The sequence below is a fragment of the Micromonospora parva genome (assembly GCF_000718515.1).
GTDB lineage: Bacteria > Actinomycetota > Actinomycetes > Mycobacteriales > Micromonosporaceae > Micromonospora > Micromonospora parva.
Genome location: NZ_JNZS01000004.1, coordinates 341375 through 399045 on the forward strand (window position 1 = coordinate 341375; position 57671 = coordinate 399045).

At 71.8% G+C, this 57671-nt stretch carries 50 protein-coding genes (2 of these 50 running past the window's edge); 21 read left to right on the top strand and 29 right to left on the bottom strand.

Annotated elements, in window-relative coordinates; all coding sequences use genetic code 11:
• The 4 genes in view from IF22_RS0106255 to IF22_RS0106270 are tightly spaced (at most 50 nt apart) and all read right to left on the bottom strand, a layout consistent with a single transcriptional unit that may run on beyond the window.
• Positions 1-497 carry the start of an ATP-grasp domain-containing protein gene (locus tag IF22_RS0106255; RefSeq protein ID WP_030329408.1) on the bottom strand. Its footprint begins 673 nt before the window's first position, so only the first 497 of its 1170 coding nucleotides appear in the window; the start codon lies at positions 495-497; its stop codon lies off the left edge, out of view.
• Between the two features lie 50 nt (positions 498-547).
• A complete protein-coding gene (locus IF22_RS0106260; RefSeq protein WP_036410877.1) occupies positions 548-2047 on the bottom strand; it encodes an MFS transporter in 1500 nt (499 codons plus the stop codon).
• Complete coding sequence (locus IF22_RS0106265; RefSeq protein ID WP_081883725.1) at positions 2044-3330, bottom strand: MFS transporter; 1287 nt, start codon at positions 3328-3330, stop codon at positions 2044-2046. Before IF22_RS0106265 ends, IF22_RS0106260 begins: the two co-directional genes overlap by 4 nt.
• Positions 3327-4037 (bottom strand): siderophore-interacting protein, encoded by a 711-nt coding sequence (locus IF22_RS0106270; protein ID WP_030329415.1) that lies wholly within the window; start codon positions 4035-4037, stop codon positions 3327-3329. The genes IF22_RS0106265 and IF22_RS0106270 overlap by 4 nt, the downstream gene beginning before the upstream one ends.
• A gap of 81 nt (positions 4038-4118) precedes the next feature.
• Between IF22_RS0106270 and IF22_RS0106275 the strand changes: the two genes are divergently transcribed.
• Positions 4119-4679 (top strand): GNAT family N-acetyltransferase, encoded by a 561-nt coding sequence (locus IF22_RS0106275; protein WP_030329417.1) that lies wholly within the window; start codon positions 4119-4121, stop codon positions 4677-4679.
• A gap of 17 nt (positions 4680-4696) precedes the next feature.
• On the opposite strand, the gene IF22_RS0106280 is transcribed toward IF22_RS0106275, so the two are convergent.
• Together IF22_RS0106280 and IF22_RS0106285 are read right to left on the bottom strand one after the other, a co-directional pair.
• Positions 4697-5308 (bottom strand): DUF305 domain-containing protein, encoded by a 612-nt coding sequence (locus tag IF22_RS0106280; RefSeq protein WP_245233541.1) that lies wholly within the window; start codon positions 5306-5308, stop codon positions 4697-4699.
• A gap of 68 nt (positions 5309-5376) precedes the next feature.
• On the bottom strand, positions 5377-7248 hold the full coding sequence (locus tag IF22_RS0106285) for a sigma-70 family RNA polymerase sigma factor (RefSeq protein WP_030329421.1): 1872 nt from the start codon (positions 7246-7248) through the stop codon (positions 5377-5379).
• 320 nt (positions 7249-7568) lie between these two features.
• Here IF22_RS0106285 and IF22_RS0106290 point away from each other — a divergent pair, with 320 nt between their 5' ends.
• Both IF22_RS0106290 and IF22_RS0106295 read left to right on the top strand, forming a co-directional pair.
• Positions 7569-7754: a hypothetical protein gene (locus tag IF22_RS0106290; protein ID WP_030329423.1), complete on the top strand. Its 186-nt coding sequence runs from the start codon at positions 7569-7571 to the stop codon at positions 7752-7754.
• Between the two features lie 231 nt (positions 7755-7985).
• Positions 7986-8783 (top strand): SigB/SigF/SigG family RNA polymerase sigma factor, encoded by a 798-nt coding sequence (locus tag IF22_RS0106295; protein WP_051708235.1) that lies wholly within the window; start codon positions 7986-7988, stop codon positions 8781-8783.
• A gap of 6 nt (positions 8784-8789) precedes the next feature.
• On the opposite strand, the gene IF22_RS0106300 is transcribed toward IF22_RS0106295, so the two are convergent.
• Together IF22_RS0106300 and IF22_RS0106305 are read right to left on the bottom strand one after the other, a co-directional pair.
• Positions 8790-9857: a DUF2855 family protein gene (locus IF22_RS0106300; protein WP_030329428.1), complete on the bottom strand. Its 1068-nt coding sequence runs from the start codon at positions 9855-9857 to the stop codon at positions 8790-8792.
• Positions 9858-9924: 67 nt separating this feature from the next.
• A complete protein-coding gene (locus IF22_RS0106305) occupies positions 9925-11139 on the bottom strand; it encodes a PP2C family protein-serine/threonine phosphatase (protein ID WP_051708216.1) in 1215 nt (404 codons plus the stop codon).
• Between the two features lie 269 nt (positions 11140-11408).
• Here IF22_RS0106305 and IF22_RS0106310 point away from each other — a divergent pair, with 269 nt between their 5' ends.
• Positions 11409-12428, top strand: coding sequence for an ice-binding family protein (locus IF22_RS0106310; RefSeq protein ID WP_245233542.1), 1020 nt, complete (start codon positions 11409-11411; stop codon positions 12426-12428).
• 55 nt (positions 12429-12483) lie between these two features.
• Here the strand turns inward: IF22_RS0106310 and IF22_RS0106315 are convergent, their stop codons facing one another.
• The 5 genes from IF22_RS0106315 to IF22_RS35325 all read right to left on the bottom strand — a co-directional run bounded on the left by IF22_RS0106315 (position 12484) and on the right by IF22_RS35325 (position 17447).
• Positions 12484-13974, bottom strand: coding sequence for a glycoside hydrolase family 130 protein (locus IF22_RS0106315; RefSeq protein ID WP_030329434.1), 1491 nt, complete (start codon positions 13972-13974; stop codon positions 12484-12486).
• Entirely contained in the window at positions 13971-14975 is a 1005-nt protein-coding gene (locus tag IF22_RS0106320) for a hypothetical protein (protein WP_036410884.1), read from the bottom strand. Before IF22_RS0106320 ends, IF22_RS0106315 begins: the two co-directional genes overlap by 4 nt.
• Before the next feature lie 44 nt (positions 14976-15019).
• A complete protein-coding gene (locus tag IF22_RS0106325; protein WP_030329436.1) occupies positions 15020-16156 on the bottom strand; it encodes a glycosyltransferase in 1137 nt (378 codons plus the stop codon).
• 116 nt (positions 16157-16272) lie between these two features.
• Positions 16273-17277: a glycosyltransferase family 4 protein gene (locus IF22_RS0106330; RefSeq protein WP_030329437.1), complete on the bottom strand. Its 1005-nt coding sequence runs from the start codon at positions 17275-17277 to the stop codon at positions 16273-16275.
• The gene (locus IF22_RS35325; protein ID WP_167337273.1) at positions 17274-17447 is read right to left on the bottom strand and encodes a hypothetical protein; all 174 of its coding nucleotides are present in this window, start codon (positions 17445-17447) and stop codon (positions 17274-17276) included. The genes IF22_RS0106330 and IF22_RS35325 overlap by 4 nt, the downstream gene beginning before the upstream one ends.
• Positions 17448-17865: 418 nt before the next feature.
• Here IF22_RS35325 and IF22_RS0106340 point away from each other — a divergent pair, with 418 nt between their 5' ends.
• Positions 17866-19047 (top strand): low temperature requirement protein A, encoded by a 1182-nt coding sequence (locus IF22_RS0106340; protein ID WP_030329438.1) that lies wholly within the window; start codon positions 17866-17868, stop codon positions 19045-19047.
• Positions 19048-19054: 7 nt separating this feature from the next.
• Here IF22_RS0106340 and IF22_RS0106345 read toward each other — a convergent pair whose 3' ends face one another.
• The 3 genes from IF22_RS0106345 to IF22_RS0106355 all read right to left on the bottom strand — a co-directional run bounded on the left by IF22_RS0106345 (position 19055) and on the right by IF22_RS0106355 (position 21100).
• Entirely contained in the window at positions 19055-20086 is a 1032-nt protein-coding gene (locus tag IF22_RS0106345) for a medium chain dehydrogenase/reductase family protein (protein ID WP_030329439.1), read from the bottom strand.
• Positions 20087-20172: 86 nt separating this feature from the next.
• Positions 20173-20715, bottom strand: a complete 543-nt coding sequence (locus IF22_RS0106350; RefSeq protein ID WP_030329441.1) for a TetR/AcrR family transcriptional regulator — start codon at positions 20713-20715, stop codon at positions 20173-20175.
• A 52-nt stretch (positions 20716-20767) separates the two neighbouring features.
• The gene (locus IF22_RS0106355; RefSeq protein WP_036410886.1) at positions 20768-21100 is read right to left on the bottom strand and encodes a nuclear transport factor 2 family protein; all 333 of its coding nucleotides are present in this window, start codon (positions 21098-21100) and stop codon (positions 20768-20770) included.
• A gap of 145 nt (positions 21101-21245) precedes the next feature.
• Here IF22_RS0106355 and IF22_RS32885 point away from each other — a divergent pair, with 145 nt between their 5' ends.
• Complete coding sequence (locus IF22_RS32885; RefSeq protein ID WP_209444498.1) at positions 21246-21716, top strand: winged helix-turn-helix transcriptional regulator; 471 nt, start codon at positions 21246-21248, stop codon at positions 21714-21716.
• A 35-nt stretch (positions 21717-21751) separates the two neighbouring features.
• On the opposite strand, the gene IF22_RS0106365 is transcribed toward IF22_RS32885, so the two are convergent.
• The gene (locus tag IF22_RS0106365; RefSeq protein ID WP_051708217.1) at positions 21752-23314 is read right to left on the bottom strand and encodes an MFS transporter; all 1563 of its coding nucleotides are present in this window, start codon (positions 23312-23314) and stop codon (positions 21752-21754) included.
• 103 nt (positions 23315-23417) lie between these two features.
• Here IF22_RS0106365 and IF22_RS0106370 point away from each other — a divergent pair, with 103 nt between their 5' ends.
• The 4 genes from IF22_RS0106370 to IF22_RS0106385 all read left to right on the top strand — a co-directional run bounded on the left by IF22_RS0106370 (position 23418) and on the right by IF22_RS0106385 (position 31448).
• Positions 23418-23897 (top strand): winged helix-turn-helix transcriptional regulator, encoded by a 480-nt coding sequence (locus tag IF22_RS0106370; RefSeq protein WP_030329449.1) that lies wholly within the window; start codon positions 23418-23420, stop codon positions 23895-23897.
• A gap of 210 nt (positions 23898-24107) precedes the next feature.
• The gene (locus IF22_RS0106375) at positions 24108-25358 is read left to right on the top strand and encodes an HNH endonuclease signature motif containing protein (protein WP_030329451.1); all 1251 of its coding nucleotides are present in this window, start codon (positions 24108-24110) and stop codon (positions 25356-25358) included.
• A gap of 495 nt (positions 25359-25853) precedes the next feature.
• Complete coding sequence (locus IF22_RS0106380; protein ID WP_030329454.1) at positions 25854-28880, top strand: S8 family serine peptidase; 3027 nt, start codon at positions 25854-25856, stop codon at positions 28878-28880.
• 99 nt (positions 28881-28979) lie between these two features.
• Positions 28980-31448: an ATP-binding protein gene (locus tag IF22_RS0106385; RefSeq protein ID WP_030329456.1), complete on the top strand. Its 2469-nt coding sequence runs from the start codon at positions 28980-28982 to the stop codon at positions 31446-31448.
• A gap of 38 nt (positions 31449-31486) precedes the next feature.
• Here the strand turns inward: IF22_RS0106385 and IF22_RS0106390 are convergent, their stop codons facing one another.
• Genes IF22_RS0106390 through IF22_RS0106410 form a run of 5 tightly spaced genes read right to left on the bottom strand, consistent with a single transcriptional unit; the run spans position 31487 to position 38866 of the window.
• The gene (locus IF22_RS0106390) at positions 31487-33700 is read right to left on the bottom strand and encodes a DUF8189 domain-containing protein (protein WP_030329457.1); all 2214 of its coding nucleotides are present in this window, start codon (positions 33698-33700) and stop codon (positions 31487-31489) included.
• A 46-nt stretch (positions 33701-33746) separates the two neighbouring features.
• Positions 33747-35834 carry an alpha-galactosidase gene (locus IF22_RS0106395; protein ID WP_030329459.1) on the bottom strand — a complete coding sequence of 696 codons (2088 nt, stop codon included), beginning with the start codon at positions 35832-35834 and terminating at the stop codon, positions 33747-33749.
• Entirely contained in the window at positions 35831-36652 is an 822-nt protein-coding gene (locus IF22_RS0106400; protein ID WP_030329461.1) for a carbohydrate ABC transporter permease, read from the bottom strand. The genes IF22_RS0106395 and IF22_RS0106400 overlap by 4 nt, the downstream gene beginning before the upstream one ends.
• The gene (locus tag IF22_RS0106405) at positions 36652-37569 is read right to left on the bottom strand and encodes a carbohydrate ABC transporter permease (protein WP_051708219.1); all 918 of its coding nucleotides are present in this window, start codon (positions 37567-37569) and stop codon (positions 36652-36654) included. Before IF22_RS0106405 ends, IF22_RS0106400 begins: the two co-directional genes overlap by 1 nt.
• A 1-nt stretch (position 37570) precedes the next feature.
• Positions 37571-38866 carry an ABC transporter substrate-binding protein gene (locus tag IF22_RS0106410; protein ID WP_030329465.1) on the bottom strand — a complete coding sequence of 432 codons (1296 nt, stop codon included), beginning with the start codon at positions 38864-38866 and terminating at the stop codon, positions 37571-37573.
• Positions 38867-39026: 160 nt separating this feature from the next.
• On the opposite strand from IF22_RS0106410, the gene IF22_RS0106415 reads away from it, so the two are divergent.
• From IF22_RS0106415 to IF22_RS0106450, 8 genes are all read left to right on the top strand, one after another.
• On the top strand, positions 39027-39773 hold the full coding sequence (locus IF22_RS0106415; RefSeq protein WP_030329467.1) for an SDR family NAD(P)-dependent oxidoreductase: 747 nt from the start codon (positions 39027-39029) through the stop codon (positions 39771-39773).
• Between the two features lie 35 nt (positions 39774-39808).
• Positions 39809-40519 (top strand): FadR/GntR family transcriptional regulator, encoded by a 711-nt coding sequence (locus tag IF22_RS0106420; protein ID WP_030329469.1) that lies wholly within the window; start codon positions 39809-39811, stop codon positions 40517-40519.
• The gene (gene dgoD / locus IF22_RS0106425) at positions 40516-41661 is read left to right on the top strand and encodes a galactonate dehydratase (protein WP_030329471.1); all 1146 of its coding nucleotides are present in this window, start codon (positions 40516-40518) and stop codon (positions 41659-41661) included. The genes IF22_RS0106420 and dgoD overlap by 4 nt, the downstream gene beginning before the upstream one ends.
• Entirely contained in the window at positions 41658-42494 is an 837-nt protein-coding gene (locus tag IF22_RS0106430) for a hypothetical protein (protein WP_245233543.1), read from the top strand. Before dgoD ends, IF22_RS0106430 begins: the two co-directional genes overlap by 4 nt.
• Before the next feature lie 10 nt (positions 42495-42504).
• Complete coding sequence (locus tag IF22_RS0106435; RefSeq protein ID WP_030329475.1) at positions 42505-43125, top strand: bifunctional 4-hydroxy-2-oxoglutarate aldolase/2-dehydro-3-deoxy-phosphogluconate aldolase; 621 nt, start codon at positions 42505-42507, stop codon at positions 43123-43125.
• Positions 43122-44063 carry a sugar kinase gene (locus tag IF22_RS0106440; protein ID WP_030329477.1) on the top strand — a complete coding sequence of 314 codons (942 nt, stop codon included), beginning with the start codon at positions 43122-43124 and terminating at the stop codon, positions 44061-44063. The genes IF22_RS0106435 and IF22_RS0106440 overlap by 4 nt, the downstream gene beginning before the upstream one ends.
• Positions 44064-44083: 20 nt before the next feature.
• Positions 44084-44965 (top strand): SMP-30/gluconolactonase/LRE family protein, encoded by an 882-nt coding sequence (locus IF22_RS0106445; protein ID WP_030329479.1) that lies wholly within the window; start codon positions 44084-44086, stop codon positions 44963-44965.
• 99 nt (positions 44966-45064) lie between these two features.
• Positions 45065-46168, top strand: a complete 1104-nt coding sequence (locus IF22_RS0106450; RefSeq protein WP_030329481.1) for an L-dopachrome tautomerase-related protein — start codon at positions 45065-45067, stop codon at positions 46166-46168.
• Between the two features lie 117 nt (positions 46169-46285).
• On the opposite strand, the gene IF22_RS0106455 is transcribed toward IF22_RS0106450, so the two are convergent.
• Complete coding sequence (locus tag IF22_RS0106455; RefSeq protein WP_030329483.1) at positions 46286-47041, bottom strand: dienelactone hydrolase family protein; 756 nt, start codon at positions 47039-47041, stop codon at positions 46286-46288.
• Positions 47042-47205: 164 nt separating this feature from the next.
• Here IF22_RS0106455 and IF22_RS0106460 point away from each other — a divergent pair, with 164 nt between their 5' ends.
• The 3 genes from IF22_RS0106460 to IF22_RS35605 all read left to right on the top strand — a co-directional run bounded on the left by IF22_RS0106460 (position 47206) and on the right by IF22_RS35605 (position 48196).
• Positions 47206-47616 carry a hypothetical protein gene (locus tag IF22_RS0106460; protein ID WP_156057350.1) on the top strand — a complete coding sequence of 137 codons (411 nt, stop codon included), beginning with the start codon at positions 47206-47208 and terminating at the stop codon, positions 47614-47616.
• The gene (locus IF22_RS34910; protein WP_156057352.1) at positions 47613-47753 is read left to right on the top strand and encodes a hypothetical protein; all 141 of its coding nucleotides are present in this window, start codon (positions 47613-47615) and stop codon (positions 47751-47753) included. The genes IF22_RS0106460 and IF22_RS34910 overlap by 4 nt, the downstream gene beginning before the upstream one ends.
• A 74-nt stretch (positions 47754-47827) precedes the next feature.
• Complete coding sequence (locus tag IF22_RS35605) at positions 47828-48196, top strand: SAV_915 family protein (protein WP_209444499.1); 369 nt, start codon at positions 47828-47830, stop codon at positions 48194-48196.
• On the opposite strand, the gene IF22_RS0106475 is transcribed toward IF22_RS35605, so the two are convergent.
• The 6 genes from IF22_RS0106475 to kdpA all read right to left on the bottom strand — a co-directional run.
• Entirely contained in the window at positions 48097-50106 is a 2010-nt protein-coding gene (locus tag IF22_RS0106475; RefSeq protein WP_030329489.1) for an FAD-dependent oxidoreductase, read from the bottom strand. The genes IF22_RS35605 and IF22_RS0106475 overlap by 100 nt on opposite strands.
• Before the next feature lie 99 nt (positions 50107-50205).
• Positions 50206-50886 carry a response regulator gene (locus tag IF22_RS0106480; protein ID WP_030329491.1) on the bottom strand — a complete coding sequence of 227 codons (681 nt, stop codon included), beginning with the start codon at positions 50884-50886 and terminating at the stop codon, positions 50206-50208.
• Positions 50883-53435: a sensor histidine kinase gene (locus IF22_RS0106485; protein ID WP_030329492.1), complete on the bottom strand. Its 2553-nt coding sequence runs from the start codon at positions 53433-53435 to the stop codon at positions 50883-50885. The genes IF22_RS0106480 and IF22_RS0106485 overlap by 4 nt, the downstream gene beginning before the upstream one ends.
• Before the next feature lie 73 nt (positions 53436-53508).
• On the bottom strand, positions 53509-54390 hold the full coding sequence (locus IF22_RS0106490) for a potassium-transporting ATPase subunit C (protein ID WP_030329494.1): 882 nt from the start codon (positions 54388-54390) through the stop codon (positions 53509-53511).
• Positions 54390-56585, bottom strand: coding sequence for a potassium-transporting ATPase subunit KdpB (gene kdpB, locus IF22_RS0106495; RefSeq protein ID WP_030329496.1), 2196 nt, complete (start codon positions 56583-56585; stop codon positions 54390-54392). The genes IF22_RS0106490 and kdpB overlap by 1 nt, the downstream gene beginning before the upstream one ends.
• Before the next feature lie 20 nt (positions 56586-56605).
• Positions 56606-57671, bottom strand: the 3' portion of a protein-coding gene (kdpA, locus tag IF22_RS0106500) for a potassium-transporting ATPase subunit KdpA (RefSeq protein WP_030329498.1). It continues 590 nt past the right edge of the window; 1066 of the gene's 1656 nt are visible here — the last part of the coding sequence; its start codon lies off the right edge, out of view; the stop codon is at positions 56606-56608.

Consider the following 57671-nt stretch of genomic DNA (forward strand, 5'->3'; position numbering starts at 1 on the left):
ATCTCGGCGACCCGGGCGACCAGCTCGGCGTGGTCGACCACCAGGTACGCGTCCTCACTGGCCACCCCCTCGCGGGGCTTGACCACCGCCGGGAACATCTCGTTCGGCACCTTTGGCGGGTCTGCGGGGTCGACGGTGACGACGCGTACCCGATCGAGGCCCGCGGCGGCGATCACCCGGCGGGCGGCGGCCTTGTCCTTGCAGAGACGGGCGGCGTCCGGGTCCTTGCCGGGCAGGCCGAGCTTTCGGGCGGCGATCGCGGTGGCCTCCTGGAGGTGGTCGCTGTTGGACAGTAGCGCCACCGGTCGGGTCGCTGCCGTCGCCGCGACCACGGCTGCCGCGTCGCGGACCGCGCACCGCGTCACCGGCACGTCCGCAGGCCATTCTGCGGGACGGTCGGTCAGCACGGTGGTCGGCAGCCCGAGGGACGCCGCCGCCGGAAGGAACCCGTGCAGGACGGCGTCGGTGGGGTTGAGCGCGGTCAGGTAGAGCCGCATACCACCTCCGTCGACTACCACGATGTCACGATTAGGGTAGCCTACCCTTATTAGGCGGAGATGGTGCGGTCTGCCCGGTGCAGCAGTCCGGCGGCCACCAGACCACCGATCAGCACCGCTGCCGCGCCCACCAGCTGTCCCGTCTCCAGCGCCGAGGCGAAGGCGACAGTCACTGCCTCCCGCTCGGCACCGTCGCGGGCGGCGGCGAGAGCCGCGGGGAACGATCCGGCGCCGGCCACCGCCGCCGGCAGCAGCGCCGCGAACCGGGCGTTCAGCACGGCACCCAGCACCGCGATGCCGAGGCTGCTGCCCACCTCGGTCATGGTGCCGTCGACCCCCGCGCCAGCGCCGGCCTTCGCCGCCGGGATCGCGCTCATCACGGCCTCGACGATGGCCGGGTTGGCCAGCGCGCAACCGGCGCCCATGACGAGCAGCCCCGCCAGCAGCACCGCGTACCCGTCGGACGGGAAGAGGGTGACCAGCGCTAGCCCGGCCGCGAGCAGCGTCATACCGACGGCGATGGCGACCGCCAGGCCGAGCCGACGGATCACGCCCGCGACGACACCACTGACGTTGAGCAGCACGATGGACAGCGCGAAGGGCGCCATCCGCAGACCGGCCTCCCAGGCCGGGTAACCCCGCACGAACTGGAGGTGCTGGGTGAGCAGAAAGAGCGCGCCGGTGGCACCGAACGTGATCAGCACGACTCCGGAGATCGCACCGACGAAGCGCTGGTCCCGGAAGAAGCCCATGTCCAGCATCGGATGTGGGATCCGTCGCTCCCACCGCACGAAGATCCCGAGTACCAGTACGCCGACGATCGCCACACCGATCACCTCGGTCGACGTCCACCCGCGCTCCGGCCCGGAGATGATCGCCCAGACGACAGCGGTCAGACCGGCGGTGGAGAGCACGGCGCCGGGCACGTCGAGTCGACCGCCGGCAGGCCCGCGGGACTCGGGGACCAGCGCGCGACCGACGAGCAGGCAGACCAGCACGATCGGCACGTTCATCAGGAAGATCGCGCCCCAGGGCAGATGGGCGAGGATGGTGCCGCCGATCGGTGGCCCGATGGCGAAACCCAACGCGCTGGTGGCAGCCCAGATGCCGATCGCCCGGGACCGCTCGGCGGCGTCGAAGACCTGCATCGCCACCGCGAGCGTCGAGGTGACCAGCAGCGCGCCACCGACGCCCATGCCGGCCCGCGCGGCGATCAACTGTCCGCTGGTACTGGCGAGACCGGCGGCCAGCGAGCCGGCCCCGAACAGGACGAGCCCGGCGAGCAACATCCGGCGGCGACCGTACCGGTCCGCGGCGCTGCCGGCGGTGAGCAGCAACCCGGACAGCACCAACGCGTACGCGTTGATCATCCATTGCACCTCAGCGGTGCTGGCGCCCAGCTCGGTGGTGAGCACCGGCACCGCCACCGTCAGCACGGTGTTGTCCAGCACCACGACCAGCTGCGCGACGCACAGCACGGCCAGGATGAGCCATCGCTGTGGCAGTCGTACCGGTGTCGCGGTGTCGGTGGCCGGCTGGACGCTGGTCACGCCACCGCCTTGGCGCCGTCCGCTGCGGGCCGCTCGACAGGTGCGTCGGGGGTCGGCCGGCCGACGGGCAGGCCGGCGGTCGGGTCGGGCCGGTGCGGGAATCGCCGCTGGTGGGCGAGGCCGAGGACGACCCCGGCGGCCACCAGCACGATGGCCGCGACGGCGACCGCCGGATAGCCGACCCGCTCGGCCGCCGCGAGACCGATGGATGACGCCACGAACGAGCAGACCAGGCCGAACGACGACAGGACGGTGAAGTCGGTGCCACCGGTGTCCGGTCGCGAGTAGTCCATGTTGACCGTGTAGAGCACGACGTTGGCGATGGTGTAGGCCACCATGAAGCAACAGAGCGCGGCGACCGTCCCACCCAGCGGCGCCTGGCCGTTCATCAGGGGCAGCAGCAGCAACGTCGACACCGTGAGCGCGAGGCCACCGGCCACGAGCACGCCACCGCGCCCGAACCGTCCGACCCCGAGCCCGGCGACCAGACCCGCGACGATGGCCGGGGCGCTGGTCACCACGCCGGTGACCACGCCGATCCGACCCAACGACCAGCCGGCGTCGACCAGAGCGGGGGTGACCAGGGCGTACGCCATTCCCGCGCCGACGTAGACCAGCGGCACCACGCCGAACGTCCACCACCGGCAGCCGGGCTGCCCGAACACCGACAGCAGCGCCCGGTAGGCAGTGCCGATCCGGGCCACCCGATCGGTACGGGGAGGCTCCCGGAACCGCCACACCACCACCAGGCCGACCGCCGTCATCGCGACCAGCAGCCCGATCGCCGACGCCCAACCGAACTGGTCGTAGACCAGGACGCAGGCCCCACCACCGAGCAGGTTGCCGAGGTAGCTCGCGGCGACCTGGATGCCGTTGCCGGTCCCCCGGGCCGACTCGGCGAGCATGCGCACCGCGACGGCGTCCACGGCGATGTCCTGGGTGGCCGAGAAGAACACGTACGCGGCGCAGATCGCGACGATCGGGCCGAGCGCGTCGGCCGGGCTGGCGAACGGCAGCAGCGCCAACAGGGCCAGCACCAGGGCGCTCTGCAGGACGAGCAGCCAGGAACGGTAGTGGCCGCGGTGCCGGGAGCCGTACCGGTCGAGGATCGGCGCCCAGAGGAACTTGATGGGCCAGATCAGGCCGACGATCTGCAACAGCGCCAGCGTGTCCAGCGAGGTGCCGCCGTCGCGCAGGATGGCGGTGAGCCCGACGGTGATGAAGCCGACGCCGAGGTACTGGGTGACGTACAGCGCGGTCAGGGTGCCGAGCCGGCCCCTCATGCCGCTTTCCAGTAGCCGAGGGAGGTCAGACGGTCCTTGTCGACGCCCAGCGTCTTGCGCAGGTATCGGGTGATGCTCCTGGTGGTGGCCGCCTCGCAGGCCACCCAGTAGTGGCCCGTGTCGCCGGTCGGCAGGGCGGCGCAGACCGTGTCGACGAGATGTTGCCCCGCGTCGCGCCGAGGCACCCAGGTGACCTCGTGGTGCGCCCGGGCCCGCAGCGCGAGCGCCTTCTCGCCCTCGTGGGCGTACTCCAGCCAGACCGTGGCCGGGATGTCGGCACCGGCGTCGAGCAGGCTGTTCACCGCGGGCAGGGAGGCCGCGTCGCCGACGAGGTAGAGATGGTCGGGCGCGGGGTCGGGCAACTCGAACGCGCTGCCCTGGACGGTCGCGCTGATGGTGTCGCCGACAGTGGCCGTGGTGGCCCAGCGGGCCGCGCAGCCGTCATGGATGGCGAATTCGAGGGTGAAGCGGCCGGTGGCCGGGTCGGGGTCGACCAACGTGTAGGCGCGCTGGTGTGCCCGCCCGTCGTTGTCGAACCACAGCCGGATCCACATCGTCGGGTGCACCCCGCACGCCTCCAGCAGCCCGCCCCCGTCCAGGAGAAGCCGCTGGTAGTGCCCATCGATCGACTCGGTGCTCAGGACGGTCAACCGAAAGTCCCGACCTCCCATGGCCTTGAGGACCAGGGCCTCCCAGTTCCGCTTCACGCACCCCTCCAGGTAAGGTCATCCTTGGTTAGGGGAGGTTAACCTAAGTTGCGCCCCGGATGGAACAGAGGACAGCGCCCGATGACGTACCAGGAGAAGATCGCCGGCCTCGGCGAGCTGTCGTTGGTGACCGTGAACCCCGACCGGGACGCCGCCCTCCTGCACGGCTGGGTGACCCTTCCTCGCAACTCCTTCTGGGGCATGGGTTCCCACACCCTGGAAGAAGTGCGCGAGATCTACGCCTTTGTGGACAGCCTGCCCACTCACCACGCGTACCTGATCCTGATCGACGACGAGCCTGTGGGCCTCTTCCAGACCTATCAGCCCGAGGCGGACCCGGTCGGCGAGCGTTACCCCGTCCAGCCCGGCGACGTGGGAATGCACCTGCTGCTCAGCCCCGACCGACGCCTCGCCCGCAGCCTCACCAACGCGGTCGGCCCGGCCGTGGCCCGCTTCCTGTTCCGCGATCCGGCCGCGCAGCGGATCGTGGTCGAGCCGGACGTCCGCAACCACCTCGCCCTGCGCCGACTGGAGATCGAGGGCTTCACCCTCGACTCGGAGATCGACATGCCGGACAAGCGGGCCCAACTCGCGTTCCTGACGCGCGCCCGGTTCGCGGCGAGACACCAGACAACGGCCTGACCGCCGACGCCCACCGACTACTGGCTGGTGGCGGTGGGGGCGCCGAGCCGATTGTCCAGCGCGCTCAGCTCGGCGATGCGCGCCTGTTGAATCCGGCTGGCGAACGCCTTCAACTCCGGGCTCCCACCGGCGGTCTGCTCGCCCCGGCACAGCACCACTGTCTGCGCGAGGTGCGCCCGGATCAGCGCGGCGGCGCGGGACGGCACCTCGACGTCGGGGGCGGCACGCAGCTCGGCGAGGCTGGCCTCGGTGACCATGCCGGGCATCTGGTGCCCCTCGTGGATGTTCAGCTCCGGCACGTTGCCCGCGGCCAACAGCCCACGCAGGTCCCGCAGCTCGGCCTGATGAGCCGTCCGAAGCTCGCCGAGGAGGGCCAGCAACGACGGATCAGCGTCCGCCGGCCGGGTGTCGAGCTGGTCGATCAGCGCGAGCGCGCCCTCGTTCATCGGGATCAGCAGTTGGATGAAGGCGTCGTCGGTGCCGCTGAGCACCACCGGCACGGTCGGCACCGCAGCGGCCGGTGGGCTGGTTGCCGACGAGGACACCGGGGCCGGTTCGGTTCGTCCCCAACCGTTGGTGAGCCCGACGGCCAGCGCGGTCGCGACCACTGTCACGACGACGCCGACCATCCGACCGGTCCGGACGCGAGACCCGGGACGCTCCGCCATGATCTGCTCGGCCCTCCGTTCGTCGGCGCTCAACGGGCGGCTTGGAACGCGCGGCCGACCGCTGTCGCCTCGGTCCCGTCGCGGAACAGCCCGGACCGGTCCTGGTCCGTGGCGGGGAGCCCGAACCAGGCGTAACGCTGCAGGTACGGGAGTTGCCCGAGCATGGCGGTGGCCGCGGTGAGGAAGGCCGCCTGCTGCTCCGGAGAGGGAAACTGCGAACCGCCCGCGCCGAAGCGGATCAGCGCGAACTCGGTCAGCCAGATCGGCTTCCGGTACCGCTGGTAGACAGCCTGTAGGTACTGCCGGAGTTGGGCCACGGCGGTGGCGGTGGTGAAGTCGGCACCGAACCAGTGCAGCGTGATGAAGTCGACCCGGTGGCCACGGGCCTGCGCGCCGGTCATGAACCTGTCCAGCCAACCCTGCGGGTCCGGCGCGCCCCAGGCGACCGCCGGGCTGCCCAGCCTGCTGCCCGTCGCCATCAACGGCGGCCACAGGTCCAACGCCTGATCGACGGTCATGTTCGCCTGCTCGGGCAGGTCCGGCTCGTTGAAGGTGAGCAGGTACGGCCCGGCGGCCCTGGCCCGCGCCAGCTCCGTGGCGGTGACGTTCTCCGCGCTGCGGATCATCGGCACGAACGTCGCACCGCGCGGAGTGCTGATTCCCGGGTGCTGGGTGCCCCAGGTGTAGTACCAGCCGGCCTTGGAGTTCGCCAACGCCTGACTCGCCCCGGCGAAGTTCCACACCCCGACGCCCTTGCGCGCGGAGCTGACCACCGGCGACGCCGGCGCTTTCGACGCGGGCCGTGCGCTCGGCGGCGGTGCGACGCTCGGGGTGACGGCTGCGGTGGGCACCGCGGACGGCGGCGCCGCCCAGGAGGGTGCGGACGGATCGTCCGGCTGGATCACCACCGCCATGGTGATGGCCAGGACGGCGGCGGCCACCCCGGCGACGAGGGACGGCACCAGGCCACGGGGCCGGTTCACCACGAGGCCGACGACGCTCTGACCACTACCGCCATCGGCGGGCGGGGTCGGCCCTGCGGTGGGTCCGACCGCCGGGCTCGGCGGGGCGACGGCCGACGCGGCGGCCGCCGGGGCGGACACGTTCGGCAGGTGGGCGCCGAGACCCGCCGGCAGCGGCAGCAACGGCAGGCCGGCGAGCAGGCGGTCGATGGGCAGGAGCGTGCTTCCCAACCGGACACAGAACGCGCAGTCGCGGACGTGTCGAGCCAGTCGCTTGCGCCACAGCGAGCTGGGTGTGCCGTCCCACTCGGCGGTCACGGCGCCCAGTTCCGGGCAGCCGGGGCGGGCGCGGAGCGCGCGTACGACGGCGCGGGCGCTCTGGATCTGCTCCTTCATCCGGTGGATCCGCACCGCGACGTGCCCGGGTGACAAACCGAGGGCGTCGGCGACCTCGTTGCGGGTGATCTCGCCGGTCTCCTCCAGCCACCACAGCGAGAGCAGTTCCTGGTCGTCCGGGTCGAGCCAGCGGGTCGCCTCGGCCACCTCACGTCGTTGGTCGGTGAGGCCGAGCCGGAGAATCGTCATCCCCGCGAAGTCGGAGGCGGGGTCGGGCACGTTGTGGATCGCGTCGAGCCCGGCGTCGCGGTTGAGCGCGACGCGTCGGCGCGTCTCCCAGTCACGCACCTGCCGGATGGTGATCGCCACGAGCCAGGACCGGTAGGCCGCCGGGTCGTTGAGCGCGGGCAGGTACCGGATCACCCGTACCAACGTCTCCTGGACCACGTCGTCGACGTCGGCGTGCCCGCGCAGCGCACGCCCGACAATGTTGTAGACCAGCGGGAGCGAGGCCGTGACGACGTCGTCGAGAGCGCGCTGGTCGCCCTGCCGGGCCGCGACGACCAACCCGACATCGGGCAGTGCTCGACCGGCTGACGACATGCGTCTCACTCCTCGTGTGCTCGTCCGCGCGGTGCCCACGCTGGGTGCGCTGACCGCCCTCAGGATCGGAGACTCGCGGCAGCGGGTGGGATTACAGAATTCCCGGGCGGTCGGTCCGCCACAAGCGACGCGGGTTCGCCGGCGGCGCATACCGGGCGACGATGCCGGGTATGGTGCGGGGTGTCGGTGTCGCCGGGCGTTCGCCCGTGCACGGGACACCCGCATTCGGGCGCCAGCGTGTGCGCCGACGCGTCACCAGGTCGCACGGCCGATGTTGCCGAGGCCGAGACGCACCCCTCTCGTAGAGACAGGATCCCCGCATGACACCGAACGACAACGGTCGACCCGTCCTGTTCCTCGCCACCTCCAACGGCGACGCGTTGGACGGACCGGCGGTGACCTTCGACAGCAGCGAGGAGGCCATGCGGCAGCTGCGCCACCCGTTCGCGGTGCGGTCGGCCTCGCCGGCACCGGCCGCCGTCGACGCCCCGGACCAGCGCGGCTGACCCGGCGGGTTCTCCCGCGAACGCCAGGACTCATACTTTCGGTTGGGAAATGGTCGACCTTTCGGGTAGTGTGCGAGGCATCACGTGAACGACATGACGCGGCGGCGAGGCCCGTGCTCGTGGCCTTGCGACAGCGCACCTTCGCCCGTATGTGCGCTCCGGCGGTAGCCGGTTCGGAGACCCTTCCGGTCGATCGACGGGCCTGCGGGAAGGACCACCCACGTGGCCACCATCGTCGACAACGCGACCAGCACCCGCACCGACCAGCGGAGCATCGACCAGAGCCCGGATGAGCTCCTCGCCGAGATGAAGGCGACCCCGGCCGACGACCCCCGCCGGCCAGCCCTGCGGGACCGCGCCATCGAGGCGTGGCTGCCGCTCGCCCGGCACCTGGCACGCCGCTACGGCGGACGCGGCGCACCCGACGACGACCTGGCCCAGACCGCCTTCGTCGGGCTCATCAAGGCCGTCGACAACTTCGACCACAGCCGAGGTGTCGACTTCAGCGGGTACGCCATCCCCACCATCATCGGCGAGATCAAGCGGTACTTCCGGGACCGCACCTGGGCGGTCCGCGTGCCCCGCCGCCTCCAGGAGCTGCGCCTGTCGATCAGCGCGGCGAACAGCACCCTGATCCAGACCCTCGGCCGCTCGCCGACCGTCGCCGACATCGCGTCCTACCTCGACGTGTCCGAGGAGACCGTCCTGGAGGGGCTGGAGGGTGCGCGCGCCTACCGGGCCACGTCGTTGTCCACCCCCGTCGGGGCCGACGGCAGCCGGGAACTCGGGGACACCCTCGGCGACGACGACCGGGCCTTCGACCTTGTCGACCTCCGCATCGCCCTCGGGCCGGCCCTCGCCACGCTGCCGGAACGCGAACGACAGATCCTGAGCCTGCGCTTCCACGGCAACCTGACCCAGGCCCAGATCGCCGACCGGATCGGCGTATCGCAGATGCACGTGTCCCGGCTGATCACCCGCTCGCTGGCCGCGCTGCGCTGCCAACTGAGCGAGGACATCGCAGCCTGAGCCCGGTCAGAGCTGGACGACGTGGCCCACCCGTGGCGGCGTACGACCGGCCAGAACGTCGAGCCACGCGTGTTGCAGCGCCGTCGGCCCGGCACCGACCCGAACGTCGAGCCACCCGCTCACCACGGCGGCGAAGCGTTGCCACGCCGCGGTGAACCGCTCGTCGAGCCCGTCGCGGCCCCAGTCGTGGCTGCGCTTGCGCATCTGCACCGGCGCGAAGAACACCTCCTCGGCGGCGTCGGCGTTCGGCGTCTGGTTGGTGAGCCCGACAGCGATGTCCCGGACGAGCCGGTCACCGAGGCGCCGCCGCAGGGCGGCACGGGTCGAGGGCGCGCCGGACAGGTCGAGGTAAACGGTCGGGACCACGTCGAGGGCGTCCATGTCGTCGTACGACACGACCTCGTCGTAGCAGCCGAGCGACCTGGTGAAGGCCAGGTTGCCGGGTGAGGTGAGACCGACCAGGCGCGGCCCGCGCCGGTGCATCTCGAACGCGGCGGCGTACGCGGTCTTGCTCGACGCCGACGACACCAGCAGCGCCTCGGCGCCGTAGAAGTCGTTGTCGACAACCTGGTCGGCCAGCATGAACGAGGTGAAGAAGAGCGGCCGGAACAGGATCAGCAGATCCTCCTGGTCGCGCTGGTACGCCGGGTCGCCGATGGTCGACCGGTACGCGTTGTACGGCGACGGCAGCTCGACCCGGTGCGGGCTCGCCTCGCGGAATCCGGACCCGTCCACCCGGTCCGGCCGCACCACGAGGTGACCGGCGGGCGGGAGGTAACCGTAGATCCGTTGCCCCACCTCGACCCCCGCCACCGCCGAGTCGACCACCTCGGCGAAGCCCCAGAGCGGCGGCAGCCCCCATTGCGGTCCGAGCCCCTGGGCGGCCGGCGGGAAGAACTGCCAGTAGCGCATCGCGTCACCGAGCACCGCGTAGGTCACGTTGTTGGCGGTGAGGCCGACGCGGTCCACGCGCAGCAGCGCCTCGCCGTCGGCCACGGCGGGGATGGGGCCATCGACGAGCGCGGTCTTCCCGAGGTCGTCCCGAGCCACCGCGAAGGTCCATGAGTCAGCCATGAGGTGACGCTAGACAGCCCTGCAATCGGAGACAAGTGCACTGCGAGTGCAAAATCCCACTGCTCGCTCAGGAGCCGGCGGCGGCGAGGCCGCGCAGGTGCGCGAGCGGCAGGTGCGGTGGCCGCCACTCCACGAACAGGGCGGTAGCGTCATCCTCCAGCTGGTCGTCCTGGTAGCCGACGACCGCGCGGACCAGCCGACGCATCGTCTCCGGGCTGGGCAGCCCGTCGTTGAGGGCGCGGTTGACGAAGTCGACGAGCCGGTCCAGTCCGAACTGCTCACCCTGCGCGCTGCGGGCGTCGGTGATGCCGTCGGTGTAGGCGAGCAGGCGGTCACCCGGGTGCAGATTCTCCACGTGCACTCGCGGTCGGCGAGCGGACAGGTGACCCAGCCCCAGCGGCAGAGCCGTCGGCCCCGGAAGTTCCCGGACGGCCTTGCCGTCACGCAGCAGCATGGCACCGGGATGCCCCGCGTTGATCATGCTGAGGTGGCCGGTCCGACGGTCCAACTCGATCAGCAACCCGGTGGCGAAGAAGTTCGGATGCTCGGACCGCACCCACCGGTCGATGCTGATCGCCGTGTCGACCAGGTCGAGGCCGCATCGACGGGCGTTGCGGTACGCGCTGACCACCAGCGAGGCGAGGGTGCTCGCCTTGATGCCGTGCCCGCAGGTGTCGAAGAGCCCGACGCTGAGCACGTCATCGTTCAACGCGTAGTCGAAGATGTCGCCGCCGACGTCGTAGCACGGTTCAAGGATGGCGGTGACCACCAGGTCGTCGGTGGCGAAGGTCAGCGGTGGCAGCAGACCCCACACGATCTCGGCCGCGACCTGCATCGGCATCCGCCGCCGCATCCGCTCGACCACGTCACCGTAGGACCGGCGGTTGACCAGGATCTGGGCGACGTTGACCGCCACCTCCAGGGCCGGGCCGTCCATCGTCTCGTCGGCGGCGGCCGGCGAGACGATCTCCAGTACGCCCATCCGCTCGCACCCGAGCAGCAGTGGCACCCACACCCGATCCGGACTGTCGGGCGCGCGCTGGATGTCGAGGGTGGTGAAGGCCCGGCCGGCGAGCGTCGTCTCGATCGGCAACTGGTCCCGGTCGAGACCCGCGCCGAGCAGCGGGACGAGGAGGGTCTGCTTGTAGTCGGCCAGATAGATCACGATCTCGCTGGCACTGATCATGGGCGCGGCCCGGGCCACCAGCCGCGACACCTCGTCCGGACCGCCCTGGGGCGCGTTGAGCTGCAACCAACGCACCACCTCGCCGACGTCGGCCACGCTCCACCTCCCCCTGTCCTCCCCGATCGCAGGAGCACGTAGTGCGAGCGGTGAGGCTACCTCGCCCCGCCGCGGTTCTCGTCGGCCGATCGTCCGCGCCTGACCGGTGGCCCACCTTTCACCCCACCCGCCCCATCTATCTCGCTGGTTTTGCGTTTTTTGCGAAGTACTCGTGCAAAAGTCCGATAAGCAAGACCCCTGTGGATGGTGCGGCCTCCAGCCGCCGCACAACTGGCGTCTGGTGAGATGCCTTCGCGAAAGGGCACGTCGTGACAACCAAACTATTCAGCCATCCGGGACGCGCGGCCATGTCCGCACTGGCGGCCGTCGCCGCCAGCGGCACCGCCGTCGCCGTACTCATCTTCAGTGGTACCGGGGCGAGGGCCGCCGAAGCACCGGTCGACCTCGGCACGGCGGCGAACTTCTCCGTGCTGGCCGGCACCACGGTCACCAACACCGGGCCAACATTCCTCGCCCAGAGCCTCGGCGTCAGCCCCGGTAACACCGCGCCCGGCTTCCCGCCCGGCATCGTCGGCGGTGAAATCCACCTCGGCGACGCCGTCGCCCTGCAGGCCAAGAACGACCTGACCACCGCCTACAACGACGCCGCCGGCCGGACTCCGTTCACCAACCTGCCGGCCGAGCTGGGCGGCACCACGCTGCTCCCCGGGGTCTATCGGATCGGTGCCGCGCAGCTCACCGGCACCCTGACGCTCGACAGTCAGGGTGACCCGGCGGCGGTGTTCATCTTCCAGATCGCCTCGACGCTCGTCACCGCGCCCAACAGCAGCGTCGTGTTCATCAACGGGTCCTCGCCCTGCAACGTCTACTGGCAGGTGGGCAGCTCGGCCACGCTCGACACCGGCACCCGGTTCATGGGCAACATCCTGGCCCAGACCTCGATCACCATGAACACCGGAGCCACCCTCCAGGGCCGGGCTCTGGCGCAGACCGGCGCCGTCACCCTCGACACCAACACCATCAACGCCCCCGTCTGCCTCCAGCCGACGGGAACGCCCACCCAGACACCAACCGGCACCCCGACCGGCCAGCCCACGGGCACGCCGACCGGCACACCGACCGGGCAGCCCACAGGTACGCCGACCGGGCAGCCCACGGTCACACCGACCGGGCAGCCCACGGCGCGGCCCACCCGCACAGCGCTGCCCGTGACCGGCAGCAGCGGCGGTGAAGCCCTGCTGCCCGTCCTGACCGGCATCGGCAGCGTCGCCGTCGCCACCGGCGCGGCCCTGCTGTTCCTCTACCGACGCCGCAGGTCTGAGTCCTGACCGATGCGCCCCGGCGGCGGTGACTCACCCGCCGCCGGGGCAGCACCACCGGTGCTCATCCGTGCCGGTTGCCTGATGGTGGGGCCTCGACCATCGCGCTGAGGAGCGCGGACAGCGGCACGGCGGCGAATCCCACCCGCGCGTCACTCGCGCCGTACGGCACCCACAGCTCACCGTCGTGCACGAGCGCGCCGCAGGAGTAGACGACGTTCGGCACGTACCCGTCCCGGTCGTCCTCGTCGGGTGCGAGAAGCGCGCCGGGCAGGTGGGCGACGACCCGCTCCGGGGTGTGCAGGTCGAGCAGGAGCGCACCGATGGCGTACCGACGCATCGGCCCGACACCGTGGGTGAGCACGAGCCAGCCGACGTCGGTCTCGATCGGTGATCCGCAGTTGCCGACCTGGATCAACTCCCAGCTCTCGCCCGGTGCGTGCAGCGGGGTCGGTGCCTGCCAGCGGTGCTCGCCGTCCAGAGCGGTCAGGCCGATGGTCTCGCCGTCGGCACGGCACAGTGCCAGGTGCCGACCGCCGACGGTGCGCGGGAACAGCGCCAGCCCCTTGTTCCGGGCACCCGGCCCGCGCATCGGAGTCATCTCGAACCGGCGCAGGTCGTCGCTGGCCAGCGCGCGGGTGGCGATGGTCCGGCCGTCGTAGGCGGTGTAGGTGGCCCGGTACACCGGCCCGGATTCGTCGACGAAGCGGACGAACCGGGCGTCCTCCATGCCGTTGCTCTCCGCCGGGGTGGCTGGCCACAGCACCCGTTGGTGCAGGACCGTGTCCGCGGGGAAGGCCGTGGCGTAGCTACCGGCGTTGGTACGACGCAGTTGTTCGACGGTCCCCAACCCGGTGCTGCGGGAGAGCAGATCCGGTGGCAGGTTGCCGAGCACCCGCTCGAAGGCGACCTCGTCGTACCACTCGGGCAACGCGTCCAGCACCGTGGCTGCGACCTCGTTGTCGCAGTCCTTCTCGGCCAGGCCGGCAACGAGCAGGTCTCGGCGGTACCGTACGCCCGTCCGTTGCCCGACGGCCAACGGCCCGGTCCGATCGGCGATCGTGAGCCGGTCCCCCGGTCCGACGATCGCGGAGGCGAAACCGATCGAGGACACGTGGCCCTCCCCGATCTGGCGCAGGCTGATGGCGACGCGCAGCTGCCCGGGGCCGAGATCGGTCTGGTCCGGGTGGGCCACCATCGATGGGTTGCACAGGGCGGCGGCCTCGACGGCGTACTCGTGGCTGAAGTAGGCGCCCACCAGCAGCCGGCTGTTCGGCGAGAGGTCGCGGGCCTGCGCGGCGCGGTGCCGGACCAGGTCGTAGTGGTGGTGGAAGGTGCCGGCCAGGTCGCGGTGCCGGGCGCCGAACCGGTCGAGGGTGTCCCGCAGCAGCCGGGCGGTCTCCTCGTCGTCGAGGTGCGCGACCCGGTCGATGAGCGCCTGCGCGCGGGTCCGTACCACAGCGGCGTCCTCGCCCGGGACGAAGAGCTTGACGATGACGCGGCGTGGGTCCGGGGTGAGGGTGACGTCCTGCCGGACGGCCAGACTCCGGGTCACGACCACCGCCGGGCGTGCTGCAGGGTGGAGACGAGCGCGAGGGTGGACTCGGCACCCTGGTTGAGGTTGGGCCCGTGCGAGGTCAGCCCGTCGTAGCCACCGCCGGTCGCGGGATCCCACATCGGCGTGCCGAGGTCGTTGTCGCCGAGGAACCACCCGACCGCCTGCCGCACCCCGTCGTCCCACACCGGGTCGCCGGTGACCACGGCCGCCGTGGCGCAGGCGTCGGCGAAGGCGGCGACCTCGATCGGCTGCTGGTCGTGGTGCAGCCGTACGGCGCCGCGCCGCCAGCCCCCGGCGGGTACGACAGACAGCCGGCCATCGCGGAGCTGGACATCGCGCAGCCAGGTCAACATGCGCAGGCCGTCGTCGAGGGGCGGGCCACCCTCGCGAAGCTGACTCGCGGCGATGACCACTTCGGCGAGGGCGGCGTTGGCGTACGTCAGCTCCTGCCGGGGCCACGGCCACCCGCGATCGGGGGCCGGCGGGCCGATCGTGCTGGCCGCGTCCGCCAGCAGGGACGCGGCGGCGACGTGGCCGGGGTGACGACGAAGCACCTCGGCCGCGCCCAGACCGGCGAAGGCCATCGTGTGCGGGGCCTTCGTCCGCCGGGTGGCGCCCCGGCTGAAGGCGACAAGCGCCTCCTCGCGTACCCATGCGGCGGGGCTGCGGGCGACGGCCGTGCCCAGGCCCCACAGAGCTCGACCCCACCAGTCGCCGAGCCCTGGTTCGTCGACCCAACGCCGGTCGTGCCCGAGCCGGTTGCGGAACGCGCCGCCGTCGTCCTGCGCGTGGGTCAGGAACGCGAGGTACCGCTCCGCCAGCCGGAGCAGTTCCTCGCTCGGCTCCGGCTCACGGCTGACGACCACCAGGCCACGCGCCACGTCGTCGGTGCAGTAACCATGCTCACGCCGGACGATGGCGTGCCGTGCGTGCTCGAACAGACCGGTGTCGTCGCTCAGCCGAGCCAGGTGCGCGAAGCTCGGCGCGGGTGCCGTCACCCAGCGCCCAACCGTCGAGGTCCGGGGGCGCCCGGTGGTCGCCGTCACGCCGGCACGGCGCTGACGGCGGGAGAGCGGGCCTCGACGAGCTCGTCGGCGAGGGCGCCGTAGCGGGCCGCTACCGCAGGCCAACGCAGGTGCGCGGCCAGCGGACGCACCCGCCCGGCCAACCGGGCGGCCAGGCCCGGTTCGATCAGGACCCGTCGGATCGCCTTGGCCAGTGCCGCCGGGTTCTGGTGGGGTACGACCAGACCGGGCCCACCGGTCAGCAGTTCGACGGCGTGCGGGAACGCCGTCGCCACGACGGGCACCCCGGCGGCCACCGCTTCGATGAGTACGCCGGAGGTGACCTGTTCGCGGGAGTCGTAGGGCAGGACGACCACGTCCGCGGAGCGGATCAGGCGGCCCAGCGCCTCCTGGTCGTGGTAGACGTCCTGGTAGTCGACGGCGTGCGCGACGCCCAGCTGGGCACCGAGCTGGTGCAGCCCCGCCCGGTACGCCTCACCGTGGTGCTCGATCACCTTCGGGTGGGTCCGCCCGGCCACCGTGTAGGTCGGAGTCGGTTCCAGGTCCTGCAACCGCGCGAGGGCCCGCAACGACCACTCGATGCCCTTGCCCGGCCCGAGCAGACCCCAGGTCAGCAGGTGCGGGCGGGTACGCCTGTCGACGGGTACACCGGCAAGCTCGGCCGCGCCGTGCGGAATCACCGTCACCTTGCCCGCCGGCACGGCGTACCCGACGAGCAGCCGGTCGCGGGCTGTGTCGGTCATCGTGACCACCGCTCCGGCGGTCGCCACGATCTGCTCCAACAGGGATTTCTGCCGAGCCGAGGGCTGACGGAGCACGGTGTGCAGAACCACGATGCTCGGCACGCTCAGCCGCCGCAGCAACGGCAGGACCTCCTCGCCGTCGGCGCCGGGGTAGATGCCGTACTCGTGCTGGACGATCGCCACGTCGTACGCGTTCAGCGCGGCCGCCGCCTCCCGCCAGCCGGCCGGGTCACGCGCCGACCAGGTGTGCACCACCCCGGGCGCGGGCCGCTGGTCGTCGCCGTGATCGGTGACGCGGACGATGCCACCAAGGGTGCCGTCGGCAGTCAGCTGAGCGGCGAGGGACGCGTTGAAGGTGGCCAGTCCGCACCGGGTCGGTGGGTGGGTGCTGAGGAATCCGTAGCTGGGCATGTACGTCGGGCCTTCCGGTAGTCGGCCACCGCAGGAGTACGCGGTGAGCCTCACGCGGGAACGGCGCACGCCGGTCAGCGTGTGTGACCGGCGGAACGGAGAGCGGTGCGGCTCAGTCAGGTGAGGAGGAGCTTGTCGTAGACGGCGAGATAGTCGGTGACCATCCGTTCCGCGCTGAAGCGCTCCAGAGCCCGCGCCCGACACTTCACCCGGTCGAGGTCGGCAGCCTGGCTGATCGCCTCGACGGCCTGGTCGACGGTGGAGACGAGGAGACCCGTCACTCCCTCGTCGACGACCTCGGGCATGGACCCCCGCCGATAGGCGACGACCGGCGTGCCACAGACCATCGATTCCACCACCGACAGCCCGAACGGCTCGTCGAAGGCGATCGGGTGCAACAGCGCGGTGCTGCCACCCAGCACCTCGGCACGCCGTCGCGGGCCCACCGACCCGAGGAAGACGACCTGGTCGCCGTCGATGTGCGGGGCGACCTCTTCGGCGAAGTACCGCTCGTCCTGCACGATCCCGCAAATCGTCAGGGTTCGGCCGGCGCGGCGGGCGATCTCGATCGCGGTGTGGGTGCCCTTGTCCCTGTGGATCCGGCCGAAGGCGGCCAGCCCAGGACCGGCCTCGCTGGTGAACGGCAGGCCGGCGACGTCGACGCCGTGATACACAGTGGCCACGTAGTCGAGCTCCGGCGCCCGGTCGGCGTCGGAGATCGACACGTACGACGAGCGGGCGCGGCCATAGGCGGGCAGGATCCCCGCCCCGGAGAAGCCGTGCACTGTGGTCAGCAGCGGCGCGCGGCAGTGTTCCGCGAACGCCAGCGGCAGCCAGTCCAGGTGACTGTGCACCACGTCGAACTGCGCCGAACGGGCCATCGCGTGGGAGACGTGCATCGCCTCCCACACCCGACCGTCCAGGTCCGGGTCGTCCGCGTACCCCCGTGGGCAGACGCCGTCGAGCTGGGCGGAGGTGACGGAGTCCAGTGTCGCGAAGAGCGTCACGTCGATCCCGCGCCTGACCAGCCCCTCGGCGAGCAGGCCGGTCACCTGCTCCCACGGGCCGTAGTGGTGCGGGGGCGTACGCCAGGCGACCGGTCCGAGCAGCGCAATCCTCAAGGGGAGGACGCGTCGACGAGATCAGCTGGGTTGAGGTTCAGGGTGGCGAGCAGCCCGGTGTGCTTGGCCGGGTCGACGCGCTCCGGCAGCTCGCGCTCGACCCAGTCGGCCCGTGCCTGCTGCCCCCGGTCGCGAAGTGCGGTGACGATCCTGTCTCTGGCGATCCTCATCTGGTGCTCCCCTGGTTGAGGTGTTTAAAACGATCATTCGCACGGACAGTGGTGTGCACGCGCGGTCGGATCCGGACCACCAACCGTTCCAACCGCGACGACGGGCGGAACCGACGGCCGGGATGTGGTCGGCGATCGGTCAACACGACCAGCGAGTCGCGGCGACGGGGATGACGTTCGGTAACGCCCCTGATGGGCTGGTGGCGACGGCGTCTGACGGCCACCGGGGCCCCGGGCGACATGTCCACCGTACGCCTCGTGACGTGGGGCTGCACACGCACGGGCAGTCGGGGCGCTCGGAAGGTGCCACCCGGCGGGATGGATCCGGCACCTCAAGGAGGCTGTCCCAGCGGCTTTGCCCGAGTTACTGCCGGAATCTCACTAGCATGAGGGTCCGGAGCACGTAGGCGGGCACCTGATGACGACCGACCAAGCGGTAGGGCTGACCCGCGAGGATGAGGGGCCCCAGCGGGCGACCCTGCTGGAGCTCTTCCTCGATCTGGTGTTCGTCGCCGCGCTGGCCCTGACGTCACGGACACTGGCACAGCGTCTCGACTGGGTCGGCGTCTTCGAGACCGTGGTGCTGTTGACGGCCATCTGGTGGGTCTGGGCGGCTAGCGCGCTGGCTACCGAACTCCAACACCTCAACCGATCCTCGATCTTCGCTGTGACGCTCTGGGTCATGTTCGGAACGATCCTGATGGCCGGGGCGCTGCCCGGCGCCTTCGCCGAGCACGGCCTGATCTTCGCGGGCGCGTACGTGGCGGTCCAGGTGGGACGCGGCACCTTTCTCGTCGTCGCGCTGGGCGGCCGGATGGAGCAGCAACGCTCCAGTCGGTTCATGTTCTGGTTCGCGGTGTCCGCCGTACCGTGGCTCGTCGGCGCCTTCGTCAGCGGCCCGGCCCGGGGCCTGCTGTGGACCGCTGCGCTCGCCGTCGACTACGCGGCCGCCTGGCTTCGTTACCCCACTCCGCGGATCGGTCGCCTACCCACACCTCACTACGCGGTGGCGGCCGACCACTTGGCGGAGCGTTACCAGCAGATCTTCACGCTCGCTCTCGGCGATCTCATCCTCGTCATCACCCTGACCTACGCCACCCACGACCTGACCATCGAGCGGACGGCGGCACTCCTGGTCGGGTTCGCCGCGACCGTCCTCCTGTGGCAGATCTACGTCCACCGCGCCGGGTCCCTGCTGAAAGCCGCCATCGAGGCTTCCCGGGACCCGGGTGGGTTCGTACGGTCCGCGCCCAACACCCACCTACTCATGGTGGGCGGCGTCGTGGCCGCCTCCGCCAGCTTCGAAGCCATCATCAGCGAGCCTGCCGGGGAGACGTCGCCGTGGCTGGCCGGCGTCCTCCTCGGCGGGCTCGCGCTGTTCCTGCTTGGACGCGCTCGGTTCGAGTACGAGGTGTTCAGCCGCGTCTCACCGTCTCGACTGCTCGCGCTGCTTGCGCTGGCGGTCGTCGGACCCGTCCTGATACTCACCCCGGCACTGGTGGCCGGCCTCGCCGCGACCCTGGTGCTCGCCGGAGTAGCCGTCACCGACAGCATCCGGGCCCACGGAAGGCCGCCCGAACCACCGATGCCCTCGACGTAGTCGGTGATCATGGCTCCAGCACCACCTTGCCGGCCCGGCTGCGCGCCTCGGCGAACACCAGCGCGGCGGAGACCTCGTCGAGCGGGTAGCGGGCGGCGATCTGCGGCACGATCACTCCCCGTCGCAGCAGGTCGAGCACGGTGCCGAGGTCGGTGCGCAGGCGACGGCGGAACGCGGTACGGCGGGTGAGCTGACCGGCCCAGAAGTTGTAGAAGCCAGCCCGGTGACCGTTGGGCAGCGCGTTCCAGGTGTAGAGGCGGGTTAACAGCTTCACGAAGATCCAGATGACCGACTGCCCGGTGCCCACGGCTGCCGCGTTGCCGTAGACGACCAGCTTGCCGCCCGGGGCGAGCAGGGCGTATGAGGTGCGGACGCCCGGGCCCGCGACCGGGTCGAAGACGGCGTCGACGCCACCCGGCGACAGCTCGCGAACGTGGGCGGCCATGTCCGGGTCGCGGTAGTCGAGCGGTTCGACGCCGAGTTCACGCAGGCCGGCGTGGTGTCGTACGGCAGCGGTGCCGATGACCCGCAGCCCGAGGTGCCGGCCGAGCTGGACGAGCACGCTCCCGACGCCGCCGTTCGCGCCGTGCACGAGGATGGTCTGCCCGGCCGTCAAGTCGGCGTCGCGCAGCATCTGCCAGGCGGTCACCCCGTTGACGACGACGGTCTCGGCCGCGACGGGGTCCAGGCCGGTCGGTACGGGGGTCAGGGCGTCGAGGTCGACCAGCGCGTGGGTGGCCCAGCCACCGGTCTTGGTGACCGCCGCCACCCGCGCGCCGACCAGGGCGTGGTCACCGCCGGGACCGACCGCCCGGACGGTGCCGACGAGGTCGTAGCCGGGCACGAACGGGAACTTCGGCTGGCCGGGGTAGAGCGCGCGGCGCATCTGCTGCTCGGCGAACGAGATGCCGGTCGCCTCGACCTGGACGAGCGCCTGCCCCCGGCCGGGGACGGGCATCGGGCGTCGGCGCAGCTGGAGTCCGTCGGGCTCCACCACGCCGGGCAGCACCACTTCGGTGATCATCGCGTCGGTCGTCATCGGATTCTCCTTTGTTTGTAAGTGTGCACTCACACACTTGTCGAGGCCGAAGAGTGGGCCGCCGTAGCGGCCCGACAGCGGGTTGGTCAGGGGTGGCGAATGCCGGCGGTCAGGGCACGAGCCCAGGGCTCCGGGACCTGCTCCAGGCCGGCGGTCACGATCAGATGGCACAACTGGCCGTACGCGAAGAACTGCTGCACCTGCGCGTCGCTGGCACCGGCCCGATCCTGCACGAAGGTGGCGACCCGCCGGTAGCCGGCCCGCACCGCCTCGGCGACCTCCGGGATGTCCGTGACCGCCTGCGCCTGCACCTGGAAGAGCAGCAGGTCGCGATCGGCGATCAGCTCCGCGTACGCACCGCCCATGGTGTCGAGGATCTCTTCCGGACTGTCGCCCGTGGCACGCTCGGCGCCCGCCTCGATCGCCTCGGCGATCCGGTCGAAACACGCTCCGGCCGCCGCCACGAACAACCCGAGCTTTCCGGCGAAGAGCCGGAAGACGTACGCCTCGGAGATGCCGGCGGCGGCGGCCACGGCGGTGACCGGGGTGGCGTGGAAGCCGGCGCGCGCGAACACCGACACCGCGGTGTTCAGGACGGTGACCCGGCGGGCCTCGGCGGTCGATCGCATGTTTGTAAGCGTGCGCTCACAAACAAGTGTCGTCAAGTTCGCCGCTCAGCAGTCAGGGCGCGATGCGCAGCATCCGGATCGCGCTGTCGTCGTAGTCGCTGAAGCGGTACCGGAGGCCGGCGAACGGGCTGCCGGGGAAGTCGCCGGTGATCGTGGCGGTCACCACGGTGCCGGCGGGAGTCTCCTCGACGTCGGTGATCTCGTACGACACCAGCGGCACAGCACGGCGCCACTGACGGATGGCCTCGATGCCCCGGTACTCGTTCGACTCGTCCTCGACCACGGCGTCCTCGGCGAAGAGAGCGAAGTAGTCCTCGGAGTCGGGCTGGCCGGCGAGCGCGAAGTAGCGGCGAATGATGGCTGGTGCGGCCTGGGTGGCAGTCATGGTCTCCCGTCCCTCTCCGACGTCGCCGAGGGCCCGTCGTATGGTTACTTCTGAAACAGAACCTACTGACTTCGACAGTAGCACCTACTCGGGAGAGGGCACGGTTGTGGCCGGAAAGATCCGCTTGGCGGACCGCGAATGTCCGTTGTCCAGTGCGCTGGGCCACGTGGGCGAGTGGTGGACGCTGCTGATCCTGCACGACGCCTTCGACGGCTACACCCGCTTCGATCAGTTCCAGGCCAACCTGGGCGTCTCGTCCAGCATCCTGACCAGCCGGCTGAAGACCCTCACCGGCCAGGGGCTGCTGGAACGTCGCCGCTACCAGACCAGACCGGACCGCTACGAGTACGTCCTCACCGACCTCGGCCGCAGCCTGCGGCCGGTCATCGTCGCCCTCGCGGCCTGGGGCAACTCACGCCTCGATCCGAGCGAGCGCAGCATGATCCTCGTCGACCGGGCCACCGGGGTGGAGGCCGATCCGGTGCTCGTCGACAGCAACACCGGTCGCCCGCTCGACGACGCCACCTTCGTGTTCGCCGCCGGCCCGGCCGCCAGCGAGACCATGCGCAAGCGCTACGAGCACATTCCCACCCGGACGGCCCCGCCGCAGCGGTGACCGGCGCGCACGACGGCGGGCCGACGCGCCCGGCCCTAGTGCTGGTGCGGCCGGTTGCGGATGAGGGTGAGCGCGAGCACGGCGGCGACGAGGAAGACGACGCCGTTGATCCGCAGCCCGGCCTGGACTCCGGAGGTCAGCGCCTCCGCGATCGCCGCCCGCACCGGGTCGGGTAGTGGCTGGTCGCCGTTGGTCCCGGAGGCCACCGCCGCCCGCACGGCGCTCCGGGTGGGTTCGTCGACCTGGTGTGCGGCGAGCCGGCCCGGCAGGTCGGCCACCATCGTGGTGGTGAGCAGCGTGCCGAGCAGGGACGAGCCGAGCACCGAGCCGACCTGGCGCGCCGCGTTGACCGCGCCGGAGGCCATCCCGGCCTGGGCGGGCGCGACGCTGGCCAGGGCCGCCGCGGTCGCCGGGGCCACCACCAGCGCGCTGGCCCCGCCGAACAACGCGAACAACGCCCAGCGGTGACCGAACGACGTGTCCGGCCCCTGGTTCGCCAGCGCGAAGCTGGCCACCGCACCGAGGACCAGGCCGAGGGTCAGTGGCGCCTTGAATCCGGTACGACGGATCGCCCGCCCGGCGCCGAAGGCGACCAGCACGTAAACACCGAAGAGCACGAGCATCCGCCAGCCGGTGTCCAGCGGGCTGAGCGCCTGGGCACGCTCGTGGAAGAGGACCAGCAGGATCGCCACGCCGGTGAAACCGAACAGCGACACCGCACCGACGACCATGACAGCGCTGAACGACGCGGACCGGAACAGCCGTACGTCGAGCATCGGCGCGCTGGTCCGCAGCTCGACCAGCACGAACGCGACAAGTGCGACGACCGCGACGACCCAGGCCGTCGACACCACGGGGCTGGTGTAGCCGACCTTGCCGCCCTGGATCAGCGCGTAGACGGCGGCCGCGATCGCGACGGTGCCCAGCAGCAGGCCGGGCACGTCGAGCCGGGCGGCGCTCGGCCGGGACTCAGCCACTCCGACGACGGCGACGACGAGGGTGACCAGGCCCAGCGCGATCGTCGACAGGTAGACGCTGTGCCACTGGTAGTGCTGCAGCAGGGCACCGGCGATCAGCGGGCCGATCGCGAGCCCGATGCCGGACGCCGCCGACCACGCGGTGATGACCTCGGTCCGGCGGTGCGGGTCGGTGAAGGTCGCACCGAGGATCGCCAGGCTGTTCGGCAGGATCAGGGCGCCACCAAGGCCGGCGACCAACTGCCCGGCGATCACCCAGCCGACGGTCGGAGCGCTGGCCACGACGGCCGCGCCGACGATCATCGCGACGACCCCGGCGGCGAACATTCGCCTGCGCCCGTACCGGCTGCCCAGGGTGGCCGCGGAGAGCACGACGCTCGCCACCATCAGGGTGTAGGCGCTGGGGATCCAGACCAGCGTGGTCGGGTCTACCCGCAGGTCCCGCTGGATCGTGGTCAGCGCGGAGACCGTCGCGGTGATCTGCAGGAACGTGATCATCGCGCCCAGGCACATGGCGATCAGGGTCACCGCGCGGGAGCCGCGCAGAGATGAGCGGGCAGTAGCTGCCGGCCCGGGTGCTGCCGCGCCGGGTGGGATCGGGGTTGCGGTGCTGGTGGTCACTGAAGATCCTTCAGGCTGATGGGCTGGCTTGCGTATGCTGAAGTCAGCGCGACCCAGTGAAGCACCTGGCTAGCCCTAACGCAAGTCAGGTACGCTGGACGGCATGAAGGACCTACGAGACGATCGCGATTCCTGGACGAGCGAGAACTGCTCGGTGGCCCGGGCGATGGACATCGTGGGCAGCAGGTCGACGGTCCTGATCATGCGCGAGGCCCTGCTCGGCACGCGCCGCTTCGACGACTTCGTCCGCCGGGTCGGCGTCGGCGAGCCCGCCATGGCCGCCCGACTCAAGGAAATGGTCGCCGCCGACCTGCTCGAACGAATCCCCTACCGCGAGCCCGGGCAGCGCACCCGCCACGAGTACCAACTCACCAGCAAGGGCCGCGCCCTCCTGCCGGTCATCACCGCACTGCGCAACTGGGGCGACACCTGGGCCGCCACCGACACCGGCCCGTCGGTCATCGCCACCCACCACGACTGCGGCGAACCGATCCGCGCGGTGCTCCGCTGCGCCGCCGGCCACGACATCGCAGACGGCGACATCGACATCACCGCCGGCCCTGGTCTCGTCCGGCGCGACTGACACGCGGGTCACGGCCGAACCGGCGCCGTCGCTCAGGGACCATGGGCGGGACCGGTGTCGCCTCCGGGACCATGGGCGGGACCGGCGTCGCCGCGACACCCGGTCGCGCGCCTGTCAGCCGCAGCAGCCCGGCCAGCCCGCCGTCGGTCGCTGCCCAGCCAATCGATCATGATGACTGAAATTGTCGTACACCTGTTCTAGTGTCGGGTCATGGTCGAGGAGTTGGCGCAGGCAGACGACGCGGTCGCCGCGTGCGTGGACGCCGCCGCCTGGGCCCTTTCCGAGCAGGATTTGATCGCCGCGCTCGACGCCGCGCACCGCTTGGAGCAACGTCTCGCCGCCGTGAAGCTGGCCCTGATCCGTGAGCTCGACGGCCGGGGCACGCCCCACGCGCAGGGTGCCTCCTCCACCACGGTGTGGCTGCGCGAGCGACTGCGACTCACCATCACGGTCGCCCGCCGCCTCGTCGACCTCGCCACCGCACTCGACACCGGCAACCCCGGGGTACGACAAGCGCTCACCGACGGACGCGTCACCCTCGACCAGGCCCGGGTCATCGCCGACACGGTCGACACCGTGCACACCACCGCCGGTGCAGAGGCCGGCGACAAGGCGGTTGGTGTGCTGGTCGGCTGGGCCGGGCAGTTCGACCCCACTCTGCTGCGCAAGCTCGGCACCCGCATCCTCGACCACGTCGCCCCCGACCTCGCCGACGCCGCCGCCCACGCCGCCCTCGACGCCGACGCCCGCCGCGCCACCCGCGACCGCCACGTCACCCTCTCCGAACAGACCGACGGCCGCCTGCGACTCACCGCCACCCTCGACACCGAAACCGCCGGCCTCCTGCGCGCCGCCATCGACCCCCTCAGTGCACCCTCCGGCCCCGACGACTCCCGTTCCGCCGGACAACGCCGCCACGACGCCCTCGCCGACATCTGCCGCCTCGCCCTGCGCACCGGCGACCTGCCCGAACACGGCGGCGACCCCGCCCACATCGTCGTCACCACCAGCTACGACGAGTTGACCCGGCAGCTGTCTCGCGGTGCGCTCGACACCGGCGCGCACCTCACCCCCGACACCGTGCGACGCCTCGCCTGCGACGCCACCATCCTGCCCGCCGTCCTCGACAGCACCGGCCAAGTCCTCGACCTCGGCCGACAACGCCGCCTCATCACCGGCCCCCTCCGACGCGCCCTCGTCCTACGCGACCACGGCTGCGCCTTCCCCGGCTGCGACCGCCCACCCCGCTGGTGCCACGCCCACCACATCCACCACTGGGCCGACGGCGGCACCACCAACCTCGACAATGCCGTCCTGCTCTGCGGCCACCACCACCGCCACATCCACCACAGCGACTGGACCGTGCGACTCGCCGCCGACGGCCACCCCGAATTCACCCCACCCGCCTGGCTCGACCCCGAACAACTCCCCCGCCGCAACCACTACCACCGACGAACATAAGAGCGGCCGACTGACCCGACCCTCCAAGCCGAACAACCATCGGCACGTGCTCCGGGCCAGAGGAGACGTGCTGTGGTGGCAAGGAACACGCGCTCGGTCCACGGCAGCGATGATGCGTCACCCGCTGGTTCAGGGTGTCGCCAGCCGCCAGGCGCGGACCAGTGTTGGCACGTCGGGGCCTGTCGCGTCGCTCGTTCCACGGTCCGGCGCTGGTCACTGTTGCCTCGCCAAGTCTGTGGTGGACTTCGGCACGGGCAACCGACCAAATGGCACAGATCACCCACGTCGACGTTCCTAAATGACGCGCAAAGTACCCGTTGTGTTACGAGCTTGTTTCCAAGATGACGGCCAGGTTACGAGTGCTTCTCGATGATCGGTGCCGATCCTAGGTTTCGGCCACCGTCATCAGTCGTGGCGGCCGGCACCGAACGTGGAGGCAACGACGTGCCACAACCGAACACCCATCGGACCGGACGGGCCAGGCACGGGGTCAGCATGCTGGCCGCCGTGGCGCTGACCGCGGCCGGCCTGACCAGCCTGCCCGCCAGCGCCACCGCCGCGCCGGCAAGCAGTGGACCGACCGCCCGCTACCTCGTCCAGCTCGCCGAGGAGCCACTCGCCACCTACACCGGCGGGGTTCCCGGGATCGCCGCCACCAAGCCGGTCGACGGGGCGAAGCTGAACCGTACGTCCGGGAACGCCAACGCGTACCGGAACCACCTGCGCCAGCAGCGCAAGTCGGTGCTGGACCGGGTCGGCGTGCCCGCCGAGCGCACCCGCGTCACCATGGAGACCGCGTTCAACGGCTTCGCCGCCGACCTGACCGGGCCGCAGGCCGCCCGGCTGCGCGCCACCAAGGGTGTCCGCGCGGTGTACGAGAGCCAGAAGGTGCACGCCGCCACCGCACACACCCCCGACTACCTGGGCCTGACCGGCAAGGGCGGGGTGTGGGACAAGGAGTTCGGCGGCGACCCCCACGCGGGTGAGGGCGTGATCATCGGGGTCATCGACAGCGGCTACTGGCCGGAGAGCGCGAGCTTCGCCCCGCTGCCCAGCCCGCGCCCCGACCAGGCCGTCATCGACGCCAAGTGGAAGGGCACCTGCGACGTTGGCGTCGAAGCACCGGTGACCTGCAACAACAAGGTGATCGGGGCACGCTGGTACAACGACAGTGGCATCGCCGACGCGTTCCCGGACGACTACTCCTCGCCGCGCGACCGCAACGGCCACGGCACCCACACCGCCAGCACCGCCGCCGGCATCCACGGCGTGCGGGCGACGTCGGGCAACCAGGACCTGGGCATGATCTCCGGCATGGCGCCGGCCGCGCGATTGGCGATCTACAAGGCGCTGTACGACAACGGTGCGGGCGGAGCGACCGGCACCGACATCGACATCGTGCACGCCATCGACGACGCGGTCGCGGACGGCGTCGACGTGATCAACTACTCGATCGGTGACGACACCGAGCGCTTCGGTGCCGTCGACGCGACGTTCTTCAACGCGGCCGCCGCCGGGGTCTTCGTCGCCGCCGCCGCCGGCAACTCCGGCCCGTTCGCCAACACCGTCGACAACTCGACGCCGTGGCTGACCACTGTGGCCGCGAGCACCACCGACCGGCAGAACACCCGCACGCTCACCCTCGGCGACGGCACCACCATCGCCGGTGTGGGCATGGGCGAGACCGGCGTCGGGCCGGCCCGCCTGGTCTTCGCGAAGGACAGCGCGGTCGACCCGGACGGCGCCTACGGTGCCGGCCTCTGCGCCGACGACACGTTGGACCCGGCCAAGGTCAAGGGCGCGATCGTGCTCTGCCTGCGCGGCGAGATCCCGCGTACCGACAAGAGCATCGAGGTGGCGCGGGCCGGCGGGGTCGGCATGGTGCTGTACAACGAAGAGCTGAACTCCCTGAACGCCGACGTGCAGGCCGTGCCGACAGTGCACATCAACGAGGTCGACCTGGCCACTGTCACCGCGTACGTCGGCAAGGGCAACGCCACGGCGGCCATCTCGCCGAGCAAGCTGGAGACGGTCGAGGCTCCCGCCGTCGCCGCGTTCTCCTCGGCGGGCCCGTCGAACCTGAACGCCGGTGAGCTGCTCAAGCCGGACATCAGCGCGCCCGGTCAGGACATCATCGCCGCGTTCTCCCCGTCCATCGGCGGCAACGACTTCGCCCTGGAGTCGGGCACCTCGATGGCCGCGCCGCACATCGCCGGCATCGCCGCGCTGCTGCTGGCCAAGAACCCCGACTGGTCGCCGGCGGCGGTCCGCTCGGCGCTGATGACCAGCGCGGTGGACACCACCGACAAGGGCAACCCCATCAAGATCGGCACGTACGACGCCACTCCCATGAACTACGGCGCCGGTCAGGTGAAGCCGGGCAGCGCCTTCGACCCGGGCCTGGTCTACGACTCCAACCAGCAGGACTGGATCAAGTACCTGTGCGGGGTGTCCGCCGACCGGGGCGGCGACTACGGGCTCGCCGACCTGGACGGCTGCGACACGATCGGTGCGATCGACACCGCCCAGCTCAACTATCCGTCGATCTCGCTGGGCCGGATGGTCGGCAAGCAGAGCGTGACCCGTACGGTCACCAACGTCAGCGACAAGACCAGCACCTACACCTCGTCGGTGCAGGCCCCGCCGGGCTACAAGGTCACTGTCACCCCGAAGAAGATGCAGATCCGTCCGGGCCAGAGCGCCCGCTTCACCGTCGAGGTCACCAACACCGGCGGCGCGTTCGACACCTGGGCCGACGGCTCGCTGACCTGGCGCGACCAGTTCAAGCACGCGGTACGCAGCCCGCTGGTCGTGCACAACTCCGGGCTGGTCGCCCCCGACGCCATCACCGGCACGGGCACCTCCGGCAGCGTCCGGATCGCCGCCGAGGCCGGCTACAAGGGTCAGCTGATCTCCCAGCTGTCCGGCCTGACCTCGGGTACCAGCACCACAGTGACCCTGAAGGGCGACGGGCCGAGCTGGGACTGGAGCACGTCGAACAACCTGCCGGTGCCGCTGCCCGCGTCGATCAGCCGGACCACCCTGCACGTACCGGCCGGCACCCGCAGCCCGGAGATCCACGTGACGTCGGCACGGCCCACCTGCTCCCACATCGACTGGGAGGACGAGGAGGGCGTGATGGAGTGCACCGAGTTCAGCCTCAACGTCTACGACAAGTCCGGGAAGTTCGTCACCGCCACTGCCAGCACCCGGATCGGCGCGAAGGTCGCCCTGCCCGACGGTGCCGGTGACTACATCGTGGTCGTCGAGCAGGAGTTCACCGAGAACATCAAGGACGAGGCCAACGCGTACACCATCACCAGCTACCTGCCGGGCGCGCCGGGCACCTCCACCGGCCGGGTCACCATCGACCCGAAGCAGCGCAGCGTGCAGCCGGGCGCGACGGCGAACCTGACACTGCGTTGGTCCGGGCTCGCCCCGGGGCAGCGTTACGTCGGGGTGTTGGAGTTCCGCAACGGTGACAGCTCGCTGAAGGTCGTGCCGGTCACCGTCCAGTCCTGACCCCGCTCCCCCGACCCGGCGGATCGGCGTGTGACTCAGGTCACCGCCGGTCCGCCGGATGACCGGCGGGAACCGCAGAGATGATCTGCTCGCCCCACGGTGATCGACGGCGGCGAGAACAAGACCCGGGGCGGCGGGAGCCCAACTCCCGTCCGCCCCGAACGTCTGCGCGGGCCCGTCGAATTCGTCGGCCGAACGGCGGAACTGGCCCAGTTACGCCGGCTCGTCGCCACCCCACCCTGCCTGATCCTGCTCGAAGGTGAGCCCGGAATCGGCAAGAGTCGGCTCGTCGCCGAGCTGCTCGCCGAACTCCCCGGGCGGCACCTCGTCGGCGAGTGCGACGACGTGCCCGAACCCTTCCCGCTCGGCGTGCTGCTGGACGCGATCCGGGGCTGCACCGAGCGACCCGGTCCACTCAGCCCGGTGGCCGGCGCCCTCGCGCCGCTACTGCCCGAACTCGCCGACGTCCTGCCGGACGCGCCGCCCCCGTTGACCGACCCGGCGGCCGAGCGTCATCGCCTGTTCCGCGCCGTCGCGGCGGTGCTCACCGCGCTGAGCCCCGCCACCCTCCTGCTCGAGGATCTGCACTGGGCGGACCCGGCGACCTGCGAACTCCTCGCGTACCTGAGCACCCACCCGGTGGACGGGCTGGCAGTGCTGCTGACCGCGCGGACGGCGACGCCGGGGAGCAGCACGCCGATCCACGACGCCCTGGCGCGGACTCCCCCGTGGAGCGTCACGCGCGTCGCGCTCAGCCCGCTGGACGCCGATGACGTACGCCGGCTGGCGGCGCGCACCCTGCGGCTCGACGACCCGCCGCAGCAACTGACCGCCGCCCTGCTCGACCGCACCGCCGGTATCCCGTTCGTGGTCGAGGAGGTGCTGCGTACGCTCGCCGAGCGGGGCGGCGACCCGTTGGCCGACGACAGTGTCCCGTTCGTCCTCCGTGACGTGCTGCTCTGGCGGCTGCGCCCGCTCGACGAGGCCACCCGGGAGGTGCTCGGCGCGGCGGCCGTGCTGGGCATGACGCCCGATCAGCGCATCCTCGCCGCGGTGCTCAGCCTGGACCGGGTGGCGATCGGCGCGGCGTTGACCGCCGCACACCGGGCGGGCCTGCTGCACGACGCCGGGGACGGCCTGCGGTTCCGCCACGACCTGGCCCGACAGGTGGTCTACGACCTGGTGCCCCGGGAGAGCCGGGAGTGGCTGCACCTGCGGGTCGCGCGGGTGTTGGAGCAGGAACTGCCGAGACCGGTGGCCCAGCTGGCGCACCACTACCGTCGGGCCGGCAGCGGGGCCGACTTCGTCCGCAACGCCGAGGCGGCCGCCGACCTGGCCACCGAACGCGGCGACGACGCGACCGCCGCCAGCTTCCTGCTCCAGACGATGGACATCGCCGAGCTTCCCCGACCGGTACGGGTTCGACTCGCCGCCAAGCTGGGCCGGTCGGCCATCGACGGGCTCAGCCAGGCCGAGGCGATCCCGGTGCTGGAACGGCTGCTCGCCGACCGACGGCTGCCACCGGGCGCCCGAGGGGAGCTGGGCCTGGTGCTGGGTCGGATGCTGCGCCAGCAGGGCGAGGCGCTGCGCGGGTACACCGAGATCGAGCGTGCGGTGCCGTACCTGCGCGCGCCGCGCCGCAAGGCCCCGGCGCTCGCGGTGCTGGCGGCCCCCGACACCGTCGTGGGCCGGCACGTCGACGACCACCTGGCCCGTTGTACGGAGGCGGAGACCGCAGCGGCGGCCAGCGGGGATCCCGGGTCGCACCTCGCGGTCCGCATCGCCCGGGCCTCGCTGCTGCTGGAGTTGGGCGACCCGGCGGCCTGGGCGATCATCACGGAGCTGCGGGCGTCCGCGGAGTTGGCCGATCGGCCGCGCGAACACGCCCGCGCCTGCCTGAACTGGGCGCAGGGCGCGCTGCACGCCGGTCATCCCGAGCAGGCCGAAGCGTTGCTGGCGGTCGGTCGGGCGCTGGTCGACGAGACCGGGTACGAGCGGCTGACGTCCCTGGTGGAGGCGACCCAGTTGTCACTGGACCGAGCCACCGGCCGGCTGGACGGTCTCGTCGAGCGGCTCCGTCGGCTGGTCGCCAGCGCCGAGCGGATGCCGGTCACCCTGCTGGACGCGCGGGCCGAACTGGCCACCGTGCTGGCGCTCACCGCCACCGCGAACGCCGGCAGCGCCGCCGGCCTGGGCGACAGGACCGGCGGGCTGGACGAGGTGGAGGTGGCCGAACGGGCGCTGCGGGAGGTGGTGGTCGACGCCCGCCGAGTCGGTGCGATCTGGCCGCTGGTGCAGACGCTGTCGGCGCTGGCCCGACTGACAGTGACCAGGCAGCCGGACGAGGCCGTCCGGCACGCGACGGAGGCGCTGTCGGTGGTACGCGGAAAGGGCATCCTGGCGTGGGCCGCCGACGCGGTGCTGGTGCTGGCCGAGGCCGCAGCGGCGCAGGGTGAACCGGCGCGGGCCGCGGCGGCGGTCGCCGAACTGGAAGCCGGGATCGCCGGCCGTGACACGCCGCTGGCCCGGGCCGCTCTGCACCGCTGCCGAGAACTCGTCCCGGCCTGAGCCGGGGCGGGCCGTCGGTCGACGGCCCGCCCCGTGGATCACAGGACGACCTGGTGCACCCGGTCGTCCACGCCGCGTACCGCCAGCCAGGCGCCGCCGTTGGCGCCGGCGGCGGCCCCGGGCGCACCCCGGAACGCGTCGGTGGCGAACTCACCACGTCGGAACCAGCCGCCCCAGGCACCGTCGGCCAGGTTGCGCTGCCAGAGCCGGTTGTCGGCGGCCAGCGCGAACAGGTAGACCCGGCCGGAGGTGGCGAGCAGGGTCGGGCTGCCGCTGGTGGTGCCGCCCAGGTTCGTCCAGGCCGACCACGTGGTGCCGGTCCGGCTGCTCCACCACACCTCGTCGGTGCGGCTGCGGACCGCCACGTGCAGCACGCCGGCGTCGTCGACGACCGCGCTCGGCCGACCGTAGAACGGCCGGTTCTCGGGAGCCCCCACACCGGTCCAGCCAGCGCTCGGCGTACGCGTCCAGAGCTTGCCGTCGGCACCACGGGCGACAAGCGTCCACTGCGTCGGGCTGGTCCACGCCACCGCCGGCGCGTCGGTCAGCGTGCCGCCGAGGTTGCGCCACGGCCCCCACGTACCGGCGACGTAACTGCGCTGCCAGGCGGCGTTGTCGGTGCCCCGGACGAAGACGTCGATCCGCCCGTCGGCGGAGCCGTACGCCGCCGGCTGGCCGAGGATCCGGCCGCCGACCGGGCCGCCGAGGGAGGTCCACCGGCTTCCCCACGTCGTACCGGAACGGGTGTTGACCGCCAGGGCGCCCTGCGCGTCGCGGACGAAGGCGGTGGCGTGCGTGTCGTCGACCCGGACCAGCGCGGGGCTGGCACTGGCGGTGCCGCCGAGGTCGGCGCCGGCGACCTGGTCGGTGCCGGTCAGGCCGAGCATTGCCACCCCGTGCGCCGGCACCTCGACGGTGTACGAGCCGGTGAACGGCTGCACGCCCGGGGTGCCCGGCTGGGCGTCCACCGTGGACCGGGACCACAGGTCACGGACCCGGACCGACCCGCCGAGGGCGACGTCGGCGAAGTTCACGGTGATCTGCTGGGCGGTGTCGTGCCGGTTGAGCAGCGCGACGGCCCGTCTGCCGGAGCCGGCGAGCACCTTGCTCCAGACCTGCGCGTCGGTGCCGGTGTCGGCGACCTTGACGCCCTGCCGTACCAGCGGGTCCTGGTCCACGGCGATGATCTCGGGGTTGGTCAGCGCCGAGATCATCTCCTGCGGCAGGCCACGCGGGTCGGAGCCGATCACCAGCGGCGCGGCCATGATGGCCCACATGCCGAGCTGCGTCTTGGACTCCTCCAGGCTCAACTCGTACCCGCCGTCGGGCAGCGGACGCATCGGCAGCAGGTAGTCCGGGTCGTTGTAGTGCCCCGGCCCGGTGGCCGCCGGGTGGTACGCGTTGACGTCCATGTTGCGCAGCACCCACGGGAACGCCCACTGCGGCGTCGGGTCGGTGAGCCCCACGTCCGTGTACGTCCGCCAGGAGTCGGCGATCGTGGGCGCATACGTGTAGCTCCAGGTGGAGAGCTGCTCCGGGGTGTACGGGCCGCCACCCCAGTCCGAGCTGACCGGGTTGCAGATGTTGAGCAGCATCGGGCGCGGTGACTGGCGTACCGCCTCGGCCAGCTCGCGGAAGGTGGCCTCCGGGTCGAGGCCGGCGGCGCGGCCGCAGAGCCAGTCGGCCTTGAGCGCGTCGAAGCCCCAGCCGGCGAACTGGGCGATGTCCGCCTGGTAGTGGCCGTTGCTGCCGAGCCCGCACTGCCCCGGCAGGTACGGGCCGGCGTCGGTGTAGATGCCGGCCTTCATTCCCCTGCTGTGGATGTACGCGGCCAGCGCCGCCATTCCGCCGGGGAAGCGAGCGGGGTCGGCGACGAGCTGACCGGCCTCGTCACGCGGGGTGGGGGCGGCCCAGTTGCCGTCGATCCAGACGTAGGTGTAGCCGGCGTCGCGTAGGCCACTGTGGACCATGTAGTCGGTGACCGACCGTACTTCGGCCTCGGTGGGATCGCCACCGAGGCCGAAGTAGGTGTTCCAGCCCTGGTAGGGCGTGGGGGCGAGGCCACTGTTGAAGAAGGTCGGCGCGCCCTGGTCCTCCGCGCCGGTGGCCGCCGGGGCGTGACCGGGGCGGCCGGGCCCGTGGCCGGCCTTCGGGGGGTCGGCGTGGGGTGGGCCGGCCATCGCCGGCACGGGGCTGGCCAGGCCCAGGCCGAGCACGGCCAGGGCAGCGGTCAGCTGTCGGTTCAGGCGCATGGAGGTACTCCTGTCCCTCGGGGGTGGGGGTGGTGGTGCTCCGAGCTCAGTCGCGGGTCAGCACGATGAGGTCGGCGTCGTGGGTGGCGCTCCACCGCACGGGCAGGCCCGCCGCGGTGAGGTGGCTGCCGGAGTAGTGCCGGTCGCCGTGCGAGTAACGGGCCGCCGGGTCGAGGCCGCGCAGCGGCAACCGGACCGGGCGGGACGGGAGCAGCCCGGCGCCGTCGAGCCGGCCGGTGTGCCAGGCCAGGACGACCACCCGGCTCTCGTCCGGCGCGGTGTACTGCACCGCGCAGCGGGCCTGGTCGGGGCCGCCGATCAGGTGCACCTCTCCGTGCGTGACGACGTCCCGGATCTCCTTGTAGCGGGCGATCCAGCCGGCCGCCTCGGCCCGCTCGGCGGGGGTCCACGCCCGGATGTCCGCGCCGATGCCGAGCACACCGGCCATCGCCAGGACGAACCGGAACGCCAGCGTCCGCGGGCGCGGGTCGAACAGGCCGGGCGCGTCGGTGACCCAGGAGCTGAGCAGGTGCGGGGCGTTGGCGTGCAGGAAGCCGTACTGGATGGCCAGCCGGTCGAGTGGACCGGTGTTGTCGCTGGGCCAGAACACGTCGGCGCGGGCGGCCATCGCCAGGTCGGTACGCGCGCCGCCGCCGGCACACGCCTCGATCAGCACACCGGGATGGTCGCGGCGCAGCTGCTCGTAGATCCGGTGCAGGTTGGCGACGTGCGCGCCGTCCAGGTCGAGTGGGCCCAGCCCACCGGACCGACCCGGTTCGGTACGCGGCCGGTTGAAGTCCCACTTCAGGTAGTCGATGTCGTACCGACGCAACAGCCCGTCGACTGTGGAGTGGACGAACTCGGCGACCTCCGGCCGACCCAGGTCGAGCAGGTACTGGTTGCGGACCGGGGTGATCGGTCGGCCGTCGACGGAGTAGACCCACTCCGGGTGCTCGGCGTACAGGGACGACTTCGGGTTGACGCACTCCGGCTCGACCCAGAGGCCGAAGTTCAGCCCGAGGGCGCGGACATCGGCGATGAACGTGTCGAACCCGGCCGGGAACTTCGCCGGGTCGGGTGTCCAGTCGCCCAGCCCGGCGGTGTCGTCGTCGCGGCCCACGAACCAGCCGTCGTCCACGACGAAGGTCTCCACACCCAACTCGGCAGCGATCCGGGCGAGCGCGAGCTGGCTCTGCGCCTCGACGGCGAAGTAGGTCGCCTCCCAGGAGTTGTAGAGCACCGGACGCGGCCTGAGCCGTTCCCCGGCGAGCAGCCGCTGGTGGGTGTGCCAGACCCGGGCCAGCCCGTCCAGGCCGTCCGAGCTGTACGCCCCGGTCGCCACCGGCAGGGTCAGTCGCTCGCCGGGGGCCAGCTCCAACGGGCCGTCGACCAGCTGACGGCCGACCCGGACCCGGGTCAGGCCGCCGGTGTCCCGCTCCGCGCTGATCTCCCACGAACCGGTCCAGGCCAGCGCCATCCCCCAGGCCGGGCCGGCCGGCTCGGCGGTGTCGCGCACCGCCAGCCAGGGCACGTGCAGATGCCCGGGTACGCCCTGGGAGCTGCCGATGCTGAAGGTGCCGTGGCCCAGCTCGACGTGGGAGAGCTGGAACTCCTGCGCCCACTGCCCCCACTGGTGGCTGAGCAGCGCGCCGTGCGGCGTGGGTACGCAGAACCCGCCCGAACCGGCCCGGATGACCCGCAGCGCGTCGCTGCCGTCGTTGGTCAGCTCGACCCACCGCTGCACCACGTCGGTGCCGACCGGCATCCGGTAGTGCACAGTGGCGCGCAGCCCGGTGACTGGGTCGGCGAACTCGACGGCCAGCTCCCGCTGGTCGGCGTCGATCCGCGCGTCGGTGTGCGCGAAACCCACCCGCCGCTGCCCGTTCGAGGTCTCGATCACCAGGTCGGGGCCGGTGAACGGGCGGTCGGCGTCGGTCGCGTACTCGATGGGGGCCGCGTCCCCGGCGGTGAGGAACGGGACCGGGCCGTCGTAGCCGACCGGCGAGGGCCCGTCGGAGACGCCGTGCGGCCCCCACGCGACAAGTTCCAGCCAGCGACCGTGCGCTGGCACCCGCACCGTGTACTCGGTGTGCGTGCCGCGCAGCGTCCAGCGCTGCCCGGCCTCGGCGGTCACTTGACCGCTCCGATCGCCAGGCCGGAGACGAAGTGCCGCTGGAAGCGGAGGAACACCGCGACGGTGGGGACGGCAGCGATGACGGTACCGGCGGCGATGACGTTCCAGGACGACACGAACTGCCCCTGGAGCGCGAGCAGCGCCGGGGTGACCGGCATGTTGTCGTCGGTCCGCAGCACGGTGATCGCCCAGAGCAGGTCGTTGAAGATCCAGGTGAAGGAGAGCGCCCCGAGAGCCGCCAGCGCGGGGCGGGTCAGCGGCAGCATCACCCTGGTGAAGATCTGCGCGGTGCCGGCCCCGTCGATGGTGGCCGCCTCCTGGATCTCGCCCGGCAGGTCCCGCATGAAGCCGTGCAGGACGAACGTGTAGAAGCCGAGCCCGAAGCCGACCTGCACCGCGATCAACGCCCAGATCGTGTCGTACAGGCCGGTCAGTTCGCTGAACTTGGCCACCGGGATGAGCAGGATCTGCGGTGGCAGCAGGTTGCCGGCGAGCATCAGCAGCAGGATCGTCCGCCGGCCGGGGATCCGGAATCGGCTCAGCGCGAACGCGGCCATCGCGGCCAGCCCGAGGCTCAACGCCACCGACGGGATGGTGACGATCATGCTGTTGATCAGGGCGCGCAGTTCGCCGCCGTCGGTCCACGCCTGCCGGTAGGTGTCCAGCGTGAACGAGCGGGGCAGGCTGCCCACGCCGTGCGCGGCGATGTCGTCGAACGACCGGGTGGACATCACCACCACCCAGAGCACCGGACCCAGCCAGAGCAGCGAGAGCAGGATCATGCCGGTGTGGAAAGCCCCGGTACGGAGCTTGTTCATCACGCTTCCTCCCGGAACGCGCGGACCAGGTAGCCGAGGATGACGGCCAGCGCGAGCACGAAGATCACGACCGCGATCGCCGAGGCGTAGCCCAGCCGCAGGCTCTGGAACGCGGTCGAGTACATGTAGGTGCTGAGCAGCTCCGACGAGTGGTACGGCCCGCCCTTGGTCAGCGACCAGACGATGTCGAACGAGCGCAGCGAGTCGATCACGATGACCGACAGCACCACCGCGTTGACCCCCTTGAGCTGGGGAATGGTGACGTGCCGCAGCCGCTGCCAGGAGTTCGCGCCGTCCATCCGGGCCGCCTCGTGCAGCGCCGGGTCGATCGCCTTCAGCCCGGCGAGGAACAGCACCATCACGTACCCGATCTGGCGCCACAGCGCGGGCAGGATCACCGCGTACAGGGCGGTCTGCGGGTCGGCGAGCCAGGGCCTGATCAGGCTCTCCAGGCCGACCGCCCGCAGCAGCGTGTCGGCGATGCCGTCGGGCTGGTAGAAGACCCGCCAGACCAGCGCGGTCACCACCAGCGAGAACACCACAGGGGTGAACAGCGCGGCCCGGTAGAACCCGACACCGCGCCGCTCCTTCTGCAAGACGAGCGCCATCCCGAAGCCACCCAGCACGGAGAGGCCGCCGAAGAGCACCAGCCAGATCACCGTGTTGACCAGCGCGCCCCGGAAGGTGGCGTCGCCGGCCAGCTCGACGTAGTTGTCGGTGCCGACGAAGGTCGGCGGTGTCATCCCGTCCCAGCGGGTCAGGGAGAACCAGAAACCCTGGAGCGCCGGCCAGAACACCCAGATGCTCTCGACCGCGAACGGCACCAGGACGAACGCCACCAGCAGCGGCGACAGTCGGGCCGACCGTCGCCGCCGCCGGGTGGGGGTGACCGAAGTCGTGGAGATCGTTGCTGTCACGTCAGCCCTTGAAGACCTTCTCGGCGCCGGCCTGCCACTCCCGCAGGATCGCGTCGATCTGGTCCGGCTTGTCGATGAACTTGGTCAGCGCGGTGTCGGCGGTCGGCTGGAGCGCGTCGCTGGAGTCGCGGTTGAAGAACTGGGTCAGCTCCTTGGCCTCGTCGAGCATCGCCTTGCCCTTGACCACCAGCGGGGAGTCCGACGCCTTGGCCTTCGGGTTGGCCGGCAGCACGATCCCGGAGCTGGCCTTGACGTACGCCTCCTGGGCCTCGACCCCGGCCAGGTAGCTGAGCAGTGCCTTGGTGCCGGTCGGGTTGGCGGTCTTCGCGCTGGCGAAGAAGCCGTCGGTCGGTGCCTCCTCGGCCAGCGGCACCGCCGGGTCGATGATCGGGAACCGGAAGAAGTCCAGGTCACCGAGCGCGTCCTTCGGGGCGGCGTCGGCGAAGAACGTACCGATCAGGAACATTCCGGTCTTGCCGGCCAGCAGCGCGGTGGTCGCCTCCTGGAACGGGTACGCCTTGCCCTTGGGGTCGAAGTAGGGCAGGGCCTCGCGCCAGCGGGTGAAGACCGCCTTGACCTTCGGGTCGTCGAAGCGCTGCTTGCCGGCGAGCAGCTCGCGGTGGAACGGCGCGCCGTTGATCCGGATGTTGAGGTAGTCGAACCAGGCCGAGGCCACCCACGGGGTGTCGCCGAGGCCGATGCCGATGGGCGGGATGCCCTTGCTCTTCAGCGTCTCGCAGAGGGCGAGGAACTCGGTCCAGTTCTTCGGCTCCTGCACGCCCCACTTGGCGAAGTTGGACTTGCGGTAGAAGAAGCCCCACCAGTAGTTGTTCATCGGCACGAAGATCTGCTTGCCGCTGGCGTCGGTGGAGAGCGTACGCAGCGACTGCGGGTAGTCGCCCAGTGACTTCCAGACATCGGAGACGTCCAGCAGCAGGTTCTTGCTGGCGTAGTCGTTGGCGACCGAGCCCGCGTACCAGGTGTAGAGGTCCGGCGGGTTGGCCGAGGTCAGGTAGGTCGGCAGCTGGGTCCGGAAGGTCTCCGAGGCGATCGTGTTGAGGCTCGCCGTGCCCTTGCCCTGCCCGTTGAAGGTCTCGATCAGCTTCTCCATCGCGGCCTTGGCCTGCGGCGAGGAGAGGTTCGACTGGATGGTGACCGCGCCCGAGCCGCTGCTCGTCGTCGGCCCGCTGGCGGAGCTGGCGCACGCGCTGAGGAACGAGCTGGCGCCGAGCGCGCCCAGGCCGGCGAGCCCGAGGTGGCCAAGGAATCGCCGGCGACCGGGGTCGAAGTCGCTCACGGAGGTATCCCTTCCTTTACGACACGTAGCGTTACGGCGCGATGTGTCGTCCATGTGAATGCTGTGACGAGAAGGTTGCATCGACCCTCGCCGGCTGTCAAGATATCTTCGTAATTAATGATTAGACGAGACCAAGGTCAGGGGTCAGGTGGATCAGCCTATGCGCCGGCTTGATGGCAAGAACGCGCTGGTCACCGGCGCTATGGGTGGGATCGGCGCGGCCATCGCCCGACGGCTCGCCGCCGAGGGTGCAGCGGTCGCCCTGCTCGACGTGGCAGACACCGGCCCGCTGGCCGAGGAATTGACGGCGCGAGGTGACCGAGCACTGTCCGTAGTGGGCGATGTCAGCGACGAGGCTGACTGGACGGCCGCCGTGAACGCCGTACGGGACCAGCTCGGCCCGGTCGACATCCTGGTCAGCACCGCGTACGCCGTGCGGGTCGCCCCGGCCCACGAAACCAGCCGACAGTCCTGGGACCACCAGCTCGGCGTCAGCCTCACCGGCTCGTTCCTCGGCGTCCGCGCCTGCCTGGACGACCTGCGGGCCCGCTCCGGCGCGGTGGTGCTGATCTCCTCGGTGCACGCGCTGGTCGGGTTGCCCGGCCGGCCCGCGTACGCCGCCGCCAAGGGTGGCCTGGTCGCGCTCGGCCGCCAACTCGCCGTGGAGTACGGCCCGCAGGTCCGGGTCAACACCGTGCTGCCCGGGCCGATCCTCACCGCCGCCTGGGCCGACGTGTCCGAAGAGGACCGGCAGCGCAGCGTGGCGGAGACCGTCGCGAAGCGTTTCGGCACACCGGACGAGGTGGCCGCGACGGTCGCCTTCCTCGCCTCGCCGGACGCCGCCTACATCACCGGCGCGAGCCTCGTGGTGGACGGTGGCTGGACAGCGGTGAAAGCCTCGGCCTGAGAGATCGATACCGACCAGCGAAAAGGCCAGGAGCATTGGCACAGTACGCACGCCGCGGCGTCCACGGGCAGACCGTCGAAGCGATCGCCCGTCGCATCCTCACCGGTGAGATCCCCGCCGGCGCGACCCTGAACATCGTCGCGTTGCAGGAGGAGTTCGACGTCAGCCTCACCGCGCTCCGCGAGGCGCTGAAGGTCCTCTCGGCCAAGGGCATCGTCGACGCCCGACAGAAGCGCGGCACCTTCGTCCGACCCCGGGCGGACTGGAACCTGCTCGACGGCGACGTGATCCGGTGGCAGTTCGCCGAGGGCACCGACCAGCGGTTGCTCGACCAACTGCACGAGGTACGCGCCATCATCGAGCCGGCCGCCGCCCGGCTGGCCGCCACCCGCGCCACCACTGACGACCTGACCGCCCTCGACCGGGCACTGGACGAGATGGCCCAGGCCAACGGCGATCCCGCCGCCGCCATCGCCGCCGACCTCGCCTTCCACCGCGCGCTGCTCACCGCCACCCACAACGAGCTGCTGGAACGGATGGAGGTGGTGATGGAGACCGGGCTCGCCGAACGGGACCGGCTGGTGCACGGCGGCACCCCGCACGACGACCCGGTGCCCAGCCACCGCGCGGTGGTCGACGCGCTGCGCGACCGGGACGAGACAGCGGCCGAGACCGCGATGCGTCAGTTGCTGGACAAGGCCGTCCGCGACGTCGAGAAGGTACGGGGACGAAGGGGCAGTCAGTGAAGATCGAGCGGATCGAGACCTTCCTGGTCGCGCCACGGTGGTTGTTCTGCCGGGTGGAGACCGACGACGGGTTGGTCGGGTGGGGTGAGCCGGTGGTCGAGGGCCGCGCCGAGGTGGTGCGCAGCGCGGTCGAGGTGCTCTCCGAATATCTGATCGGCGCGGACCCCCTGCGCGTCGAGCAGCACTGGCAGGTGCTCACCAAGGGCGGTTTCTACCGGGGCGGGCCAATCCTCTCCAGCGCGGTCGCCGGTCTCGACCAGGCGCTCTGGGACATCGCCGGGCAGGCGTACGGGGCACCGGTGCACGCGCTGCTCGGCGGGCCCGTCCGGGACCGGGTGCGGATCTACTCGTGGATCGGCGGGGACGAACCCGGCGAAGTGGCCGACGCCGCCGCCGCGCAGGTCGCCGCCGGCCTCACCGGAGTCAAGATGAACGCCTGCGGGCGGCTCTCCCCGATTCCCACCTCGGCCGAGGTGGACGCCGTCGTCGGCCGGGTGGCCGCCGCCCGCGAGGTGCTCGGCCCCGACCGGGACATCGCCGTGGACTTCCACGGTCGCGCCGGGATGGCCGCCGTCCGTCGGATCCTGCCCGAACTGGCCGCCCTGCGCCCGTTCTTCGTGGAGGAGCCGGTCCTGCCCGACCAGGCTCACCACCTGCCCGACATCGTGGCCAGCACGCCGATCCCGGTGGCCACCGGCGAGCGGCTCTACGGTCGGTCCGAGTTCCTCGGCCCGTTGCAGGCCGGGGTCGCCGTGGTCCAGCCGGACCTGTCGCACGCCGGTGGGATCTCCGAGGTCCGCCGGATCGCCGCGCTGGCCGAGACGTACGGCGCGCTGCTCGCCCCGCACTGCCCGCTCGGCCCGATCTCCCTGGCGGCCAGTCTCCAGGTGGCCTTCGCGACGCCGAACTTCCTGATCCAGGAGCAGAGCATCGGCATCCACTACAACGCCGGCTCGGAGTTGCTGGACTACCTGATCGACAGGGAGCCCTTCCGGTTCGTGGACGGGCACATCGCCCGCCTCGACCGGCCCGGGTTGGGCATCACCGTCGACGAGGCGGCGGTCCGCAAGGCCGCCCAGACCCCGCACGCCTGGCGCAACCCGCTCTGGCAGCACGCCGACGGGTCGTTCGCCGAGTGGTGACCGGTGCACGGCCGGTGCCGTTGCGGGTGGCGTACGACGCGGCGCACGGCGGCCGGTGGACGAGCCTGCACGGCGGTGACCGGGAGTGGCTCTGGCGCGGCCCGGAACCCGGCCGGCACGAGGTACGCCCCGGTGCGGCGTTCGTCGACGCCGGTGGGCTGGAGGAGTGCCTCCCCACCGTGCGCGGCGAGCCCGACCACGGCGAGGTGTGGTCGCGGCCGTGGCGCGAAGCGGCCCCCGGCACCGTGGTCGTCGAACGGCCCACGTTCACACTGCGCCGAAGGATCACCGACGACTGTGGCGTGGTGGTGGCCGACTACCGGCTGGCCGCCGACCCCGGGTACCGGTTCGTCTGGGCCGCGCACGCCCTGCTCGGCCTCTCCCCCGACGCCCATCTGGACGCGCCCGCCGGCACCCCGACCCGGCTGCACCCGGAGGCCGCCGCGCTCCTGCCGCCGGGCGGTTGGCCCGTCGGCGAGCCGTGGTTGACCGGGCCGTGGCCGGCCCCGGCCGGGCTGACGCTGGACACCTTCGGCCCGGACGACGGCACGGCGCTCGGCGCGGTGCTGCTCGACTGCCCACGGGTCCAGGTGATCGACGGCACCGACCGGCTGACCCTGGAGCTGGAGTGCGCCGACCAGCCCCGCAGCACGGCCCTCTGGCGCAACCTGGGCGGCTGGCCGGCCGACACCCCCTACCGCAGCCTCGGCGTCGAACCGATGCTCGGCGCTGCCTTCGACCTGGCCGACGCCGGCCCGTCCGACGCGGCGGTGGTTCCCGCCGCCGGCGAGGTCACCTGGCGACTCACCATCTCCGCCCACCGCACCCACTGAGGACACCGTGATGAACCTGCTCGACGAGCTGCGTACCCATCGGCTGCTGGCCATCGTGCGCGGCCCGGACCCGGCCGCCGCGCTGACCGCCGTGCTCACCCTGGCCGAGAGCGGCGTCGCCCTGGTCGAGGTCGCGCTGACCAGCACCGACGCGCTCGGCGTCATCCGCCGTGCCCGGGCCGCCCTCGGGCCCGGCTTCGGCCTCGGCGCGGGCACCGTGCTCAGCGCCGAGGACGCCCGCGCGGCGGCCGACGCGGGCGCCGGCTTCCTGGTCACCCCGGCGATCGCCGCGAGCCTCGCCGAGGGTGGCCGGCTCGGCCTGCCGGTGCTCGCCGGCGCCCTCACCCCGACCGAGGTGGTGCAGGCCACCGACGGCGGGGCCACCGCGATCAAGCTCTTCCCGGCCTCCCTCGGCGGGCCCGACTACCTCGGCGCGCTGCGCGACCCGTTCCCCGGCACCGCGTTCGTGCCGGTCGGTGGGGTCGACGCGGACGGCGCCCGGCGCTACCTCGACCGGGGCGCGACAGCTGTCGGCGTCGGTTCCCCGCTGCTCGGCGACTCCGTCCGAGGCGGCGACACCACGGCGTTGCGGGAGCGGGCCGCCGCCTTCCTCGCGGCGGTCCGGCCATGACCGACCTGGTCACGCTCGGCGAGACGATGGCGGCGTTCCGCACCACCGGCCCGCTGCGACTGGGCGGCACCGCCGGCATCTCCGTCGCCGGGTCCGAGTCGAACGTGGCGATCGGCCTGGCCCGGCTCGGCCACCGGCCGGCCTGGATCGGGGTCACCGGGGCCGACGAGCCCGGCGAGCTGGTCCGCCGTACGCTGCGCGCCGAGGGCGTCGACCTGACCTGGTCCCGGGTCGACCCGACCGCCCCCACCGGGCTGATCCTCTTCGAGAACCGGGTCGCCGACATCAACCGGGTCACCTACCACCGCGCCGGCTCGGCCGGCTCCCGACTGGGCCCGGCCGACGTGACAGGGGCCTTCGACGCCCCCGGGCCACCACCCCGACTGCTGCACGTCACCGGCATCACCTGCGCGCTGGGCGTCGAGCCGTACCAGGCGGTGGTGGCGGCCGTGCGGCGCGCCCGCGCGGCCGGCAGCACGATCTGCCTGGACGTCAACCACCGCAACCGGCTCTGGTCGGTCGCCGAGGCCGCCGCCGCGCTGCGCCCGCTGCTGCCCTCGATCGACCTGGTGATCGCCTCCGACGACGAGTTGGCGGTGCTGACCGACGCCACCGACCCGGCTTCGGCGCTCCTCTCGGCCGGCGTCACCGAGGTCGTGGTCAAGCACGGCGGCGACGGGGCGACCAGCCACAGCGCTACCGGCGTCATCCACCGTCCAGCCCGGACGGTGCCGGTGGTGGACACCGTCGGCGCGGGTGACGCCTTCGTCGCCGGGCTGCTCTCCGGCTGGCTCGACGGCCTCGACGCGCCGGCCCGACTGGACCGGGCCGTCATCACCGGCGCGTTCGCGGTCGCCACCCGGGGCGACTGGGAGGGTCTGCCCGACCGGGCCGAGCTGACGCTGCTCGACCACGGCCCCGGCGGTACGGTCCGCTGACGACCTTTGGGAGGAACACCATGGAGCTGACCGAGCCGACCGTCTGGAGCACCGACCGGCTGGAGTTGGGTGAGGGCCTGCGTTGGGTCGACGACCGGCTGGTCCTCGTCGACCTGCTGGCCGGGCGACTGCTGGAGACCGACGGCGACGCCCCGACCCCGCTGCGGGAGCTGCGCCGCCTCGACGTGCCACTCGGCGCGGTCGCCCCGGTGCTCGACCGACCCGGCGAATGGCTGGCCGCCGCCGGGACCGGCGTCAGGGTGCTGCCCGCCATCGGCGACCCCCGACCGGTCGCCGACCTGGTCGGCGACGCACCCGAGCCGACCCGGATGAACGACGCGGTCGCCGACCCGCACGGCCGCTTCTGGGCCGGCAGCATGACGTACGCGATGGCGCCCGGCGGGGGCACGCTGTTCCGCCTCACCCCGGGCGCCGAGCCGGTGCCCGCGGTGACCGGGCTGACCATCCCGAACGGGCCCGCGTTCGACGCGAGCGGCACCACCATGTACCTGGCCGACACCCCACTCGGCCAGATCGACCGGTTCACCGTCGACCCCGGCACCGGGGCCCTGCACGGACGGGAGCCGTTCCTGCGGCTGTCCCCCGCCGACGGCGGCCCGGACGGCATGACACTCGACGCGGCCGACCACCTCTGGATCGCGCTGTGGGGCGGCTCCGCGGTCCGCCGATACCGGCCCGACGGCACCCTGGACCGGGAGATCCGACTGCCGGCCAAGCAGCCGGCCGGAATCTGCCTGGGCGGCCCCGACCTGCGGCGACTCTTCATCGGCACTGCCCGGGTGGGGCTGGACGTGGCGGGCCCGCAGGACGGCGCGCTGCTCGCGGTGGACGTCGAGGTCCCCGGCCTGCCCGCCGCGCGCGCCGCCGCACCGATCGGCTGACCGGAGGCATACCGGACGCCACGGCGGGAACAACCGCACCGCAGGCGGTAACAGCCGACAGGTGGGGAGCGAGCCGATGATCAGCACAGGGTGGGCGGCATGAACGGGCCGGTCGGCGACGAGCCGATGGGGGAACTGGAGCTGGTGCACACCTTCACCGGCCCGATGCCGACCGGGGTGAGCGTCTCGCACCGGGGCCGGATCTTCGTCAACTTCCCGAAGTGGGGCGACGAGGTGCCGGCCACCGTCGTCGAGCTGCGCGACGGTCAGGAGACGCCCTACCCCGACCAGGCGTGGAACGACCCGTCCGGCGACGACGACGCGGGCGCGTTCGTCTCGGTGCAGAGCATCGTGGTGGACCCGGCCGACCGGCTCTGGGTGCTGGACACCGGCAGTCCGATGTTGCAACCCACCAAGCCGGGCGGCCCGAAGCTGGTCCGGGTCGACCTGGAGACCGACACCGTCGCCCAGGTGATCACCTTCCCGGCGGACGTGGCGCTGCCGACGACGTACCTCAACGACGTCCGCTTCGACCTGCGGCGGGGCGAGGCGGGCGTCGCGTACATCACCGACTCCGCGTTCGCCGGGCCGAACGGAATCATCGTGGTGGACCTGGCCAGCGGTGCCGCCTGGCGGCGGCTGCACGACCACCCGTCCACCAAGGCGGAGCCGCTGACGTCGTTCCGGCCGATTGTCGAGGGCCGGCCGTTCCTGGAACGACCGGCCGACGGGCCGCCGAAGCCGGTGGGCATGGGCTCCGACGGCATCGCCATCTCCGCCGACGGCACCCGGCTCTACTACTGCCCGTTGGCGTCCCGGCGCCTCTACAGCGTCTCCACCGACGCGCTGGCCGACCCGGGGGTCACCCAGGAGGCCGTCGCCGCGACGGTTGTCGACGAGGGCGACCGGGGCACCGCCTCGGATGGGTTGGAGAGCGACGACGCGGGGCGGCTCTACATCACCTCGTACGAGCACAACGCCGTGCTGCGTCGACTGCCCGACGGCGGGTACGAGACGCTGGTGCACGACCCGCGACTGCTCTGGCCGGACACCATGTCGGTGGCCACCGACGGATACCTCTACGTCACCGCCAACCAACTGCACCGGCAGCCGCAGTACCAGCGCGGCAAGGACCTGCGGCGCAAGCCGTACGCGCTGTTCCGCACCCGCATCGACGCCGGCCCGGTGCTGCTGCGCCCCTGACCGCGCCAGGGCCCGACTCCCTCCGCGATCTTGCACTTTCTGTCCCGACAGAAGGGGCATCTACTCCCAAATCAACAACCGGAACTGCAAGATCGACGCATTCTTGGACTCAGGCCGTCAGCTCGTCGGCAGGGTGCGGTCCAGCAGGTCGAAGAGGGCGGCCCAGTGACGCTCGGTGGCCTGCTCGTCGTACGCCGGGGTGTCGGCCATGGTGTAGCCGTGGTGGGCGCCCGCGTACACCTCTGAGCGGTAGCGCACCCCTGCGGCGTCGAGCGCCTTCTCCAGCGTGGCGATCTGCTCCGGCGTCATCGACTGGTCGGCGTCGGCGTGCCCGAAGTACACCTCACCGGTGATCGAGCCGACGGCGAGGTGCGGGCTGTCCGGCGCGTCGGTGACGATCCGCCCGCCGTGGAAGCTGGCGACCGCCGCGATGCGGTCCGGGTGCGCCTCGATGGCGCGCAACGCGTTCGTGCCGCCCATGCAGTAACCGGTGATCACCACCGGGCCCGGCCGGACGTCGTCGCGTGCGGCCAGGAAGTCCAGGTAGGCGGCGGTGTCCCGGCTGACCACCTCGGGGGTCAGCGCGCCGATCAGCGGCATGATCTGCTCGAAGAGCGCACCGCGCTGGTCCGCGTCGCCGAGCCGGGACAGGTCGAACAGCGGTGCCCGACCGCCCCGGTAGAACAGGTGGGGCGTCAGCACCAGGTAGCCCCGGGCGGCGATCCGCTCGGCCATCTCCACCAGGCGCGGGCGCGGCCCGAAGGCGTCCATGAAGAGCAGCACCGCCGGGAACGGGCCGTCGCCGTCCGGTCGGGTGAGGGACGCGTCCGCCACTCCGTCACTGGTTGCGATGTCCACCGTCGTCGTCAGCACAGTGCCTCCTCGTACGCCGATCTTGGTCCGTTCCGAACGTTACTCGCCGTGTCGGCGCGCCTGGCCGGCAGCCGCGTGAACACGGCGTCAAGAAATGGCGGTGACCCGTCGAAACGGCGTATCGACTGGTGCTCCGCCGGCGCCCGGTGGTGACGATGGGTGCCATGAGTCCTTGGCGGATGACACGCTGGGAACGCGGAGAGCTGCCACCCGACGCCGGCACCGACAACGTGCCCGGCGCGCCCACAACCAGGGCGGACGGGTCGGAACGGCGGCACGAGGCACTGGTCAGCGTCCGGCTCGGCCCGTCCGCGCCCGGCAGCCACCTGGTGGAGTATCTGCGGCACGAGCCGTGCGCCGTCGCCGCGTGGTGGATCGCGGCCGACGTCGACGCCGTCATCCGGCTTGCCGCCGACAGCATCACGGTGCTGCACCGCGCGGTGGCCGACCTGCGGCTACGCGCCGGAGTGGAGGTGGCGGAGGCGAACTACATCCTGCGCGCGCTCGACCTGACCACACCGGCCGACCCGGGTGCCCCGACGGACGCCCAGGCCTGGGCGGGGTCCGCCGCATGAGCCGCCGCACCGGTGCCCACCGGGTCGTGGTGGGCGTCGACCGCTCGTTCGCCGGGATGCAGGCGCTGCGCCGGGCGACGCAGCTGGCCGCGACCATCCGCCGCTTCGCCCGCGACCTCGAACGACTCAGCCGATGACCGCCACCGCGGCGGCACGTGTGGAAAGGACCGACCCGACAATGGACGAGGGCCCGATAATCTACGCCGTTCCGGTGCGTGACCTCCCGGGACGAATGGTGCGGACGGTACGGACCGGCCGCTCTCCGCAGGGGCAGCGGATGGGCATCGCCTTCACCCGGCCCGAGCTGCTGGTCACCGCGATGGGCGCGGACCAGCAGTGGGAGGAGCTGTGCGAGTCGGCGCTGCGCGGCATGCTGCGCCCGCTCGGCATCGACGTGATCCAGGTCGACCCGTTGCTGGTGGCACCACCGCTGGGCCCGACGACCGCCGCCCGCCCGACGACCGCCGCCGGCCCGATCGGTCAGGCGCGGACGAAGCGCACCGCGTCGGCGATGACGTGGCCGTCGGTGTCCTCGGTACGGATCAGCACGCTCCCGTCGGTGCCCGCCGTGAACGGGTAGGTGCCCAGCGGCACCCACTGGCCCCCGGACTGCCGCTGGTCGACGGTCCGGGTGGCCACCCCGCCGGAGTACGCGATGTCGACCGGCACATTGCTGGCCCGGTTGGGGTCGGCGGTCCAGCGCAGCTGCACGGTCCACGACCCGGAGGCGGGCAGCGTCGGGCGGAACCGCAGTCGGTTGACGCCCTTGGCGGTGTTGCCGTCGTGCTCGTAGTCCGGGCCGTAGTAGCCACCGATGCTGGTGCTGCGCAGCCACGTCCCGGCCCGGGTGATCCCGCCGGCCGCCGCGTTGTCCAGGATCACCTCGCTGGTCGATCCCCATTCCAGCACCGCGCCGTCCTGGCGCAGCCGGGCCTGGAGGGCGGGCACCGACACCGCCTGCACGGCGAGGTTCCCGGCGAGCGCCAACGACGCCGCCGTGGCGGCGGCCTGCCCGAGGATCATGAACACCGGCTCCATCCGGATCGAGCCGTACGCGATGTGGCTCGCCGACAGGCAGACCGGCACCAGCAGGTTGGCGCACTGGGCCTGGTGCGGCACGATCGCCCGGTAGCTGACCGGGTACGGCGACGGCACCCCGATCTGCACGTCCCCCTCGTTGCGCACCCGGCCGTCGACAACCACCCGCTGACAGTTGTGCGAGTCCATCGTGTAGCTGGCCAGGCCCACCGAGTCGGTGGCCCGTACCCGGCCCCGGCAGTCAGCCTCGGTCATCACGTACGCGGAGACCATCCGGCGGGCCTCCCGGATGTAGAGCAGCGGCGGCCAGCCGCCCGTGCCGGTGAACTCGTCGGCCGGCAGCCCCCACCGGGCGGTCGACTCACGCACCGATGCCGGCAACCGGGGATCGTTGGCCAGGAACCACATCATCCCCTGCTGGTAGCTGCGGTGCTCGGCGATGATGCTCTCCCGCGCCGCCCAGGTCGCCGTCGGGTACGCGTGGTTGAAGCCGATGTGGTCGGTGGACACCGCGCCGTTGTTGTTGGAGTCGGTCTTTCCGCCGCCGATCGAGTGGGTGGTGAAGTACGGCCCGGTGAAGCCGGCCTGGATGTGGCGCAGCTGCAGCTCGTACCGGATCGGGTCGTAGTCGGACGGCCTGCCGAACGGGATCCGGTTGGCCGCCTGGGTGAGGCACATCCGGAAGCAGTACGCCTGGATCCGGTCGTCGCCGCTGCCCTGCGGGGCGAGCGGGGTGGTGGAGATGCCCGGCAGCAGGCCGCTGGCGGGCGAGCCGGCCGTCACGTACGGGTCGACCGGGTAGACGAACTGGTGGGTGTTGCGGGACTGCACCCCGTTGATCGTCTCGCCGTAGGTGTCGTTGGACTCCCGCCCGACGGTGAACCCCACCCCGGCCATGGCCAGCAGGTCGCCCTCGTAGCTGGCGTCCACGAACACCCCGCCCCGATAGATCGACCCGTCCTCGGTGCGCAGCTCCGTGATCCGGTTGCCGCTGCGGCCGAGGCTGGACAGCCGCGCGCCGACGACCACGGGGACGCCGGCCTCGGCCAGCATCTCGGCGAAGACGGCTGCGGCGACGCGCGGTTCGAAGGTCATCCGCAGCGGCGACGTCGGCGTGAGGGTGCCGCCGTGGTACTTGACGTACACCCGGCGGTAGAACTCGGCGGCCAGCCCACCGATGGACGCCTGGACCCCGGTGTCGGTGGCGCCCAGCCCGGCGGTGCTCAGCCCACCGACGTGGCTGGTGGGCTCCACCACCACGGCGGTGTGGCCGAGCCGACGCATGGTGATCGCGGCGGCCAGCCCACCGGAGGTGGCGCCGTAGACGACCAGGTCGGCGGTGGTGACGGCGGCGCGGGCGGGACCGGCCCGGAACGGGTCGGAGAGACCGGCCAGGACGAGGCCGGCGCCGCCGGCGGTCAGCAGACGGCGGCGGGACAGGGGCACTGACACGGCGAACTCCCGAGGGGTAACCGGAGGGGACGGTTACAGAAGCACGCCGCTGCCGCTGCTAGCGAAATTCTTCAATCTCTGCCGGCGGGTGTCAACGGTTCAAGGGCGGTAGCGGTAGCCCATTCCCGGCTCGGTGATGAGGTGCCGGGGGCGGGCCGGGTCGTCCTCCAGCTTGCGCCGCAGCTGGGCCAGGTACTGCCGCAGGTAGTTGGTCTCGTTCTGGTACTCCGGCCCCCACACGTCCTGCAGGAGCTGCCGTTGGCTGACCAGCTTGCCGGGGTGCCGCAGCAGCTTCTCCAGCACGCTCCACTGGGTGGGGGTCAGCTTGACCTCGGTGCCGTCGTCCCTGCGCACGCTGTGGTCGGCCAGGTCGACGGTGTGCTGACCGATCCGCAACGCCGGCACCGCCTCGCTGGGCGCGCCGAGGCGGCGGGTCACCGCGCGGATGCGGGCCAGCAACTCCTCGACCCCGAACGGCTTGGTGACGTAGTCGTCCGCACCCGCGTCCAGCGCCGCCACCTTGTCCTCGCTGCCGGCCCGGCCGGAGAGCACGATGATCGGCACGGAGGTCCACCCGCGCAGGCCCCGGATCACCTCCACACCGTCGATGTCGGGCAGGCCGAGGTCGAGCACCACCAGGTCGGGTGGGTGGCTGGCGGCGGCCTTCAACGCGGCGGCCCCGGTGCCGGCGACGTCCACGTCGTACCGGCGGGCCCGCAGGTTGATCCGCAGGGCGCGCAGGATCTGCGGTTCGTCGTCGACGACCAGGATGCGCGTCATTCCGGTGGCCCCTCCGAACTGGTCTGCGCGGCAGCCGGCAGCCGCAGCACCATGGTGAGCCCACCACCGGGGGTGGTCTCCGGGGTGATGCTGCCACCCATCGCCTCGGCCAACCCCCGGGACAGGGCGAGACCGAGACCGACACCGGTCTGGTTGTCCCGGTCACCGAGGCGCTGGAACGGCAGGAAGACGTGCTCCCACTGGTCCTCCGGGATGCCTGGCCCCCGGTCGATCACCCGCAGCTCCACCTGACCGGCGTGCGCGCTGGCGGTGATCACCGGCGGCTGGTCGGGTGGGCTGTAGCGCAGCGCGTTGGCGACCACGTTGACCAGCACCCGTTCCAGCAGGCCCGGGTCGGCGGTGGCCGCCGGCAGGTCGGCCGGGATGTCCGTGCCGACGGTCGCGGCCGCCGGGCCAAGTTCGTCAAGCGCCAGGGGTACGGCGTCCTCCAGGCCGACGGCGGTCGCCGAGATGCCCAGCACACCCGCCTGGAGCCGGCTCATGTCCAGCAGGTTCGCGACCAGCCGGGCGAGCCGGTCCAGCGACTCCTCGGCGGTCTCCAGCAACTCCTCGCGGTCGGCCTCGTCGAACTCGATGTCGTGGCTGCGCAGGCTGGTCACTGCCGCCTTCGCGGACGCCAGCGGCGTACGCAGGTCGTGGCTGACCGCGGCGAGCAGCGCGGTGCGCATCCGGTCGGCGGCGGCGAGCGGCCGGGCGGTCGCGGCCTCCTCGGCGAGCCGTTCCTGGCGCAGCGCGACGGCGGCCTGGGCGGCGAACGCCTCGACGATCCGCCGGTCGGCGGCCTCCAACCGCCGGCCGCTGAGCACCACGGTGATCCGGTCGTCGACGGGTACCGCCGTCTCGCCGCCGTCGGGGGTGCAGGCCGGCTGCTCACCGACGCTGGCCACCACACACCAGGCGTGCTCTTCGCGGGCCCGCTCCGGACGCCCGCTCGCCTCCTCGGCCAGCTCCAGCACGCTCACCGCGCGCAGCCCGAAGGTCTCCCGGAGCTGGTCCAGGAGGGCGGGCAGGGGACGTTCGCCGCGCAGCACACCACCGGCGACGGCGGCGAGGGTCTGCGCGTCCGCGGCGGCCCGCGCGGCCTCCCGGGTACGCCGGGCGGCCACGTCGACGATCCAGCTCACCGCCAGGGCCACCCCGACGAAGACGGCCAGGGCGAGCAGGTTGTCCGCCTCGGCGATGGTCAGCGTCTTGAAGGGCGGGGTGAAGAACCAGTTGAGCAGCAGGCTTCCGCCGAGCGCGGCGACCAGGGCCGGCCACACCCCGCCGACCAGCGCGACCCCGACCACCCCGGCGAGGAACAGCAGGATGTCGTTTGTCAGCGTCAGGTCGGGCAGGGTCCGCAGCAGCACCGTGAGCAGCGGCATGCCCAGCACCGCGAGGCCGAAGCCGAGCAGTCGGCGGCGGCGGGACAACGCCGCCGGCACTGCCGCCGCCCGGCGGCCCTTGCCGGCCTGCTTGTGGGTGACCAGGTGCACGTCGATCGAGCCGGACAGGGCGGTGGTGGTCACTCCGACGCCCCGGGCGAAGATCTGCGCGAGGCGGCCCCGCCGGCTGGCGCCGAGCACCAGTTGGGTGGCGTTCACACCCTGGGCGAAGTCCAGCAACGCGGCCGGCACGTCGGTGCCGAGCACCTGGTGGTACGTGCCGCCCAGGCTCTCCACGAGCACCCGCTGGCGGGCCAGCTGGGCCGGGTCGGCGCCGGCCAGACCGTCGCTGCGGGCCACGTGCACGGCGAGCAGGTCGGCGCCCTTGCTGCGGGCCGCGACCCGGGCGGCCCGCCGGATCAGCGTCTCCCCCTCGGGCCCGCCGGTCAGCGCGACCACCACCCGTTCCCGGGCCTCCCAGGTCGCGGCGATGCCCTGCTGGCTGCGGTAGCGGTCGAGCTGCTCGTCGACCTTGTCGGCCAGCCAGAGCAGCGCCAACTCGCGCAGTGCGGTGAGGTTGCCGACCCGGAAGTAGTTGCCCAACGCGGCGTCGATCTTGTCGGGTCGGTAGATGTTGCCGTGCGCCATCCGGCGGCGCAGCGCCTCCGGGGTCATGTCGACCAGCTCGACCTGTTCGGCGGCGCGGACGATCTCGTCCGGCACGGTCTCCCGCTGGGTGGTGCCGGTGATCTGCGCGACGACGTCGTTGACCGACTCCAGGTGCTGCACGTTGACGGTGGACAGCACGTCGATCCCCGCGTCGAGCAGCTCCTGGACGTCCTGCCAGCGCTTGTCGTGCCGGGACCCGGGCACGTTGGTGTGCGCCAACTCGTCGACCACGGCGACCTCGGGCCGGCGAGCCAGCACCGCGTCCAGGTCCATCTCGGTGAACTCGGCGCCCCGGTAGGTCATCGCCCGACGGGGCACCTGCTCCAGGTCGCCGAGCATCGCGGCGGTGTGCTGCCGACCGTGGGTCTCCACGAAGCCGATCACCACGTCGGTGCCGCGCGCGGCCCGCCGCTGGGCCTCCTCCAACATGGCGTACGTCTTGCCGACGCCGGGGGCGGCGCCGAGATAGATGCGCAGTTCTCCGCGTGGCACGGGGACCATCCTCCCTGGTCAGGTCGGCCGGTGGGGCCGCGCCCGATCGGCGCGGCCCCACCGGCGCGGGTGCTCAGCGTGCGGGGAACTGCTTGTCGAGGGCGAGGTTCAGCTCCAACACGTTCACGCCGGGCTCCCCCATGAAGCCGAGCGCCCGGCCGCTGGTGTGCTCCTCGACCAGCTTGCGAACCGCCGCCGGGTCCGCGCCGCGCTCCCGCGCGACCCGGTTCACCTGCAACTCCGCGTACGCCGGGCTGATCTGCGGGTCGAGGCCGCTGGCGCTGGCGGTGACCGCGTCGGCGGGCACCGCCGGGTCGGCGGGCGCGTCGCCCCGGATCGGGGTGACCACCCCGCCGGCGGCCACGTAGTCCTCGCCGGGCTGGGCCGGCTCCACCGTCACCCCCTGGTACTCGGTGACGAACGGAGTCGCCGGGGCGGCCTGGTTGACGCTGACCACCCGGGTCACCGGGCCGGTCAGACCGTCCGCGCGGAAGACCGCGAGCACGGCACCCACCCCGTCGTCGGTGCAGTACGGGCGGCTGCCGTCGACGCCGTTGAGTTCACCGACGGCCTTGCTGCGCCCGCAGACCTGGGTGAGCAGGCTCTCGCTGGACTCCTCCGGGTCGGTGGCGATGGTGTCGACGACGCTCTCCGGGCCCAGGTTGCTGGCCGAGGTGGAGGTCGGGTCGTAGCCGTCACCGGCGGCCGACGGGCGGGACTGGAAGTAGCGCGGGACGGGGTTGCCGTCGGCGTCGGTGAAGGACTGGCCGATCAGCGCGCTGCCGACAGTCGTTCCGTTCGAGACGATCAGCGAGCCGTCGGCCTTGTGGTTGAGGCCGGGCAGCTGGCCGAGCGCCACCAGGGCCAACGGGTAGACCAGGCCGAGCAGCACCGTGAAGACGAGCACGGCGCGCAACGCGGCGAGGTGTTGGGCGATCCAGGTGGGTAGGCGCATCACGAAATCCCCGGGAAGAACTGGATGAGCAGGTCGATGAGCTTGATCCCGATGAACGGCACGATGATGCCGCCCAGCCCGTAGACCAGGAGGTTGCGGCTGAGCAGCTTCGACGCGGCGGCCGGCCGGTACCGCACGCCCCGCAGGGCGAGCGGGATCAGCGCGATGATCACCAGGGCGTTGAAGATGACGGCGGACAGGATCGCCGACTCCGGGCTGGACAGCCGCATGATGTTCAGCGCGTCCAGGCTCGGGTAGAGGCCGGCGAACATGGCCGGGATGATCGCGAAGTACTTCGCGATGTCGTTGGAGATGCTGAACGTGGTGAGCGCGCCGCGGGTGATCAGCAACTGCTTGCCGATCTCGACGATCTCGATCAGCTTGGTCGGGTCGGAGTCGAGGTCGACCATGTTGCCGGCCTCCTTGGCGGCCGACGTGCCGGTGTTCATGGCCACCCCGACGTCGGCCTGGGCGAGGGCCGGCGCGTCGTTGGTGCCGTCACCGGTCATCGCGACCAAGCGGCCGCCCTCCTGCTCCCGCTTGATCAGCGCGAGCTTGTCCTCCGGTGTCGCCTCGGCCAGGAAGTCGTCCACCCCGGCCTCGTCGGCGATCGCCTTCGCGGTACGCGGGTTGTCGCCGGTGATCATCACGGTCCGGATGCCCATCCGGCGCATCTCGTCGAACCGCTCCCGCATGCCGGACTTGACTACGTCCTTGAGGTGGATGACGCCCAACGCGCGGGCGGGCTCACCGTCGACGTGCTCGGCGACCACCAGCGGGGTGCCGCCGGTGCCGCTGATCGCGTCCACGATCTCGCCGACCTGCTCGGTCGGGTGACCGCCGTTCTCGCGTACCCACTTCATCACCGCTGCGGCGGCGCCCTTGCGGACCCGGCGACCGGTGCCCGACGCGCCGCCGTCCACGCTGGCGTCCGGGGTGAGGTCGACGCCGCTCATCCGGGTCTGCGCGGTGAACGGCACGAAGGTGGCGTGCGGCATCACGCCGGGCTCCCGCTGGCGCAGCCCGAACTCGTTCTTCGCCAGCACCACCACCGAACGCCCCTCGGGGGTCTCGTCGGCCAGGCTGGACAGCTGCGCGGCGTCGGCAACTGTCGCGGCGTCGACCCCCTCGACCGGTACGAACTCGGCGGCCTGCCGGTTGCCCAGCGTGATGGTGCCGGTCTTGTCCAGCAGCAGGGTGTTGACGTCGCCGGCCGCCTCGACGGCCCGGCCGCTCATGGCCAGGACGTTGCGCTGGACGAGGCGGTCCATGCCGGCGATGCCGATGGCGGAGAGCAGTGCGCCGATGGTGGTGGGGATCAGGCAGACCAGCAGCGAGACGAGCACGACACCGGTGACGCCGGAGCCGGTGATCGCCCCGCTGTCCGGCGCGGCCGCCTGGTACGCCTTGGAGAAGATCGCCAGGGGCTGGAGGGTGACCACGGCCAGCAGGAAGATGATCGTGAGCGCGGCGAGCAGGATGTTCAGCGCGATCTCGTTCGGCGTCTTCTGCCGGTTGGCCCCCTCGACCAGGGCGATCATCCGGTCGATGAAGCTCTCCCCCGGCTTCTGGGTGATCTTCACGATGATCTGGTCGGAGAGCACCTTGGTGCCGCCGGTGACCGCGCTGCGGTCGCCGCCGGACTCCCGGATGACCGGGGCCGACTCGCCGGTGATCGCCGACTCGTCGACGCTGGCGATGCCCTCGACGATGTCCCCGTCGCCGGGGATGATGCCGCCCGCCTCGACCAGCACGATGTCGCCCTGACGCAGGTCAGGCGCGGGCACCGCCTCGTCGCGGTAGGTGTTGGCCCGGGCACCCGGCTTCCAGTCGATCAGTCGGGTGGCGATGGTGTCCTTCTTCGCCTGCCGCAGGGTCGCCGCCTGGGCCTTGCCCCGACCCTCGGCGACGGCCTCGGCCAGGTTGGCGAAGACCACTGTCAGCCAGAGCCAGATGGTGATCGCCCAGGCGAACACCGACGGGTCGGTCACCGCCAGGACGGTGGTGAAGGCCGCTCCGACCTCGACGATCAGCATCACCGGGTTGCGCCACAACGTGGTGGGGTTGAGCTTGCGTACCGCGTCCGGCAGGGACCGGACCAACTGCTTGGGGTCGAGCAGGCCCCCGCCGATCCGGTTGCCCTGGGTGGCGGGCGTGCCGGGGAGCTGCTCTGTCGGGGCGGACGTGACGGACATGTCCTCGTTCCTCATGGTGGTCAGAGCCCCTCTGCCAGCGGGCCGAGCGCGAGCGCGGGCAGGAAGGTCAGCGCGACGAGGACCACGGTGACGCCGACGACCATGCCGATGAACAGCGGTCGGTGGGTCGGCAGGGTGCCCTCGGACGCGGGGGTGGGTGCCTGGCGGGCCAGCGAACCGGCCAACGCGAGCACGAAGATGAGCGGCAGGAACCGGCCCAGCAGCATGCACAACCCGAGTGCGGTGTCCCACCAGGTGGTGTTGACGGTGATGCCGCCGAACGCGGAGCCGTTGTTGTTGCTGGCCGAGGTGAACGCGTACAGCACCTCGGAGAGGCCGTGCGGGCCGACGTTGAGCGCCGTGGAGTTGTTGCCGGTGGCGAACGCCGCCGCCGTGCCGACCAGCACCAGGATGGGTGTGATCAGGAAGTAGAGCGAGGCGAACTTGATCTCGCGCGACCCGATCTTCTTGCCCAGGTACTCCGGGGTGCGGCCGACCATCAGCCCGGCCACGAAGACCGTGATCACCGCGAGGATGAGCAGGCCGTAGAGACCGGAGCCGGTACCGCCCGGCGCGACCTCGCCGAGCATCATGTTGACCATCGTCATCATGCCGCCGAGTGAGGTGAACGAGTCGTGGAACGAGTTCACCGCACCGGTCGAGGTGAGCGTGGTGGCGGCGGCGAAGGTGGCCGAGTTCGACACGTCGAACCGCACCTCCTTGCCCTCCAGCGCCGCACCGACCGCCTGCGGCACCGTGCCGTGGCCGGCCAGCTCGAAGATGTTGGTGATGGCGACGCTGGCGACGGCGAGGATGCCCATCACCGCGGCGATGGCGTACCCCTGCCGGTTCTGCCCGACCATCCGGCCGAACACCCGGGGCAGGCTGAACGGGATCAGCAGGATCAGGAAGATCTCCAGCCAGTTCGTCCAGGCGGTCGGGTTCTCGAACGGGTGGGCGCTGTTGACGTTGTAGAAGCCGCCACCGTTGGTGCCCAGCTCCTTGATCACTTCCTGGCTGGCGACCGGACCGCCGGTGATGGTCTGGGTGCCGCCGGTCAACGTGGTCACGTCGGTGCCACCGGAG

Coding starts and splice junctions, on each gene's coding strand:
- IF22_RS0106265 (WP_081883725.1), bottom strand. CDS start 3,330: ATGAGGGGCCGGCTCGGCACCCTGACCGCGCTGTACGTCACCCAGTAC.
- IF22_RS0106275 (WP_030329417.1), top strand. CDS start 4,119: ATGACGTACCAGGAGAAGATCGCCGGCCTCGGCGAGCTGTCGTTGGTG.
- IF22_RS0106280 (WP_245233541.1), bottom strand. CDS start 5,308: ATGGTCGGCGTCGTCGTGACAGTGGTCGCGACCGCGCTGGCCGTCGGG.
- IF22_RS0106285 (WP_030329421.1), bottom strand. CDS start 7,248: ATGTCGTCAGCCGGTCGAGCACTGCCCGATGTCGGGTTGGTCGTCGCG.
- IF22_RS0106290 (WP_030329423.1), top strand. CDS start 7,569: ATGACACCGAACGACAACGGTCGACCCGTCCTGTTCCTCGCCACCTCC.
- IF22_RS0106300 (WP_030329428.1), bottom strand. CDS start 9,857: ATGGCTGACTCATGGACCTTCGCGGTGGCTCGGGACGACCTCGGGAAG.
- IF22_RS0106325 (WP_030329436.1), bottom strand. CDS start 16,156: ATGCCCAGCTACGGATTCCTCAGCACCCACCCACCGACCCGGTGCGGA.
- IF22_RS35325 (WP_167337273.1), bottom strand. CDS start 17,447: ATGAGGATCGCCAGAGACAGGATCGTCACCGCACTTCGCGACCGGGGG.
- IF22_RS0106340 (WP_030329438.1), top strand. CDS start 17,866: ATGACGACCGACCAAGCGGTAGGGCTGACCCGCGAGGATGAGGGGCCC.
- IF22_RS0106345 (WP_030329439.1), bottom strand. CDS start 20,086: ATGACGACCGACGCGATGATCACCGAAGTGGTGCTGCCCGGCGTGGTG.
- IF22_RS0106350 (WP_030329441.1), bottom strand. CDS start 20,715: ATGCGATCGACCGCCGAGGCCCGCCGGGTCACCGTCCTGAACACCGCG.
- IF22_RS0106355 (WP_036410886.1), bottom strand. CDS start 21,100: ATGACTGCCACCCAGGCCGCACCAGCCATCATTCGCCGCTACTTCGCG.
- IF22_RS0106370 (WP_030329449.1), top strand. CDS start 23,418: ATGAAGGACCTACGAGACGATCGCGATTCCTGGACGAGCGAGAACTGC.
- IF22_RS0106375 (WP_030329451.1), top strand. CDS start 24,108: ATGGTCGAGGAGTTGGCGCAGGCAGACGACGCGGTCGCCGCGTGCGTG.
- IF22_RS0106380 (WP_030329454.1), top strand. CDS start 25,854: ATGCTGGCCGCCGTGGCGCTGACCGCGGCCGGCCTGACCAGCCTGCCC.
- IF22_RS0106390 (WP_030329457.1), bottom strand. CDS start 33,700: ATGCGCCTGAACCGACAGCTGACCGCTGCCCTGGCCGTGCTCGGCCTG.
- IF22_RS0106400 (WP_030329461.1), bottom strand. CDS start 36,652: ATGAACAAGCTCCGTACCGGGGCTTTCCACACCGGCATGATCCTGCTC.
- IF22_RS0106415 (WP_030329467.1), top strand. CDS start 39,027: ATGCGCCGGCTTGATGGCAAGAACGCGCTGGTCACCGGCGCTATGGGT.
- IF22_RS0106435 (WP_030329475.1), top strand. CDS start 42,505: ATGAACCTGCTCGACGAGCTGCGTACCCATCGGCTGCTGGCCATCGTG.
- IF22_RS0106440 (WP_030329477.1), top strand. CDS start 43,122: ATGACCGACCTGGTCACGCTCGGCGAGACGATGGCGGCGTTCCGCACC.
- IF22_RS0106445 (WP_030329479.1), top strand. CDS start 44,084: ATGGAGCTGACCGAGCCGACCGTCTGGAGCACCGACCGGCTGGAGTTG.
- IF22_RS0106450 (WP_030329481.1), top strand. CDS start 45,065: ATGAACGGGCCGGTCGGCGACGAGCCGATGGGGGAACTGGAGCTGGTG.
- IF22_RS0106460 (WP_156057350.1), top strand. CDS start 47,206: ATGAGTCCTTGGCGGATGACACGCTGGGAACGCGGAGAGCTGCCACCC.
- IF22_RS34910 (WP_156057352.1), top strand. CDS start 47,613: ATGAGCCGCCGCACCGGTGCCCACCGGGTCGTGGTGGGCGTCGACCGC.
- IF22_RS0106480 (WP_030329491.1), bottom strand. CDS start 50,886: ATGACGCGCATCCTGGTCGTCGACGACGAACCGCAGATCCTGCGCGCC.
- IF22_RS0106490 (WP_030329494.1), bottom strand. CDS start 54,390: ATGCGCCTACCCACCTGGATCGCCCAACACCTCGCCGCGTTGCGCGCC.
- kdpB (WP_030329496.1), bottom strand. CDS start 56,585: ATGTCCGTCACGTCCGCCCCGACAGAGCAGCTCCCCGGCACGCCCGCC.